This is a genomic window from Pseudomonas sp. Z003-0.4C(8344-21), from assembly GCF_900104975.1.
Lineage (GTDB): Bacteria > Pseudomonadota > Gammaproteobacteria > Pseudomonadales > Pseudomonadaceae > Aquipseudomonas > Aquipseudomonas granadensis.
In genome coordinates this window covers 5,550,001-5,607,548 of the sequence record NZ_LT629756.1, presented here as the reverse complement: position 1 = coordinate 5,607,548, position 57,548 = coordinate 5,550,001, and the positions used below count along the sequence as shown (strand labels likewise).

General features: G+C 61.4%; 48 protein-coding genes and 3 pseudogenes (2 of these 51 only partly in view). 16 read left to right on the top strand and 35 right to left on the bottom strand.

Translation table 11 applies throughout. From position 1 onward, the window contains the following. On the bottom strand, positions 1-1,744 hold the 5' portion of the coding sequence (locus BLU24_RS25335; RefSeq protein ID WP_093105096.1) for a PAS domain-containing sensor histidine kinase. 1,010 nt of this gene lie to the left of the window's left edge; only the first 1,744 of its 2,754 coding nucleotides appear in the window; it begins with the start codon at positions 1,742-1,744; its stop codon lies off the left edge, out of view. Beyond that, positions 1,741-2,184: a TadE/TadG family type IV pilus assembly protein gene (locus tag BLU24_RS25330; protein WP_093105093.1), complete on the bottom strand. Its 444-nt coding sequence runs from the start codon at positions 2,182-2,184 to the stop codon at positions 1,741-1,743. The genes BLU24_RS25335 and BLU24_RS25330 overlap by 4 nt, the downstream gene beginning before the upstream one ends. A 75-nt stretch (positions 2,185-2,259) precedes the next feature. Here BLU24_RS25330 and BLU24_RS25325 point away from each other — a divergent pair, with 75 nt between their 5' ends. The 3 genes from BLU24_RS25325 to BLU24_RS25315 all read left to right on the top strand — a co-directional run bounded on the left by BLU24_RS25325 (position 2,260) and on the right by BLU24_RS25315 (position 5,427). Next, entirely contained in the window at positions 2,260-2,730 is a 471-nt protein-coding gene (locus BLU24_RS25325; protein WP_093105090.1) for a prepilin peptidase, read from the top strand. A gap of 128 nt (positions 2,731-2,858) precedes the next feature. Then, positions 2,859-3,644, top strand: a complete 786-nt coding sequence (locus BLU24_RS25320; protein WP_093106959.1) for a response regulator transcription factor — start codon at positions 2,859-2,861, stop codon at positions 3,642-3,644. A gap of 640 nt (positions 3,645-4,284) precedes the next feature. After that, positions 4,285-5,427 carry an IS481 family transposase gene (locus BLU24_RS25315; RefSeq protein ID WP_093103282.1) on the top strand — a complete coding sequence of 381 codons (1,143 nt, stop codon included), beginning with the start codon at positions 4,285-4,287 and terminating at the stop codon, positions 5,425-5,427. Positions 5,428-6,563: 1,136 nt separating this feature from the next. On the opposite strand, the gene BLU24_RS25310 is transcribed toward BLU24_RS25315, so the two are convergent. From BLU24_RS25310 to cpaB, 8 genes are read right to left on the bottom strand one after another with little or no spacing between them, the layout of a single operon-like run. Next, a complete protein-coding gene (locus BLU24_RS25310; RefSeq protein WP_093105087.1) occupies positions 6,564-6,836 on the bottom strand; it encodes a DUF3613 domain-containing protein in 273 nt (90 codons plus the stop codon). Between the two features lie 10 nt (positions 6,837-6,846). Then, a complete protein-coding gene (locus BLU24_RS25305; protein WP_093105084.1) occupies positions 6,847-7,569 on the bottom strand; it encodes a tetratricopeptide repeat protein in 723 nt (240 codons plus the stop codon). A 23-nt stretch (positions 7,570-7,592) separates the two neighbouring features. Further along, a complete protein-coding gene (locus BLU24_RS25300) occupies positions 7,593-8,477 on the bottom strand; it encodes a type II secretion system F family protein (protein ID WP_093105081.1) in 885 nt (294 codons plus the stop codon). Between the two features lies 1 nt (position 8,478). Further along, positions 8,479-9,363 (bottom strand): type II secretion system F family protein, encoded by an 885-nt coding sequence (locus BLU24_RS25295; RefSeq protein ID WP_093105078.1) that lies wholly within the window; start codon positions 9,361-9,363, stop codon positions 8,479-8,481. A gap of 18 nt (positions 9,364-9,381) precedes the next feature. Continuing rightward, positions 9,382-10,650 carry a CpaF family protein gene (locus BLU24_RS25290; RefSeq protein WP_093105075.1) on the bottom strand — a complete coding sequence of 423 codons (1,269 nt, stop codon included), beginning with the start codon at positions 10,648-10,650 and terminating at the stop codon, positions 9,382-9,384. Then, positions 10,647-11,837 (bottom strand): AAA family ATPase, encoded by a 1,191-nt coding sequence (locus BLU24_RS25285; protein WP_093105071.1) that lies wholly within the window; start codon positions 11,835-11,837, stop codon positions 10,647-10,649. The genes BLU24_RS25290 and BLU24_RS25285 overlap by 4 nt, the downstream gene beginning before the upstream one ends. After that, positions 11,834-13,051 carry a type II and III secretion system protein family protein gene (locus tag BLU24_RS25280; RefSeq protein WP_093105067.1) on the bottom strand — a complete coding sequence of 406 codons (1,218 nt, stop codon included), beginning with the start codon at positions 13,049-13,051 and terminating at the stop codon, positions 11,834-11,836. The genes BLU24_RS25285 and BLU24_RS25280 overlap by 4 nt, the downstream gene beginning before the upstream one ends. A 20-nt stretch (positions 13,052-13,071) precedes the next feature. Continuing rightward, positions 13,072-14,013, bottom strand: coding sequence for a Flp pilus assembly protein CpaB (gene cpaB / locus BLU24_RS25275; protein WP_093105062.1), 942 nt, complete (start codon positions 14,011-14,013; stop codon positions 13,072-13,074). A 338-nt stretch (positions 14,014-14,351) separates the two neighbouring features. Here cpaB and BLU24_RS25270 point away from each other — a divergent pair, with 338 nt between their 5' ends. Beyond that, positions 14,352-14,558, top strand: a complete 207-nt coding sequence (locus BLU24_RS25270) for a Flp family type IVb pilin (protein ID WP_093106955.1) — start codon at positions 14,352-14,354, stop codon at positions 14,556-14,558. 71 nt (positions 14,559-14,629) lie between these two features. Next, on the top strand, positions 14,630-15,031 hold the full coding sequence (locus BLU24_RS25265; RefSeq protein WP_093105058.1) for a response regulator: 402 nt from the start codon (positions 14,630-14,632) through the stop codon (positions 15,029-15,031). Positions 15,032-15,910: 879 nt separating this feature from the next. Here BLU24_RS25265 and BLU24_RS25260 read toward each other — a convergent pair. The 5 genes and pseudogenes from BLU24_RS25260 to BLU24_RS25240 all read right to left on the bottom strand — a co-directional run. Then, positions 15,911-16,192, bottom strand: a pseudogene (locus BLU24_RS25260) (ShlB/FhaC/HecB family hemolysin secretion/activation protein); the annotation flags it as partial. Positions 16,193-16,780: 588 nt separating this feature from the next. Further along, entirely contained in the window at positions 16,781-18,451 is a 1,671-nt protein-coding gene (locus BLU24_RS25255; protein WP_093105050.1) for a ShlB/FhaC/HecB family hemolysin secretion/activation protein, read from the bottom strand. 134 nt (positions 18,452-18,585) lie between these two features. Next, positions 18,586-20,151 (bottom strand): collagen-like triple helix repeat-containing protein, encoded by a 1,566-nt coding sequence (locus tag BLU24_RS25250; protein WP_093105047.1) that lies wholly within the window; start codon positions 20,149-20,151, stop codon positions 18,586-18,588. Positions 20,152-20,453: 302 nt separating this feature from the next. Beyond that, positions 20,454-21,308, bottom strand: coding sequence for a MaoC family dehydratase (locus tag BLU24_RS25245; protein WP_093105044.1), 855 nt, complete (start codon positions 21,306-21,308; stop codon positions 20,454-20,456). Positions 21,309-21,310: 2 nt separating this feature from the next. Then, positions 21,311-22,663 (bottom strand): 3-oxoacyl-ACP reductase, encoded by a 1,353-nt coding sequence (locus tag BLU24_RS25240; RefSeq protein WP_093105040.1) that lies wholly within the window; start codon positions 22,661-22,663, stop codon positions 21,311-21,313. Positions 22,664-22,894: 231 nt separating this feature from the next. On the opposite strand from BLU24_RS25240, the gene BLU24_RS25235 reads away from it, so the two are divergent. After that, positions 22,895-24,172, top strand: a complete 1,278-nt coding sequence (locus BLU24_RS25235; protein ID WP_093105035.1) for an acetyl-CoA C-acetyltransferase — start codon at positions 22,895-22,897, stop codon at positions 24,170-24,172. Positions 24,173-24,405: 233 nt separating this feature from the next. Here the strand turns inward: BLU24_RS25235 and BLU24_RS28305 are convergent. Both BLU24_RS28305 and BLU24_RS28300 read right to left on the bottom strand, forming a co-directional pair. Then, positions 24,406-25,005 (bottom strand): annotated as a pseudogene (locus BLU24_RS28305) (methyl-accepting chemotaxis protein); the annotation flags it as partial. A gap of 306 nt (positions 25,006-25,311) precedes the next feature. Next, positions 25,312-26,196: pseudogene (locus tag BLU24_RS28300) on the bottom strand (cache domain-containing protein); the annotation flags it as partial. Between the two features lie 603 nt (positions 26,197-26,799). Between BLU24_RS28300 and BLU24_RS25225 the strand changes: the two are divergent. Together BLU24_RS25225 and BLU24_RS25220 are read left to right on the top strand one after the other, a co-directional pair. After that, positions 26,800-27,696 carry a PA4780 family RIO1-like protein kinase gene (locus BLU24_RS25225; protein ID WP_093105029.1) on the top strand — a complete coding sequence of 299 codons (897 nt, stop codon included), beginning with the start codon at positions 26,800-26,802 and terminating at the stop codon, positions 27,694-27,696. A gap of 229 nt (positions 27,697-27,925) precedes the next feature. Next, positions 27,926-29,134: an MFS transporter gene (locus BLU24_RS25220; RefSeq protein WP_093105025.1), complete on the top strand. Its 1,209-nt coding sequence runs from the start codon at positions 27,926-27,928 to the stop codon at positions 29,132-29,134. Here the strand turns inward: BLU24_RS25220 and cueR are convergent. The 3 genes from cueR to BLU24_RS25205 all read right to left on the bottom strand — a co-directional run bounded on the left by cueR (position 29,088) and on the right by BLU24_RS25205 (position 32,473). Further along, on the bottom strand, positions 29,088-29,501 hold the full coding sequence (gene cueR, locus BLU24_RS25215; RefSeq protein WP_090281149.1) for a Cu(I)-responsive transcriptional regulator: 414 nt from the start codon (positions 29,499-29,501) through the stop codon (positions 29,088-29,090). The two genes, BLU24_RS25220 and cueR, sit on opposite strands and share 47 nt — an antisense overlap. Further along, positions 29,498-31,891, bottom strand: coding sequence for a heavy metal translocating P-type ATPase (locus BLU24_RS25210; protein WP_093105021.1), 2,394 nt, complete (start codon positions 31,889-31,891; stop codon positions 29,498-29,500). Before BLU24_RS25210 ends, cueR begins: the two co-directional genes overlap by 4 nt. Positions 31,892-32,089: 198 nt before the next feature. Further along, positions 32,090-32,473 carry a hypothetical protein gene (locus BLU24_RS25205; RefSeq protein ID WP_090281155.1) on the bottom strand — a complete coding sequence of 128 codons (384 nt, stop codon included), beginning with the start codon at positions 32,471-32,473 and terminating at the stop codon, positions 32,090-32,092. A 147-nt stretch (positions 32,474-32,620) separates the two neighbouring features. Here BLU24_RS25205 and BLU24_RS25200 point away from each other — a divergent pair, with 147 nt between their 5' ends. Further along, positions 32,621-32,818 (top strand): heavy-metal-associated domain-containing protein, encoded by a 198-nt coding sequence (locus BLU24_RS25200; RefSeq protein WP_093105016.1) that lies wholly within the window; start codon positions 32,621-32,623, stop codon positions 32,816-32,818. A gap of 88 nt (positions 32,819-32,906) precedes the next feature. Next, positions 32,907-34,109 (top strand): multidrug effflux MFS transporter, encoded by a 1,203-nt coding sequence (locus BLU24_RS25195; protein ID WP_093105012.1) that lies wholly within the window; start codon positions 32,907-32,909, stop codon positions 34,107-34,109. A 6-nt stretch (positions 34,110-34,115) separates the two neighbouring features. Here the strand turns inward: BLU24_RS25195 and BLU24_RS27865 are convergent, their stop codons facing one another. From BLU24_RS27865 to BLU24_RS25185, 3 genes are all read right to left on the bottom strand, one after another. Then, entirely contained in the window at positions 34,116-34,289 is a 174-nt protein-coding gene (locus tag BLU24_RS27865; RefSeq protein WP_172833298.1) for a hypothetical protein, read from the bottom strand. Between the two features lie 161 nt (positions 34,290-34,450). Beyond that, positions 34,451-35,464 carry a zinc-binding alcohol dehydrogenase family protein gene (locus tag BLU24_RS25190; RefSeq protein ID WP_093105008.1) on the bottom strand — a complete coding sequence of 338 codons (1,014 nt, stop codon included), beginning with the start codon at positions 35,462-35,464 and terminating at the stop codon, positions 34,451-34,453. A gap of 31 nt (positions 35,465-35,495) precedes the next feature. Next, a complete protein-coding gene (locus BLU24_RS25185; protein WP_093105004.1) occupies positions 35,496-35,789 on the bottom strand; it encodes a putative quinol monooxygenase in 294 nt (97 codons plus the stop codon). 120 nt (positions 35,790-35,909) lie between these two features. Between BLU24_RS25185 and BLU24_RS25180 the strand changes: the two genes are divergently transcribed. From BLU24_RS25180 to BLU24_RS25170, 3 genes are all read left to right on the top strand, one after another. Continuing rightward, positions 35,910-36,839, top strand: coding sequence for a LysR family transcriptional regulator (locus BLU24_RS25180; RefSeq protein WP_093105000.1), 930 nt, complete (start codon positions 35,910-35,912; stop codon positions 36,837-36,839). 317 nt (positions 36,840-37,156) lie between these two features. Continuing rightward, a complete protein-coding gene (locus BLU24_RS25175) occupies positions 37,157-37,888 on the top strand; it encodes an ArsR/SmtB family transcription factor (RefSeq protein ID WP_090281171.1) in 732 nt (243 codons plus the stop codon). A gap of 141 nt (positions 37,889-38,029) precedes the next feature. Then, positions 38,030-39,412, top strand: a complete 1,383-nt coding sequence (locus tag BLU24_RS25170; RefSeq protein WP_090281174.1) for an MFS transporter — start codon at positions 38,030-38,032, stop codon at positions 39,410-39,412. Positions 39,413-39,532: 120 nt separating this feature from the next. Here BLU24_RS25170 and BLU24_RS25165 read toward each other — a convergent pair whose 3' ends face one another. From BLU24_RS25165 to BLU24_RS25155, 3 genes are all read right to left on the bottom strand, one after another. Next, a complete protein-coding gene (locus BLU24_RS25165) occupies positions 39,533-40,486 on the bottom strand; it encodes an adenosine deaminase (RefSeq protein ID WP_093104996.1) in 954 nt (317 codons plus the stop codon). Between the two features lie 80 nt (positions 40,487-40,566). Beyond that, complete coding sequence (locus tag BLU24_RS25160; RefSeq protein ID WP_093104992.1) at positions 40,567-41,532, bottom strand: 2-oxoglutarate and iron-dependent oxygenase domain-containing protein; 966 nt, start codon at positions 41,530-41,532, stop codon at positions 40,567-40,569. A 142-nt stretch (positions 41,533-41,674) separates the two neighbouring features. Beyond that, complete coding sequence (locus BLU24_RS25155) at positions 41,675-42,748, bottom strand: BMP family ABC transporter substrate-binding protein (RefSeq protein WP_093104988.1); 1,074 nt, start codon at positions 42,746-42,748, stop codon at positions 41,675-41,677. Positions 42,749-43,035: 287 nt separating this feature from the next. Here BLU24_RS25155 and BLU24_RS25150 point away from each other — a divergent pair, with 287 nt between their 5' ends. Beyond that, entirely contained in the window at positions 43,036-44,127 is a 1,092-nt protein-coding gene (locus tag BLU24_RS25150; RefSeq protein WP_093104983.1) for a calcium:proton antiporter, read from the top strand. 122 nt (positions 44,128-44,249) lie between these two features. Here the strand turns inward: BLU24_RS25150 and BLU24_RS25145 are convergent, their stop codons facing one another. From BLU24_RS25145 to BLU24_RS25105, 9 genes are all read right to left on the bottom strand, one after another. Beyond that, a complete protein-coding gene (locus tag BLU24_RS25145; RefSeq protein WP_093104978.1) occupies positions 44,250-45,608 on the bottom strand; it encodes an 8-oxoguanine deaminase in 1,359 nt (452 codons plus the stop codon). 253 nt (positions 45,609-45,861) lie between these two features. Further along, the gene (locus tag BLU24_RS25140) at positions 45,862-46,548 is read right to left on the bottom strand and encodes an SDR family oxidoreductase (RefSeq protein WP_093104974.1); all 687 of its coding nucleotides are present in this window, start codon (positions 46,546-46,548) and stop codon (positions 45,862-45,864) included. A gap of 279 nt (positions 46,549-46,827) precedes the next feature. Then, positions 46,828-47,754: an ABC transporter permease gene (locus BLU24_RS25135; RefSeq protein WP_093104971.1), complete on the bottom strand. Its 927-nt coding sequence runs from the start codon at positions 47,752-47,754 to the stop codon at positions 46,828-46,830. Continuing rightward, positions 47,754-48,860 carry an ABC transporter permease gene (locus tag BLU24_RS25130; protein ID WP_093104968.1) on the bottom strand — a complete coding sequence of 369 codons (1,107 nt, stop codon included), beginning with the start codon at positions 48,858-48,860 and terminating at the stop codon, positions 47,754-47,756. The genes BLU24_RS25135 and BLU24_RS25130 overlap by 1 nt, the downstream gene beginning before the upstream one ends. Positions 48,861-48,875: 15 nt before the next feature. Further along, positions 48,876-50,423 carry an ABC transporter ATP-binding protein gene (locus tag BLU24_RS25125; protein WP_093104964.1) on the bottom strand — a complete coding sequence of 516 codons (1,548 nt, stop codon included), beginning with the start codon at positions 50,421-50,423 and terminating at the stop codon, positions 48,876-48,878. A 536-nt stretch (positions 50,424-50,959) separates the two neighbouring features. Then, positions 50,960-51,541, bottom strand: a complete 582-nt coding sequence (locus BLU24_RS25120; RefSeq protein ID WP_093104960.1) for an IMPACT family protein — start codon at positions 51,539-51,541, stop codon at positions 50,960-50,962. A gap of 8 nt (positions 51,542-51,549) precedes the next feature. Continuing rightward, entirely contained in the window at positions 51,550-52,200 is a 651-nt protein-coding gene (locus BLU24_RS25115) for a TetR/AcrR family transcriptional regulator (protein ID WP_090281215.1), read from the bottom strand. A gap of 88 nt (positions 52,201-52,288) precedes the next feature. Then, on the bottom strand, positions 52,289-53,677 hold the full coding sequence (locus tag BLU24_RS25110) for a uracil-xanthine permease family protein (protein ID WP_093104956.1): 1,389 nt from the start codon (positions 53,675-53,677) through the stop codon (positions 52,289-52,291). A gap of 121 nt (positions 53,678-53,798) precedes the next feature. Beyond that, positions 53,799-54,719, bottom strand: coding sequence for a LysR family transcriptional regulator (locus BLU24_RS25105; RefSeq protein WP_093104952.1), 921 nt, complete (start codon positions 54,717-54,719; stop codon positions 53,799-53,801). A 137-nt stretch (positions 54,720-54,856) separates the two neighbouring features. Between BLU24_RS25105 and BLU24_RS25100 the strand changes: the two genes are divergently transcribed. Both BLU24_RS25100 and BLU24_RS25095 read left to right on the top strand, forming a co-directional pair. Continuing rightward, on the top strand, positions 54,857-56,206 hold the full coding sequence (locus BLU24_RS25100) for an aspartate aminotransferase family protein (RefSeq protein WP_090281226.1): 1,350 nt from the start codon (positions 54,857-54,859) through the stop codon (positions 56,204-56,206). Between the two features lie 76 nt (positions 56,207-56,282). Continuing rightward, positions 56,283-57,548, top strand: the 5' portion of a protein-coding gene (locus tag BLU24_RS25095; RefSeq protein WP_093104948.1) for a CoA-acylating methylmalonate-semialdehyde dehydrogenase. The gene runs 228 nt beyond the window's last position; only the first 1,266 of its 1,494 coding nucleotides appear in the window; the start codon lies at positions 56,283-56,285; its stop codon lies beyond the right edge, outside the window.

The window sequence follows — 57,548 nt, the reverse complement described above, 5'->3', positions numbered from 1 at the left end:
TCAGAATCAGGTCAGGGCGATAGCGACAGATCATCGCCGGCGAATCCTCGACCAGAATCCGGTAGCGCTCTTCACTGCTTTTTACCTGCTCGGCGGCCAGCGTCGCCTCGGTGACGTCCAGCCACAACCCCACCGCTTCGACCGGCAGGCCAAGGTCATCGCGCAGCAGTCTCGCTTCGTCGAGCAGCCAGTGATAACTGCCGAGACGGTCACGCAGTCGATAACGCCCACGCACCGACCCTTCGCGCAGCAGCTGACGCGTGCGCTGAAAATACAGGTCGCGATCGTCAGGATGGATCATCTCGATCAGCGCGCCATCGCTGCAATCGGCCAGGCTCCAGCCGAGCAACGGTTGCAGGCTGGCGCTGAAAAACGTCGGGATCAGTGCGCCTTCGCTGTACTGCTGAACGTAAATCACCGCGGGCGAACTGGCGATCAGGTTGTCCAGCCGCGCGTGTGCGGCGGCGGCGCGTTGCTGCTGGTTCTGGATGTCGCTGATGTCGAGCATGAACCCGACCACCCGCCGATGGGTGCCGTTACCGATGGCCTGGCCTTGCACGCGATACCACGTCGCGGGCTGCGCAGGCTCGCGGCCGGCCAGGCGCACCGACAGCGTCAGGGTCTCGCCGTGCTGCTGCAAGGCGTGCAGGCGGCTGCGCAACTCGTCGCGGTCGGCGGGATGGATCTGCGCCAGCCAGTCTTCAAGGGCTGGTTCGCCAGTGTCCAGCTGCAGCGCGGCGGCCAGCGTGGGGGCCAGTTGCACGCGCTGGCGCTCGGCGTAAATTTCCCACCAGCCGCTGCCCAGCAGGCTTTGCAAGGCTTCGACGCGCTCCAGTTGCAGCTGATGCTGGTGTTCGCGCAGACGCCCCAGCAACGGGCCGGCGAGGGCGCCGAGCAGCGCCGTCCAGTCGCGTTCGTTCAGGTACGGCGCGGCTGTCTCGACAGGGTAAAAAGCGCAAAGCAGCCAGGCGACCACGCCACGTTCATCGCTGTACGGCACGGCGAAACCTTCGGCATTGCCGAACAGCGCCTGCACCCGCGAGTGCTCATCGAAACCCGGCTGCCCGCCGATCCGCTGCGGCGTCGCGCCGCTCAGGCTGTCTAGCGGCGTGCCGAGATGCTGGCCGTCGTCCCAGAGGTTCGGCGCATCGTGAGCGCGATACTGTCGATAAACCTGCCAGCCCTCTTCATCGTCATCGAGCAAGGCCAGCGCTACACAAGGGATGTGCCAACGCTGCGCGATCACTTGCAGTTGTTCGACGACGACCTCCGGCAAACGCGTCTGGCTGCAGGCACGCACCTGCTCGCTGATTCGCGCGGCAATCGATTGGCACGCGTCGCGCTGACGCGCTTGCTGGCGTTCAAGCAACAAGTCGCCGATATCGATCAATTGCAGCAGCCAGCCTTCGCCCAGCGGCTGCACCCAGCCGCGCAGGTGCAAGGTCTGCTCGCCGAGGCCGGAGAAGTCGAGATCGAGCAACACGCCTTGCCACTCCCTGGGGCGGCCTTCGATAGCCAGCGTGCTTTGCGCTTGCACGTAAGTGCTCAGCGGCAAGGGCTTGTCGTGGGGTTTGTGCTGCGCCAGCAGATGCCGCAGCGGCCCGGCCATTTGCACCACGCCACCGTCGTCGTTCAGGTAAAGATGCAAACCACTGGCGGGCGAGCCGAGCCGGTCGGGCAATTCGTGGGCGGCGAATGTGGTGCGTTTAAGCAAGCGCCCGAAGAGCTTGTCGCCCGAGGTCAAAATTGCAGGCTCGAGGTAGCGGTCAGATGACTGGGCAGACTGGGGACCGGGCCGATGCCCGGCACCAGCAGAAACGGCATGACCTGATTGAGCTTGCTGACCGGGTAACTTACTTGCACTGTCAACAGACCGGTCCCGCTGTATTGGGCGCTGGTATCAACGCCAACCACCAGATTGAAGACCGGCGGAATCCAGGACAATTGCTGGGTCAGCGTCGCGTTCGCGGTATTGATCACCACGGTTGAATAGTTGGGCGTGTTCGGATCGACCGCAACACTGCGGCGTACCGCTTCGGCCGTGGCCTGATTGAACGACTGCATCATCACCAGCGGCAGGCTGTAGCTGACCAGACCGTAAAACACCGCAAAAAAGATGATGAACACCAGAGCGAACTCAATCGCCACCGCACCTGTTTGCGACTTCCGGAAGGCGTATTTCATGAGTGCGTCTACCCTGACTGTCACTGCGTAGTATCAGCATAGAATCATTCAGCAAAAACGGACGGCTTTTCGCGGATGCACAGTTTTATCCTGTTGCTTTGGCTGGTGTTGTGCGCTGCGCAAGATGCGCGTCAGCGGCGCATTGCCAACGTGCTCACTTTGGGGGCTGCTGCGCTGGCGCTGGTTTATCTGCTGGTGACCGGCAACACTTGGCTGGGCGCGGAAGCCGGGCAGGGTGGCTGGGCGGTTCTGATAGCGCTGGGGCTGACTTTGCCAGGCTTTTTCATGGGGCGCATGGGCGCTGGCGATGTGAAATTAATGACAGCTCTCGGCCTTGCGACGAACGGTCTGTTTATTCTTTGGGTGTTTATCGGCGCTGGGATCGCCAGTGTGATGTGGATGCTGCTGGCGCCAAGACTCTGGCTTCATATGAGTCAAGGGCTTAGAGAGCGTTTGCGCTATCTGGCGCCAGACAAGTCAAAAAAGCTGCCATTTGCACCGTTTGTGCTGGCCGGGGCGATGTCTGTGCTGCTCTGGATTCATTGATCGCCAAGCGCCACTAGTCCTATGTACATAGTCGGAAAGTAGGTCTACTTTCAACTGGAACGGGTTATACCGCTAAACGCTGGCAGTACAGGAATGGTCAGCTTTGGCCCAGGGCAATGGAGTGGCACGTGAACAAGCTTACGTCTGCGGTGAAAATCCTTGTGGTCGACGATCAGCCGTTGGTGGTCGAGGAACTGTGCGAATTTCTGGAAAGCAGCGGTTACCGCTGTGTGCCGTGCCAATCCAGTCTGCAAGCGATCGAGCGCTTCAGCGACGACGCCGAGATAGGCCTGGTGCTGAGCGATCTGCACATGCCGGACATGGATGGCATTCAGCTGATTCAAGAGTTGCAGCGGCTGGCCGGCAAGCATCGGGTGTTCGAGGCGATCATGCTCACCGGGCGCGCGGACAAGCAGGATGTGATCAAGGCGTTGCGTGCCGGGATTGCCGATTACTATCAAAAGCCGATCAATCTGGATGAGTTGCTTGAGGGCGTGCAGCGTCAGGAAGCGGCGCTGCAGGAGCGTCAGAAGAATCTGCATCTGGGGCATCTGAATCAGAAATTGCAGTTCTTGTCGGAGTCGATCGACGATCTTTATCAGGATCTGGACAAGGTGCGGCGCAGTCCGGCTACGGTTCGCGATGTGTTGGGCGGTGAGCCTGACGGCGGTGAGGCGCAGGAGACGCCGGCGCTGTTCAGTCAGTTGTCGCCACGCCAGCTCGATGTGGCGCGGTTGGTGGGCAAGGGGCAGACCAATTATCAGATTGCCTGTGAGTTGGGGATTACCGAGAACACGGTGAAACTGTATGTGTCGCAGGTGTTGCGGTTGACGCATATGCATAATCGTACGCAGTTGGCGTTGGCCTTGGCGCCCAGTGGTTCTGCGTTGCGGCAGCGGGTTACGGCGCATTGACCTTGGCGGCCTCAGGGCCGACCAGGCTTTGGTTGTTTTTGGGTGAATATCCGTTTTTTGGGGTGTGGCTGCTGGCGGTTTCGCCCTTACGGCGACTTACTTTTTTACAAGCGCCTAAAAAAGTAAGCAAAAAACGCTTGCTCCTGCGTTCGGCCCTCGCAGGCTCGGGTCCCTTCGCTCCGGGATCGATCCGGGCGCAGCGGCTACGGTTTGCTTCGCTGCACCTACTTCCGCTGTGTCTGGCTGCGCCAGACGGTCGCTGCGCTCCCACGCCCGGATCGATCCCTCCACTCAGCCTTCCGATGTCGCTGGTTAGGCAAGATCAAGATCAAAAGCACTCGAGCTGGCGCTCATTGTTGAGTGGTTAGAAGCGGGTGGTGGGCTTTGGATTTGTGGTGTGGCTGCCCCTCATCGGAGCGCCGCCCGCCCAGCCCTCTCCCCCTGGAGAGGGAGCCGATTTTGGTTGGATTCGAAATTCGCATTCGACTCCGTATCACAGGGCGACGTAACTCTTGAATCCATCACGGTCAGTCCCCTCTCCCTCGGGGAGTGTATGTACCGGACACATGGTAGACACATGTTCGGAGACATGGTGGACACTTTTAAATAGACACATTGCTCATCGCGAAGGAGATGGCCTGTGTCTTGGGAAGAGGTGTCCACCGTGCAGCTTCGTACAGAATTTGTACTTTTGGCTCGGAAAGAAGGAGCCAATGTTCGGCAGCTTTGCCGCCGATTCAATATCAGCCCAAACACTGCCTACAAATGGCTCAAGAGGTTTGAAACCTCAGGTGCAGAGGGATTGATCAATCAGTCTCGACGACCCAAAACATCACCCAAACGCTGCGCTGATGAGGTTGAGCAGCAGATTCTGACCGCGAGTCAGGAGTACGCGGCTTGGGGCGCTCGCAAGCTCAAGCGCGTGCTGGAAAACAGCGGCGCAGTGATGCCTTCTGTCAGTACTGTGCATGCGGTTTTGCAGCGTCATTCGCGCATTGATCCAAAGGCCGCTGAGATCAAACCGTTTATCCGGTTCGAGCATGAAGCGCCCAATGATCTTTGGCAGATGGACTTCAAGGGGCATATCAGCCTGGCTCGGGGGCGTTGCCATCCGTTGACGATATTGGACGATCATTCACGGTTTTCGCTGTGCATCGCGGCATGCATCAATGAGCAGCGTGAAACCGTCCAGGAGCATCTAATCCGGGTCTTTCAGCGTCATGGCCTGCCTTTGCGCATGACGATGGACAACGGTTCGCCCTGGGGTGACCAGACGGGCGTTTATACCGCGCTGGAGGTCTGGCTGATGAGCCAAGGCATCAAGGTCGGCCACTCTCGTCCTTATCATCCGCAAACCCAAGGAAAGCTGGAACGCTTCCACCGCAGCCTGAAAAATGAAGTCCTGCGAGACCGGCACTTTATCGATCTCAACGACGCGCAACGGGCGTTTGATATCTGGCGTGATATATACAACCAGAAGCGCCCGCATCAAGCGCTGGACATGCAGGTTCCCGCTACTCGTTACAGCAGCAGCTCACGGGAATATCAGGAGCAACCTGCGGCCCCGGAGTACGACGAGGGTGATGTGGTCAGGAAGGTTCAGGCGAAGGGCGAGATTTACTGGGGGAATCGTGAATACGCGGTCGGAAAGGCGTTTCACGGGAGATCAGTTGCTATCCGGGAAACGATGGAAGACGGCATCCACGATGTCTACTGGAGTAGACATCGTATCGCCCGAATCGACTTGAACTTGCAGATCGTGACGGCAGGTAAGAAGATCTAAACCGTCCACCATGTCTCCGAACATGTGTCTACCATGTCTCCGGTACATACAGGGAGAGGGCTAGGGTGAGGGGCTTTTGATTTTCAAAACTCGAGTACGATTCGGTATCACACGTCTGCGTAACACTTGAATCCCCCGCGGTCAGTCCCCTCTCCCTCGGGGAGAGGGCTAGGGTGAGGGGCTTTTGATTTTCAAAACTCGAGTACGACTCGGTCACACGTCTGCGTAACACTTGAATCCTCCGCGGTCAGTCCCCTCTCCCACCGGGAGAGGGCTAGGGTGAGGGGCTTTTGATTTTCAAAACTCGAGTACGACTCGGTATCACACGTCTGCGTAACACTTGAATCCCCCGCGGTCAGTCCCCTCTCCCTCCGGGAGAGGGCTAGGGTGAGGGGCTTTGATTTTCAAAACTCGAGTACGACTCGGTATCACACGTCTGCGTAACACTTGAATCCTCCGCGGTCAGTTCCCTCTCCCACCGGGAGAGGGCCAGGGTGAGGGGCTTTTGATTTTCAAAACTCGAGTACGACTCGGTATCACACGTCTGCGTAACCCTGCGGTCAGTTCCCTCTCCCATCGGGAGAGGGCTAGGGTGAGGGGCTTTTGATTTTCAAAACTCGAGTACGACTCGGTATCACACGCCTGCGTAACACTTGAATCCCCCGCGGTCAGTTCCCTCTCCCATCGGGAGAGGGCTAGGGTGAGGGGCTTTTGATTTTCAAACTCGAGTACGACTCGGTATCACACGTCTGCGTAACACTTGAATCCCCCGCGGTCAGTCCCCTCTCCCACCGGGAGAGGGCCAGGGTGAGGGGCTTTTGATTTTCAAAACTCGAGTACGACTCGGTATCACACGTCTGCGTAACACTTGAATCCCCCGCGGTCAGTTCCCTCTCCCACCGGGAGAGGGCCAGGGTGAGGGGCTTTTGATTTTCAAAACTCGAGTACGACTCGGTATCACACGTCTGCGTAACACTTGAATCCTCCGCGGTCAGTCCCCTCTCCCTCTGGGAGAGGGCTAGGGTGAGGGTTGGCTTTTGGCTTTGCCATCAGGCGCCCCATTCCTGACTGAACATACCCAATCCAAATGTGGGAGCGAGCCTGCTCGCGATAGCGTCCGCAAGCTCACCACCGCACTAATTCTTGGTCTCAACCTTCCCACCCGCATCCGGATCATAAAAATCCGGTATCTCGTATTTGTACTTTTTCAACCAGCGCTGCATCGCCAGGTCGCGTTCGGTCGCGGTGGCCGTTTGCGGTTTTGGTGAGGCGGCTTTGTTGCGGCTTTGCAGGAGCAGCCAGCCTTCGGTTTCCTGTTGTTGCGCCGAGGCGGGGCCGGCGTCGATGGCGGGGGCGCTGAGGGGCAGGGTGAGCAGGGTCAGGTAGCACAGGCCTTTGAGGGGATGCATGGCTGTCTCCTTATTTGAGCGACGGCGGCAGTGGGTCGGCCACGGCGGCGACCTGATTGCCAGTCGGCGGTTTGGCTTTGCCCGGCGCTTTGAGTTGTTCAGCGCGTTGTTGGGCCTGGGTGAATTGTTCCGGGGTCAATTTGGTGCGGCTGACGATCTCGGCGGCTTGCGGCCAGTCGTTCTGGTACAGCAGCAGGGTGACCATGTTCAGCGTCGCCAATTCGTTGTTCTGCTTGAGTTCGATGGCGGTGAGGAATTCGAAACGCGCGTCGTTGAGACGCAACTGGTTGAGGTAGACCACGCCAAGGTCGTTGCGGATTTTCTCGTCGGTGGGCGCCAGGCGGGCGGCGCGTTGCAGGTGGGCCTGAGCCTGGCCGTAGTCGCCTCGCGCGGCGTGGAGCTGGCCCAGGCCATGTTCGGCCTGGGCGGTCAGGCAGCCGCCGAGCAGGCTGCGATATAACGGTTCCGCCTCGCTGCGGCCGAGCAGGCGGTAGACCTTGGCTTTGCGCAGGCGCACTTCGCTGAGGTTGTCCGGCAGGCTTTGCAGGTTGGCCAGGCTGGCGTGCAGTTTGCCGTCGTTGGCCAGATCGTCGGCGAGGTTCAGCGCCAGTTCCTGCTCCTGGGTCATCTTGCTGCAACTGCTCGGTGACAGCAGCGCCGTCCACGGCGCCTGGCCGTCGGTGGCGCAACCGCCGAGCAGCAGCAGACTTGCCATGACTATCAGTACTTTCATCAAACGCTCTCCATGAGCCAACGTCAGTTTGCGAACGCCCGGGCAATCGCGGTGAAGCCCGGGCCGGCGAGGACGATCAGCAAGGCCGGAAACAGAAACAGCATCATCACCACCGACATCTTTGCCGACATTTTCGAGATGTATTCCTGCAAGCGGGTCAGGCGTCGGTCATCCAGCAGTTGCTTGAGCGCCAGCAGCGATTTCATCGCGCCGCCGCCCTGGTGAATCAATTGTTCAAGAATCACGCAGGTGTCGCTGAACTCGTCGACAGCGAGCATCACCGCCGCTTTGTGCAGCTCCTGGCCGAGTTCCAGGCCGCTGTCGACGCGCGCTAGAATCAAGCGCAGTTCGCCGGTCAGCTCCGGCAGCAGTTTTTGCGCTTCGTTGCTCAGTACGCGCAATGCCTGTTCCACCGCCATGCCGGATTCGAAGAGGATGCGCAGCAGCGGAATGAAGGTGGATATCTCCACCGCGAGGGTGCGCTGGCGTCGCGCCGAGGCGTAGGCGAGCACGCGTTTGGGCAGCAGATAGCCGCCACCGGTGGCGAGCATCGGCACGATCCAGCGGTTGTCGGCCTGGGGCAAGAACACCTGCTGCAGAAAGATCGCCAGGCCCAGGGTCAGCAGCGGCGTGCCGATCTGGCAGGCGGCGTACAACGAGCGCTCGCTGGCACGGCGCCAGCCGATGCGGTTGAGCAGGGTCTGGGTTTCGCTGTCGATGCTCACCGAGCGCTGGCCGAAGCGGCTGTTGCCCACCGCGCGCAACCAGCTGCCGAAGCGGTTTTCGCGCAAGGTTTGACCTTGCAGGCGCTGGTTGATTTGCCGTACCCGGCGCCGCTCGACCAGCAGGTGATTGATCACCAGCAACAGCGCGCCGAGCAGCAGCATGAGGGCAGCGAGCCAGATCATCTCAGACGCTCCGCAACATGCGCCACAGCGCCAGACTGCCGACCACTTGCAACGCGGCGGCGCTGATCAGCATCTGCCGTCCGCCCGCGTCGTTCCACATGCCCAGCATGTAGCCGGGATTGGTCAGCATGAAGTAACTCACCAACAGCAACGGCAATGTGCCGAGCACCCAGGCGGTCATGCGTGTTTCGCCGGTCAGGGCGCGCAGTTGCCGCGCGCCCTGATCACGTTCGCGGATCAGTTTGATCAGGTTCTCCAGCAGCTCGCTGGCATTGCCGCCGTAGCGGTGATTGACCTTGAGGCCAAGCGCGAACATGCGCAGCTCGTCCTGTTCATACAGCTCGGCAAAATCGCTGACGGCGTCGGGCAGATTCACGCCCAATTGCACGTTGCGCTGCACCCGGCCCATGGCGGCTTTCAGCGGGTCCTCGCTGGCGTCGATGCTGCCCATCACCGCATCGCTGAGGGTGCGCCCGGATTTCAGGCTGCGGACGGTGTGATCAAGCAACTGCGGCAGTTGCTCGATCATGCGCTTGATCCGCCGCTGGTACAGAAAGGCGATGTACAGCCGCAACGCCAGTGGCGGCACGACGATCATCAGCAGCAGGCCGAACCAGTCGGCGAGTACGAAACCCAGCCCCATCGCCACTGCCCACAGACTCAGCCACAGGCCGAAACGTTCGGTCGGGCGGCCCAGCCCGGCGCGCAGGAACATCCGCTCCAGCCCGACCCAGACGGGTTTCTCCGCAGCCAGTTGCGGTTGCCCGGCGGCCAGTCGGTTGAGGACTTTTTCCGTGGCGGTCTTGCGCAGGCCTTGCAGGAACAGGCGAATCGACAGCCCCAGCAGGGCCAGGCAGACGAGGATCAGAATCAACGGTGCCCACATGTTCGCTGCTCCTCGCCGTCAGACCGAATGCGCATCAAAACGCAATTTGTCGCCGGCCGGATTCACTGCTTCGCGCAGAAAGCCAAAACCCGTGCGGCGGTCGAGGCGGAACAGGGTATTGGTGACGTAGACGTCTTCGCGAATGCCAACCACTTCCACCACTTCGCTGACGCAGCGGCGCCCATCGGGCATGCGCGTCAACTGGATGATCACGTCGAGAGCGGCGCAGATCATCTGGCGCAGGGTGCGTTCGGCGATGGAACGACCGGTCAGACCGACCAGGGTTTCCAGCCGCAGCAACGCATCCTGAGCATTGTTGGCATGCACGGTACTCATCGAACCGTCATGGCCGGTGTTCATGGCGGTGAGGACGTCGACCACCTCAACGCCGCGAATCTCGCCGAGGATGATCCGGTCCGGACGCATGCGCAGAGCGTTGCGAATCAGGTCGCTGGCTTTTACTTCACCGTGCCCTTCGGCATTTGGCGGGCGGGTTTCCAGGCGCACCACATGCGGGTGGCCGAGCTGCAATTCGGCGACGTCCTCAATGGTCACCAGACGTTCGTGGGGGTTGATCAACTGGCTGAGAATGTTCAGCAGCGTGGTTTTGCCGGTGCCGGTGCCGCCGCTGATGAGGATGTTGCAGCGCTGGCCGACCGCGTTTTGAAAAAACTCGAAGATCGACAGGTCGATGGTCTGCATCGCCATCAGATCGCTGCTCTTGAGCATGTCCTTGCGAAATTTGCGAATCGACAGGCACGGGCCGTCGAGGGCGATCGGCGGAATGATCGCATTGACCCGGCTGCCATCCGGCAGGCGCGCATCGACCATCGGCGAAGACTCGTCGAGGCGCCGCCCGAGCGGCGCAAGAATCCGCTGCATGACCCGCTCGACATGATGCGCATCGATAAAACGCAAATCGCTTTGATGCAGCACGCCGTCGCGTTCGATGAACACCCGGTGCGGGCCATTGACCAGAATTTCGGTCACCGAAGGGTCGCGCAGCAGCACTTCCAGCGGGCCGAAACCGGTGAGTTCGTCGACAATTTCTTCCGCCAGCCGCTCCATCTCATAGCGGGAAATCGCCAGGTGCAGACGGGCGATGTACTCGGCAACCTTGTCGGTGACGAAATGCGCGAGCTGCTGCCGCGAGCCTTCCAGCAGGTTTGTTCCCGACTCCTCGAGGGCATCGATGATGTAGCGATGCAGGACCAGTTTCAGGCCTTCGTGATCGCTGTTGCCGTTACCGGCGCGCTGTGCGCTGCCGAACAGTTTCTCCGTGCTCATGAGCTGCCTCGCAAGCGGTCGAACCACGTGACTTTGGGTTTCGCCAGCCCCTCGGAGCGTTTCGCCAGACGTTCGCCAAGAGCGCGCAGGCTCTGCGTGAGTTTCTCCCGAGGGGCCAATTCGAACAGGCTGACGCCCTGGTTTTTTGCGTTCAGGCGCACTTCCGGGGTCAGGGCCAGGGTGGCGATCACTTCGAGGTTGAAAGTCTTGCCGAGGGTTTCCGCGTTCGGCGCGACGCTGCTCAAATAGCGGTCAACCAGCAGGCGGGCATGGTCGAGCTTCATGCCTTTTTCGCGCCACAGATTGAGCACCGCGAGATTGCGTCGGCAGTTGAGCACGTTCTGGTCGGTGTACCAGAGCAGCTTGTCGCAGTGGCTGACGAAGGTGCGCAAGGCTTCGCTGTCGCTCTGCCCGGTAAGGTTCACGACGATGTGCTGAAAGTGCTGACGCAGGGCGCTGAGCAGCATGTACAACTCGGCGGCGCTGGTGTTTTCCAGCGGCTCGTCATTGCTTGCATAGGCGAGGATGCGCAGGCCGGCTTCGGTGCTGGTGAAGGCGCTGTCGATCAGTGTCGCGTCGAGCCGGCGCAAGTGGCGCAAGGCGTCGCCAAAATGAAACGAACTCTCCAGCCCGAGCAGCGCCAGGCTGTCGCCGCGCGGCAGACCGAGGTCGAGCAGCAAAGTCTGCTGGCCGCTCTTTTGCACCACCAGCGCCATGTGGTTGGTCAGCAGCGCGCCGTCGGAACTGCTCTGCACGCCGTACATCACCGTGAGCCCGCCCAGTTGCGTGTTCGGCGCCACCGGCGGCAGACGTTTGCTCAAGCGCCGTACCAGCCCGGCGACCTCACTGGAGCGCGAACCATAGGCGACAAAATCCCGCGCACCGGCGCGCATGGCATTGAGCACAAGCTGATTGTCCATGCCGTCGCCGAGGGCAACGATCGCCAGCATCGGTTTGGCCTCCAGCGCGCCTTCGATAAGTGCACTCTGCGCGACCACATGTTCACGATCGAGACCGACAAACACCAGGCTGGCGAACGTGACGTCGACCAATGCCAGCAACTCGTCGAGGCTGCCGCCCCCGGCGCTGACCACTTGGCCGAGCGGCGCGAGCGCACCTTGCAGCCACTCCAGATCAGTGCTGTTGCGGGTGATGGCGAGGAAGGTCTGGCTGAGGTTCTGGCTCATTGCGATAACCCGCTGCGCTTGTCGAAATTGCCGTTTTCAAGGAAAAACATGCGGTAGAAATTCGGGTCATAGTTGCGCAGCTTTTCACCGGGCAGCGACGGCAATTGCGCGTCCGCCGCCAGTGGCTGCACCAGATGCGGTGTGACGATCATCAGCAGTTCACGTTCTTCGCGCTTGATCTGCGAGCCTTTGAAAAATGCGCCGAGCACCGGGATGTCGCCCAGGCCGGGAAACTTGTTCACCTGTGAGCTGTTGGTAGTGCTGATCAAACCGCTGATCACGAAGCTTTCGCCATCGCCCAGCGACACGCTGGTGTCGGTGCGGCGAATGGTCAGCGCGGGCACCGTGGTGCCGGCAATGTTCACCGCGTTGGCGAAATCCAGTTCGCTGACTTCCGGGGCGACCTTCAGGGCGATGCGATCACGGCCGATGATGGTCGGCGTCAGGGTCAGGCGGATGCCGAATTCCTTGTACTCGATCGACACGCTGTCGCTGCCGGAGCTGGGCACCGGAATCGGGATTTCACCGCCCGCCAGAAAGCTCGCGCTCTGCCCGTTCAGCGCCACCAGGCTCGGGCGAGCGAGCGTGTAGGCAAAACCACTGGTTTCCAGCGCATTGATGATCGCCATGGTCTTGCCGCCAACCCAGGAGAAATTGAACAGCGAGTTATCCACCGGCAGGCGTGGCTGCGGCACCCCGTCAATCGGCGGCAGGGTGCCGGGCGAGCCGAAAAGAAAATTGCCGCGCGTGCCGATCAGCGAGGCGGTGGCTTCCTTGAGTTTGGTCCTGCTGACTTCGACAAAACGAATATCGGTCTGCACCTGCGAGGGCAGGCTCGGATCGTCCGAAGGCAGGCTGCCGGTCATCGCCGCAGTGGCGGCGCCTTGCACAAAGACCATGCTCTGGCGCGGCTCGCTTGAGCAGGCCGTCCAGACCATCAGGCTGGTCGCGCCGGGCGCCACGCCAGTGAGCAAAAACGATGAATTGCCGTTAGCGTGCACGTCGGCGATTTTCGGATCGCCGATCGCCAGACGGGTGATCGCCACGGGTGACTGCACATCCTGCTGAAAGCCTTCGCCGATCTCGATGACTGGCGGCAATCGGCCGAGGGTCGAGCAACTGCCAACGGCCGCGGATGCCGCCCCCGTCGACAGTCCCATCACCATCAAGACGCGGAGCATGTGTTTCCCTGTCGACCTGCAACGACTCTGCATGCACCTGGATCCTTGCGCTGTCATGGGGTTTGTTGGCTGAGCTGATTGCCGCGGATGATTTCCACCGCGGGGCGCGCGATTGTGTTTGAGCTGCTGCTGGACGGTGTTTTCGGTCCGCTGCCCATGGCCAGTTGGGTGAATTGGAAGAGCTGACTGTTGGCGTTATCGAGGTGCGCGGAGGACTGTTGTTCGCCAGCCCAATATCTGGCCAGACGTTGTTCTTCGCTGCTGCGTACGGCCAGGCGCAAGGTGCCGGCCTGGGTCGCAAGCATCAGGCGGCTCAGCAATTGCTGCGGCACCGCGAGCACCACGGTGCGTGCCGCGAGGCGGCGTTGATCCTGTTTGAGTTTGTCTTCGGTGCTGAGCGTCGGCGTGGCCGGTTGGCCATCGTTGGTCAGGCCGTACTGCTCGCCGACGCCGAGCACACGCATCGCCGGCAGGACAATTTGCGCCGACTGCTGCGGGTTGCTGGCGTCCTGACGCAGGTAGAGCAACACATCGACGTAATCGCCGGGCAGCAATTGCCCGGCCGCGCCGATCACTTCATCAACCGCCACGGTCAGCGCGCGTTCATCGCTGCGGATCATCCGCGCCAGCGTGCCGCCGGCGCTGAAACTTTCATCGGTGAGCCAGGTGCCCGCGCTCAAGGAACGCCAGGGTGTGCGACCGATGGCCTGATCGACATTGCTCAAGCTACCGGCCGGTGCGCTGCGCAATTTTTCTACTGTCACATCTGCCGCCGTCAGTGCGGTGAAGGGCGGCACATCGTGCAGCAGCACCACCACCGGTTGGCGAGTCTGGTCTTCGGCAATCGCGACAGTGTTTTCAACGCTGACCGCCGGGGCGATCGGTGCTTGCGCGACGGGGGCCGGATGGCGACTGAGGATCAATCCCCAATAACCGACAAAAATCGCGCCCAGCAAGAGGATGGCGGCGAGGGCCATGGTGACGCGACTGTTCATGACGGCTCTCCCTTTCCTGCTGCACTACCCGTCGAACTTGTTAACGAGAGAAATTCCCGATTCTGCAGCTATGAACATGCAACTATTTCGCTATTTGCACGCTAGCTGATCTGTACAAAAGCGCCATTAATGACAGGCAAATAACCCACGAAAGTATGGGTCCTGGCCAATTAACAGCTGGAAATGGCGTACATAGGCATGGATTAATGCTTTGTGATTAATCCGTTCTTACAGTTGTTGGGTGGGGGTTTGTTGACAATGCTCAGCTAGCACGGTGGAACCATGCCGCGGTGGTGGTGTCGGCGCCAGAGGCGCGAAGGAGCAGGCGTATGTTTGATATGAATCTGGAATTTCTGATGGCCAAGGCCCGTTTGTTGTTCAAGAGCGAGGAGGGCGCTTCGGCGATTGAATATGCGATTGTCGTGGCGATGGTCGCGGTGGTGGTTGTGGCGTTTGTTACCCCGTTGGGCGACCGGGTGCTGGCGATCTTCAACAACATTCTGACCAGTCTGGATGGGACTGCTGTAACCAGGCCGACGCCTTGATCGCGGTGTGGATCGCCGTTGGCTGATCTCGGGCTACACTCTGGTTTACTTTCAGTTTTCAGGGATTGCCCATGAATTCTCTCCCTATGCCCCGCCAACAGTTGCTTCTGGTTGACGATGAAGAGGACGCGTTGCTGGAGTTGGCGGAGTTGCTGGAGGGGGAGGACTTTGTCTGTCATACCGCGACTTCGGTGAAGCAGGCGTTGCATCACCTGACCCGGCATCCGGATATTGCGCTGGTGATTACTGATCTGCGCATGCCGGAGGAATCGGGGATGTCGCTGATCCGGCGCTTGCGTGAGCATACGGCGCGGGAGCATTTGCCGGTGATTGTGATGTCGGGGCATGCGGATATGGAGGATGTCAGCGATATGTTGCGGTTGCAGGTGCTGGATCTGTTTCGCAAGCCGATTTATCACGTTCGGCTTTTTGAGACGCTGGATAATTTGTTTCCCAAGGTTCGGGGTGGGTGACGCGGCGGCCTTTGGGCCGACCGGGTTCTTGGGGTTTGGGGGTTTATCCGTTGCTTCGGGTGTGGCGGCTGGCGGTTTCGCCCTTACGGCGACTTACTTTTTTACAAGCGCCTAAAAAAGTAAGCAAAAAACGCTAGCTCCTACGTACGGCCCTCGCAGGCTCGGGTCCCTTCGCTCCGGGATCGATCCGGGCGCAGCGGCTACGGTTTGCTTCGCTGCACCTCCTTCCGCTGTGTACGACTTCGTCGTACGGTCGCTGCGCTCCCACGCCCGGATCAATCCCTCCACTCAGCCTTCCGATGTCGCCGGTGACGCAAGATCAAAAGCAGGCGAGCTGACACTCGGCCTATTGAGTGGTGAGAAGCGACGCATGGCTTGGGATTTTCGGTGGATTCGCCCCTCACCCCAGCCCTCTCCCCCTGGAGAGGGAGCCGATTTGTGGGCCGTTCAGAACCTGCGTACGACTCGGTATCCCAAGTCGGCGTAGCTCTCGCATCCAGCTCGGTCAGTCCCCTCTCCCTCCGGGAGAGGGCTAGGGTGAGGGTTGGCTTTTGGCTTGCCAGGCTGATCGGCAGCACCACCGCATTATCGTTCATCGCCAGCAGGCTGGCTCCCACACGTCATGCGCCGATCTTGAAATCAGCGCAAAACCTGTGGGAGCTGGCTTGCCAGCGATGGCGCCCTCACAGCCAACGAATATTATGCAGAACTCACCCCATTCAAACTGTGGGAGCCAGCCTGCTGGCGATTGGCGGCCTCACTGCCACCTAATCTCTAAGTGCAAACACACAGTCCAATTGTAGGAGTGAGCCTGCTCGCGAATGCGGTTGTTCAGCCTGAACAAGCTTATTGTCGAACCGCCATCGAACACCCTCACCCCTACAACTGATAACTGAAACTGACGCTATACCGCGGTTTGCGATTCAACGTGTCCAGCGCTTCATCGGACATGGCCTTTGCCACTTCGAGCGATATGTTGTAGTACCTGGCGTCGCCAAACCTCAGCCCGATGGCTGTCGAGGAGAGGTTGTTGGCCTGTACCGGCAGTTGGTTGAACCAGCTGCGTGAGCGGTCGAGGACGACGTACGGTTGCAGGATGCGCAGCCAGTTGCCGTCGCGGTTGAAGCTGTAGTTGACTTCGTATGCCACGCCCCGGCCCTTTTAGAAGCGGGTGGTTGGCTTGGGATTGGTGGTGGATTCGCCCCTCACCCCAGCCGTCTCCCCCTGGAGAGCCGATTTGTGGGCCGTTCAGAACCTGAGTACGACTCGGTATCCCAAGTCGGCGTCTCTCTCACATCCACCTCGGTCAGTCCCCTCTCCCTCCGGGAGAGGGCTAGGGTGAGGGTTGGCTTTTGGCTTGCCAGGCTGATCGGCAGCACCACCGCGTTATCGTTCATCGCCAGCAGGCTGGCTCCCACAAGTCATGCGCCGATCTTGAAATCAGCGCAAAACATGTGGGAGCTGGCTTGCCAGCGATGGCGCCCTCACAGCCAACGAATATTATGCAGAACTCACCCCATTCAAACTGTGGGAGCCAGCCCGCTGGCGATTGGCGGCCTCACTGCCACCTAATCTCTAAGTGCAAACACACAGTCCAATTGTAGGAGTGAGCCTGCTCGCGATAGCGGCCTCACAGCCCCCCATGTTTTCCAGAACGCACCCATTCCAATGGTGGGAGCCTGCTCGCGAATGCGTCAGGTCAGCCAAAATAATCTGTGTCTCAGACCATCATCGCGAACATCCTCCCTCCTACAACTGATAACTGAAACTGACGCTATACCGCGGTTTGCGATTCAACGTGTCCAGCGCTTCATCGGACATGGCCTTGGCCACTTCCAGCGATATGTTGTAGTACCTGGCGTCGCCAAACCGCAGCCCGATGGCTGTCGAGGAGAGGTTGTTGGCCTGTACCGGCAGTTGGTTGAACCAGCTGCGTGAGCGGTCGAGGACGACGTACGGTTGCAGAATACGCAGCCAGTTGCCGTCGCGGTTGAAGCTGTAGTTGACTTCGTATGCCACGCCCCAGCCCTTGTCGCCGGAGGCTTGGTCGTCGGGGTAGCCGCGTCCGAAGTTTTGTCCGCCGAACACCGCGCGTTCGCTGTCGGGCAGGGTGTCGTCGCTCCAGTACAGCGCGGCCGAGAGGACGCCTTGCCAGTTGTCGAGGAATTTATCGCTCTGCACCCCGGACAGGCGTACGCGGAAGAAGTCCAGGTCGATGTCGTCGTAATTGGTGTGTGCGCCGAGGCTGTCGAAGCCTTGATAGACACCGGCGCTGAGGATGCGCAGTTGGCGAGCGTCGGCCTTGCGCCAGTCGCCTTCGAAGGCGAGGGCGCGGACATCGGTGCGCAACTCGGTGCTGAACGGGAAGTTGATGCCGTCGTAGCGGGTCTTGTCGTCGACCGCGTAGAGGCGTGAGCCGGCGGTCAGCAGTTCGTTGGCGGAGGTGATCAAGGGTGTGCTGAAGCCGATCGAGTAGCGGTCGTTTTCGCGGTGGGTGCTGAGCCGTCCGCCGCCGTTGACCAGCACTTCGGTATCGGGATCGGCGCGGTAGCGTGAGGCCGAGACGTTCAGTTGGGTGCCTTCGCTGTCGAGGAACTGGCTGTAATCGAGTCGGTAGTAGTGCTCTTGGTCATCGCCCGGTGGAAACAGGCCGCTGAGGCTCAGTTGCTCGCCCAGTGACGTCTGCGAATTGCTGCTGACGCCGAGCAGGGCCTGGGGGCCGTTGCGGTTGTCTTCGGTGGTGCTCAGGGTGCTGGTGAATGGTTTGCGGCTGGCCTGGGCGATCAGCGTGGTGGCGCCATCGGTGGTGCCCGGCGGCGGCACCTGGGCCTGGATCGTTACGCCGGGTATACGCGTCATCAGCGTGGTGTAGCGCTCGAAGGTCTTGCGGGTCAGCGGCCGTTCGGCCTGGATCTTTGCCGCCAGTTTATCGAGCAGACCTTTGACCCGGCCGACATCGCCCTGCATCTGGATATCGCGCACGTAGCCCTCCACCAGCACTACCCGGGCGACGCCGTCGTCGAAGTTCTGTTGCGGCAAAAACGCGTAGGACAGCAGATAGCCGTCCTGTTGATAGCGGCGGGTGATGTTGCGCGTGGCTTCGATCAGATCGGCGAGGCTGGTCTGTCGGCCGATCAGCGGTTTGTAGACTTCGGCCAGTTCGTTGAGCGGATAGATCGTGCCGCCTTCGATCTGCACGGTCTTCAGATCAACTTTGGTTTCCATCAGTAGCGGCTGCGCGGCAGTCGCGCCCGGATCCGGCACTTGCAGCGGCGTGGCACTCGGGCGATAGGCGTCGGCCGGCAGGTTCGGCTGGGGCAGGTTGCGGAGGGTTTCGTTGCTGTTGAGAAAGCTGGGCAGGGTGTCGGCGAAGGCGGTGGAAGTGAGACTGAGCAGCAGCAGGGATGCCATTACGCGCATAGGACACTCCATGGTCAGATCGCAGCACTGGGCGGATTTTTCCTGAGAAAAAAGGCGGAAGACTCGTGGGAGTCTTCCGCCCTCAACCAAGCGTAGGCGCTGTAGGTAAGGCCGTCGAATCGGCCAGGTGCAATTTAGCGTTGAGTGCCGCTCAAAGCGCCGGTCAGGCCACCGAGTACCCCGCCCAGACCGCCAGTGGTGCCACCGGTGGCAGTGCCGCTGTTGACCAGACCACCCACTGCCGCCACGGTGCCGCCGACATTGGTGACCAGACCACCGACCGCTGTAGTGACCGGGTTGTTGGTCGCGGCAATGGTGTTGCCGAGGCTGCTGACCGCGCCGCCGACCTGACCGGTGAGGCCGGCAACGGGTGAGCCAAGGCCAGTGGCGGCGCCGACTTGCTGGGTGACGCTGGTGACGGCGCTGGTGACCGGATTCAGGCCTGCGCCGACAGCAGCGCCAACCGTGGCCAGGGGTGATGTAGTGGCGGTGATCGGAGTACCAGAGCCACCGAGCACCGTGTTGAGCGAAGCGATGGTGTTGCCTAGCCCGCCAGCGGTCACACCACCGGCACTGACCACGCCATTGGTGTTGCCCGCGTTGAGGCCTGCGCCGACGTTGACCACCGCGCCACCGACAGTTTGCAGCAGGCCGGTGCCGCCGAGGCCGCCACCCAAACCACCGCCAGTGCCGGAACCGGTGCCGTTGGACACCAGACCACCGGCTTTGCCGACCGCCGTGCCAGTGTTGCTCAGCGCACCGCCAAGGGTATTGGTCAGCGCATTGCCGTTACCGGCGCCGGTGACTTTACCGCCAAGACTGTTTACCGCGCCGCCCACTTGCGCTACGGCGCCTTTGAGCGGATCGCCGAGGCCGGTGGCATCGCCGAGTTTGTCAGTAGTGCTCTCGACCATGGCGATCACCGGGACCAGGCTGCTGCCGACTTTATTGGTCAGATGGCTGGTCGGGCCATTGCTCAGGGTGGTGTTGAGGGTGTCGCCGAGCATGGTGACTTTCACCCCGACTCCGTCGAGAACCGGCGCCACTTTGGTGACCACGCCGCCGACTACCGGCACGCTGCTGGTGGCGCTCGCCAGTTTGCCGCTCAGGTCCGAGACACCGTCGCCGACATCCGACACCACGCCGCCGACCGAGGCCACGGTGGTGGTCAGGCCTTTCGGGTCGGTGGCCAGTTTGCCGATGCCGTTACTGACGCCATCACCGAGGGTGCTGACCACATTGCCCGTCGTGTTGGCCACACTTTGCACGATGCCGCCAGCCACTGGAACGCTGCTCAGGGAGTCGCCGATCTTGCCGACGCCATCGCCGACACCGCTGACGGTTTTGCCGACATCCTGCACCAGCGTCGTGGTCACGAGCGCTGGTGTGGTCGGGTTAGTCGGATTGGTGGGATCCGTCGGGGTCGTAGGGTTTGTCGGATCGGTGCCGCCGCCGGTTCCGCCAGTGCCGCCACCCGTCCCACCAGTGCCGCCGCCAGTGCCGCCAGTGCCTGCGGTATCACCCCCGCCTGCGGTGCCGCCAGCGCCGCCGGACCCATCGGTGCCCGCCGTGCCGTCTGCGGTCGAACTGCCCGAACTGCTGCGATGGCCGCCACCACCGCTGCTGCAGCCGGCGATGCCGAGGGAGAGGATCAATGCCAGAGCGATTGCCGATTTGGACCACATCACTTGAGTTTTCATGATCGAGATTCCTGCACCTGTCACAACGTTACGTTGCCTTCGATGGCCCGCCGATCTGTTGTCGGCGATGCCTCGTCCATGGCTCTAATCTCAGTCGATCAGTCATTTCGCACCATTCTCAAGTTGGTATTAACGCCTTGATACGAAGGACGCGGCGCTCTGCCTAAGGACTAATACTCAGGTCATAACAACGCAAAAAAAAGCCTTGAAAATCAAGGCTCGATATTTTTCGGAAGCGGGCAGTGGTATGTAAAAAACTTAAGTTATATACATACAATTGACGGTTTTTTGCGCTCGATTCTTCAGGCAATCGGCTGCCACTGGCCGACCATGTGCTCCAGATCTCCGGCGCCGACCAGTCGCAACTCGCCGCTGGAACCCGGCGCACTCGCCAGCAACGTCACTTCGCTGGGCAGGCGCACCGGTTTGCGAAAATGCACGGCGATCTCCAGATTGGCTTTGGGCAGGTGCTCGGAGAGTGCCGCCAGCGTGCGCGCCTTGTTCCATAAACCGTGGGCGATGGCGGTGGGGAAACCGAACAGTTTTGCGCTGGCGGCGCTCAGGTGGATCGGGTTGTAGTCGCCGGACACTTTCGCGTATTGCCGGCCGATATCCACCGGCGCGTGCCAGTGCGCCACCTCCAACAGCGCTTGCGCGGGTTGCCAGATTGGTTCAGCGGGCTCGCCGTCGAGTTTCACCCCGCGACAGAGCATCTGGCTCTGCGCCTCCCACAACGGCCCGAGCTGATCATCCAGTGTGGTCAACAGATCGAACGTCGCGCCTTTGGCATGCGCTTGCAGGTTGTGCACACGCACGCTGAGCTGCGCCCGGCTGATTGCGCCCAACGGTCGCAGCACGCGAATGCGATTGCTCAGATGAACCAGTCCCAGCAGCGGGAACGGGAATTCTCTGTCAGTGAGCAACTGCATCTGCAAGGCGAAGGCAAGAATGTGCGGATACGTCGGTGGCAGCAGGCCGTCGTCGCTGAAGCCGCAGACCTTGCGATACGCCGCCAGACGTTTGCCATCGATGTCGACCCAGCAGCGCAAACCTCGGTCGGGCAATTGCGTGCCAGTGATCTTGCGCCGCGTTGCCGCCCTGGCGTACAGCGCGGGCAGGTTCGGTTCGCGGTCCAGCGTGTGCCATTCGATGCTCATGCCTAGGCCCCCAGAACGCTTTGACCGCAGACCCGCAGCGCCTGCCCGGTGAACGCGCCACTACCGGGTTGTGCCAGCCACGCCACTGCTTCGGCGACATCCTGCGGCAAGCCGCCCTGGCCCAGCGAACTCATGCGGCGCCCGGCCTCGCGCAGGCCGAAGGGAATGTGTGCAGTCATTTGCGTTTCTATGAAACCCGGCGCGACGGCGTTGATACTGATGCCGCGTGGCAGCAGAGTCGGCGCCCAGGCTTGCGCCAGGCCGATCAACCCGGCCTTGCTCGCGGCGTAGTTGGTTTGCCCGCGGTTGCCGGCGATGCCGCTGATCGAGGCGAGCAGAACCACCCGCGCGTTGTCACGAAGGGTGCCGCTGTCGAGCAGGGCCTTGGTCAGCACCTGCGGGGCATTGAGATTGACCGCGAGCACCGCGTCCCAGAATTCCGGGGTCATGTTGGCCAGGGTCTTGTCGCGGGTAATCCCGGCGTTGTGCACCAGAATGTCGAGGCCGTCCGGGAGCTGTTCGATCAGTTGCGCGGCGGCGTCTTCCGCGCAGATATCCAGGGTGATGCTGCGCCCGCCGAGGCGGGCGGCGAGGGCTTCCAGATCGGCTTTGGCCGGCGGCACGTCGAGCAGAATCACTTCGGCACCATCGCGAGCGAGGGTTTCGGCAATCGATGCGCCGATGCCGCGCGCCGCGCCGGTGACCAGCGCTTTACGTCCGGCCAGTGGTCGCGTCCAGTCGCCGACCGGCGTGGCGCAGGGGCTGAGACGAATCACCTGACCCGAGATGAACGCGCTCTTGGGCGAGAGAAAAAACCGCAGCGGGCCTTCCAGCTGATCTTCGGCGCCTTCGCCGACATAGATCAGTTGCAGCGTGCCGCCGCTGCGCAGCTCCTTGGCCAGCGAACGGGAAAAACCTTCCAGCGCACGCTGTGCACTCGCCGCGAACGGATCGCTGAGGGTTTCCGGCGGGCGACCAAGAATGATCAGATGTGCGCTGTGTTCGAGGTTCTTCAGTAACGGCTGGAAAAACTCGCGCAATTGCTTGAGCTGGTCGGTGTGCTGCAATGCGCTGGCATCGAACACCACCGCCTTGAGTTTCGGCCCATGCCCCGGAATCCATTCGCTGGCGCTCGCCGGTTGCTCGCCGTAGCGGTAGATGCCATCGGTCAAGCGATTGGCAAAGGCACTGATGCGTTCGGTCAGTGGCCCGCCACCGATCAGCAGCGCCCCCTCGACCGGACGCAGGCGTCCGGCCTGCCAGCGTTCCAGCCGCACCGGCGACGGCAGGCCCAACGCCCCGACCAGACGATGGCCGAGGGACGAGTTGGCGAAGTCGATATAGCGGTCAGACATGGAACGCTCTCCAGAAGTTGGGGTTCAAAGTGTGGACTGCCGAGGGCAATCAATCGTTCGATCAGCGCAATAAGGCCTACGCTGCAAAGCAGAGTAGACCACCGACCCTGTGGGAGCTGGCTTGCCAGCGATGGCGTAGTGTCAGCCACCGAAGATATTGGATATGCCGGCCCCATCGCTGGCAAGCCAGCTCCCACAGGGCTCCATGTGTATTGTGAAAAGGAGTTGTTCATGACCCAGCTGCGCCGCGTCGCGATCATCGGCGGTAACCGTATCCCCTTCGCCCGGTCCAACGGACCGTACGCCACGGCCAGCAATCAGGCGATGCTCACCGCCGCCCTCGAAGGCCTGATCGAACGCTATAACCTGCATGGCCAGCGCCTCGGCGAGGTGGTCACGGGCGCGGTGCTGAAATTGTCACGGGATATGAATCTGACCCGCGAATGCGTGCTCGGCTCGCGCCTGTCACCGGCCACCCCGGCCTACGACATCCAGCAAGCCTGCGGCACCGGTCTGGAAGCGGCGATCCTGGTGGCAAACAAGATCGCTCTCGGCCAGATCGACTGCGGCATCGCTGGCGGCGTGGATACCACGTCGGATGCGCCGATCGGCGTCAGCGAAGGCTTGCGCAGAATTCTCCTGCAAGCCAACCGCGCCAAGAGCACTGGCGACAAGCTGAAGTCCTTTCTGCAGTTGCGGCCTCAGCATCTGATTCCGGATTTTCCGCGCAACGGCGAGCCACGCACTGGTCTGTCGATGGGGCAGCACTGTGAGCTGATGGCGCAGACGTGGCAGATCCCCCGCGAAGAACAGGATCAACTGGCCCTCGAAAGCCATCACAAACTCGCCGCGTCCTACAGCGAAGGCTGGCACAACGACCTGATGACACCGTTCCTCGGCCTGACCCGCGACAACAACCTGCGCCCGGACCTGACCCCGGAAAAGCTCGCCAGCCTGAAACCGGCCTTCGAGAAAAGCGCGAAAGGCACGCTGACCGCCGGCAACTCCACACCGCTGACCGATGGCGCCTCGGTGGTGCTGCTCGGCACTGAAGAATGGGCCAGAGAACGTGGTCTGCCGATCCTCGCGTACCTGCGCGACGGCGAAGCGGCGGCGGTGGATTTCGTCAACGGCGCCGAAGGTTTGCTGATGGCCCCGGTGTACGCGGTGCCGCGTTTGCTGGCGCGCAATGGCCTGACCTTGCAGGATTTCGATTACTACGAAATTCATGAAGCGTTCGCGGCGCAAGTGCTGTGCACGCTCAAGGCCTGGGAAGACCCCGACTACTGCAAAACCCGCCTTGGCCTCGACGCGCCGCTGGGCTCGATCGACCGCAGCCGGCTGAATGTGAAAGGCAGCTCACTGGCGGCGGGGCATCCGTTTGCAGCAACGGGTGGGCGGATTGTGGCGAACCTGGCGAAGTTGCTGGATGCGGCGGGGAAGGGGCGCGGGTTGATCTCGATTTGTGCGGCGGGTGGGCAGGGCGTGACTGCCATTGTTGAACGCTGAGAGAGCTTTCCCTCACCCTAACCCTCTCCCGGGGGGAGAGGGGACTGATTGGGGGATATTGGGGAGATTCGCCGATCTGAGAGACTCGTGTTGAATCCAGAATCGAACCGATTTGGAGAATTCCATATTCGACTCGGTATTTCAGGTCGATGGACAACGCCAGACCCCGCGGTCGGCCCCCTCTCCCTTTGGGAGAGGGCTGGGGTGAGGGGGCTTTTAGGACCGCCACAAACTTAGGTCCGAAACCGTCTGACCAACCCATCCAACTCATTCGACAACCCCGCCAGACTCTGCGAATCCAGCCGTGCCGAATTAGCCAATTCCGCCACCAACTGCGCATCCCCATGAATCTGGCTGATGTGCCGATTAATGTCCTCAGCCACCTGGTGCTGCTCTTCCGCCGCCGTGGCGATCTGCGTGTTCATGTCGCGGATCACGTCGACCGATTCGCGGATCTGCCCGAAGCTTTCCCGCGCCTCGCCAATGCGCGTCACCGATTGCTGCGAGACCTGCAGGCTGGCGTGCATTTGTTGGGTGACCTGACTGGTGCGCTTGGCCAGGTTGCCGAGCAAACCATCAATTTCCGCCGTCGAATCCGCGGTGCGTTTGGCCAGCGCGCGAACCTCGTCGGCGACCACGGCAAAACCGCGGCCCTGTTCACCGGCACGCGCGGCCTCGATGGCGGCGTTGAGTGCCAGCAGGTTGGTCTGCTCGGCGATCGAGCGGATGGTGCCGAGGATCGACTGGATATCGGTGCTGTCGCGCTCCAGTTGCTGCATCGACTGCGCTGACTGCTCGAGTTCTTGGCTCAACTGATCGACGCTGTGCACCGCTGCATCGATCTGTTGCTGGCCTTGCCGCGCCTGGCGCTGGCCGCTGTCGGCAGAATCCGCCGCCTGACTGCACGAGCGTGCGACTTCGTTGGCGGTGGCGACCATTTCATGGAAGGCCGTCGACACCATATCGACCGCCTCGCGCTGACGCCCGGCCGCTTCGGCCATGTCACTGGACACCTGAGTCGAGCTCTGCGAGGTGGCGAGAATTTTTCCCGCCGCGCCGCCGATGTGCTGGATCAGGCTGCGGATCGCCGTCAGGAACTGGTTGAACCAGTTGGCCAGTTGCGCGGTTTCATCGCTGCCACGGATATCGAGGTTTTTGGTCAGGTCGCCTTCGCCCTGGGCGATGCCTTCCAGGCCACTGGCGACGCTGCGGATCGGCCGCACGATGAGGCTGGCGAAACTGGCGCCGACCACGGCGAACAGCACGGCGAGCACGGCGGCAATGATTGCGATCAGCCAGGTCAGTTGCGTGGCGGAACTCATCACATCGCTCTGCTTGATCAGGCCGACAAAGGTCCAGCCCAGTTGCTCCGATGGCCAGACGTTGGCCATGTAGCGTTCGCCGTTGAGCTCGACTTCGACCAGCCCTTTGCCAGCCTTGGCCAGTTGCGCATAACCCTCGCCGAGGCTGTCGAGCGGCTTGAAGTTGTGTTCTGGCTGTTTCGGGTCGACCAGTACCGTGCCACTGTTTTCCAGCAGCATCAGGTAACCGCTGTCGCCCAGTTTGATCTGCTTGACGATCTCGGTGAGCTGCTTGAGCGTCACGTCGATGCTGACCACGCCGCCGTTGCTGCCGAGTTTGTTGTCGATGGTGCGCACGGTGCTGACGTAGGTGGCATCGTCCTGCGCCCAGTAATAAGCCGCGGTGCGAAACGGTTTGCCCGGTTTGGCCTGGGCGGCCTTGTACCACGGGCGCTGGCGCGGGTCGTAGTTGTTCAGCTTGGGATCGTCCGGCCACGACACGTAACCGCCGGCAGCGGTGCCGACAATTGCATAGGCGTAGGCGGGGTGGGCGTTGCCCAGGTCCTGCAGAAACGCAAAGACCTTTTTGTCCATCTCGCCCTGCGGGATGGTTTCGGCGTTGGCGCTCATGTAGGTCTTGAGGCTGTCGTCGGTGTTCTTGATCAGCGGTTGCGACGCCAGGTAATCGACGTTCTGGCTGATGCCGTCAAAAAACAACTGCATGGCGTTGCTGACCTGACGGATCTCGCGGCCGCTGCTGTCGACAAAACTGTCCCGGGCATCGCTGCGCAGGTTCATCACCACGAGGGTAGCGACCAGCACCACCGGCAAGCAGGCGATGATTGCAAACGCCCACGTCAACTTCTGTTTGATGTTCATCCGCGCTCCAGATTTTCTTGTAGGCCCACGCAGTGCAGATGACTTGTGGTTTATTGGCAGCCGAAAACGTTGTGGATCACCCGTTTCCCTGGGCGCGGCATCGCAGGTTGTTGTGGAACGATTGTCGAACAGATCCCTCTGTCATTCAGGGCTTCGGCTGCGCAAACGGGAAATTGAGGCGGCGCGGAAAAAATCCGCCGAAGGGTCGCCGGGCGCTCATGTCAGATTCTGTCGCAAATGCCCTTGCAGACGGAGGCCAACATATTCGCCGGGCTCGGCTATGATTCGCATCGGTCGATGCGCGAGCGCAGAGTTGGCCCTGTAATCCGGCACAGTGTGTGCATTCTCGACGTTCACAGGTTGGCACCCCCTCCCCGTGATGCGAGGATTGCCGTATAACGAGTGACATTCGCGTGTTTGGTAATAAAGGACCCACAATAAAAGCTGATGAAGACTCCAAAACGCATTGAACCCCTGATCGAGGACGGTCTGGTCGACGAAGTGCTGCGCCCACTGATGAGTGGCAAAGAGGCAGCTGTTTATGTGGTGCGCTGCGGCAATCAGTTACGTTGCGCCAAGGTCTACAAGGAGGCGAACAAACGCAGTTTCCGCCAGGCGGCCGAGTATCAGGAAGGTCGCAAGGTGCGCAACAGCCGACAGGCTCGCGCGATGGCCAAGGGCTCCAAGTTCGGCCGCAAAGAGACCGAAGACGCCTGGCAGAACGCCGAAGTGGCGGCGCTGTTCCGTCTGGCCGGTGCCGGCGTACGCGTGCCCAAACCCTATGACTTCCTCGACGGCGTGCTGTTGATGGAGCTGGTGGCCGACGAGTTCGGCGACGCTGCGCCGCGTCTGAACGACGTGGTGCTGGAGCCGGATCAGGCGCGCGAATATCACGCGTTCCTGATTTCGCAGATCGTGCTGATGTTGTGTACCGGTCTGGTGCACGGTGACCTCTCGGAGTTCAACGTGCTGCTGACCCCGACCGGCCCGGTGATCATCGACCTGCCGCAAGCGGTCGACGCCGCCGGCAACAACCACGCATTCAGCATGCTCGAGCGCGATGTCGGCAACATGGCTTCGTACTTCGGTCGCTTTGCCCCGGAGCTGAAGAAGACCAAGTACGCCAAGGAAATGTGGGCGTTGTATGAAGCCGGCACCTTGCACCCCAACAGCGTGCTGACCGGTGAGTTCGACGATCCGGAAGACCTGGCCGATGTGGGCGGCGTGTTGCGCGAGATCGAAGCGGCGCGCCTCGACGAGGAACGCAAGCAGGCCATTCGCGCGGCCGACGACGAGCCTAAAGGCAAGTCCGAGGAACCGCCTCCACCGCCGTGGATGCATTGAACGCGTGAACACAAACCCGGCTTCGGCCGGGTTTTTTGTGCTTGCTCCGTTGCCAATGCACCACGATTCCCCTGTAGGAGTGAGCCTGCTCGCGATAGCGTCAGCACAGTCAGCATCTCCATCGGCTGAACCGCCGCAATCGCGAGCAGGCTCACTCCTACAGGGGTTGTGGTGTTGTTGGAAGTTGTATGGGACTCTCACCGGCTCCAACCACACTCAAGGACTGAATGTGCCCACCCCCCGCAATCTCCAGCTGATCGTCAGCGCGCGGCTGATCTCCGATTTCGGCGCTTTCCTCAACATGGTCGCGTTGGCCACTTACGTCTACCTGCTGAGCAACAGCGCCATGAGCGTCGGCATCTTCCTCGCCAGCCGCGTCGGCGGCGGGATTTTTGCCAGCCTGATCGGCACCGCGTTCTACCGCCGCTGCAGCGGCCGCGTGCCGTTGATCGCTTTTGATTTACTGCGCGCTGGCGCATTGGCGTTGCTGCTGATTGTGCCGGTCGGCCAACAAGCGCTGCTGCTGCCGCTGATCGCCTTCGTGCTCGGTTTGGGCAACTCGATGTTCGCGATTGGCGTGAACAGCCAGCTCCCGCGCTTGATCGAGCCGGCGCAATTGCTCAAGGCCAATGCCTGGATCACTTCAGCCTCGTCGGCAGCAATGGTCGGCGGCAGTCTGGTGTCGGGATTGCTGGTGGCGGGGTTTGGTTTTGCAACGGTGTTCGCCCTGAATGCGCTGACCTATGTACTGGCCGCGCTGTTGATTGTGCCGCTGCGTTTTGCCGCCACGACCGTCAACGATGTACCCGAACGCGGCGAATGGACCGCCCTCAAAAAAGGTCTGCGCGGTGCCCCGGTGGTCGCGGCGATGCTCGCCGTGACCATGGCCGATACCCTCGGCAGCGCCGCACACAACGTCGGCTTCCCGATCATTTCGAAACTGCTCACGCCCGAGTCGGCAAGCACGACGCTGGGCCTGGCACTGGCGGTATGGGCCTGCGGCAAGCTGCTCGGTGCGCGTATCGCCAGTCGCTTCAAGGCTACGGGCAACAGCGATTTGCAGCGTCGATATTTCCTCGGCGTGGCCGTGATGTCCTGTGGGTTCATCCTGATGTTCCAGCAGCACAGCCTGTATGGCTTGCTGTTGTTTGCCCTGCCGGCCGGCCTCGGTGACGGGATTTCCGAAGTCAGCCTGATGTCGCGCCTGCAACGCGAGCCCGAGTCACTGCGCCTGCCGATCTTCAGCGTCCTCACTCTGCTGCAAATGACCGGTTTCGGCATCGGCATGCTCGTCGCCGCACCGTTCTATCAATGGTGGACGCCGGGAGCCGTGGTTTCGCTGTTCCACGGCATTCCCCTCGGCACGCTGCTTGTGCTGAAAGTGCTGGCGCTCAGGCGCGCGCGGGTTGCGCGCAGCAGCCCGACGCCAGTTCCTTGAGAATCGGGCAGTCGGGGCGCTGGTCGCCGCTGCAGTGTTCGACCAGATCCTGCAGGGTGTCGCGCAACTCGCCCAGCTCGCGGATCTTCTGATTCAGCTCGTCGATGTGTTGGCGCGCCAGGGCCTTCACATCGGCGCTGGCGCGCTGGCGGTCCTGCCACAGGGTCAGCAGCTTGCCGACTTCTTCGAGCGAAAAACCCAGGTCCCGCGAGCGCTTGATGAACGCCAGGGTGTGCAAGTCATCGCTACCGTAGACGCGGTAACCGGCGTCGGTACGATGGGCCGCTTTGAGCAAACCGATCGACTCGTAATAGCGGATCATTTTTGCGCTGAGGCCACTCTGCCGGGCCGCTTGGCCGATGTTCATCGCTGTTCCTCCAACTCATCGGGTTTCCAGGTTTTCAACAGTAGCGCATTGCTCACCACGCTGACGCTCGACAAGGCCATGGCCGCGCCGGCCAGCACCGGATTGAGGAAGCCGAACGCCGCCAGCGGAATGCCGATCAGGTTGTAGACAAAGGCCCAGAACAGGTTCTGGCGGATCTTCGCGTAGGTCTTGCGGCTGATCTCCAGCGCCGCCGGCACCAGTCGCGGGTCGCCGCGCATCAGGGTGATGCCGGCGGCGTGCATGGCGACATCGGTGCCGCCGCCCATGGCGATACCGATGTCGGCGGCGGCCAGGGCCGGCGCATCGTTGATGCCGTCGCCGACCATCGCCACCACGCCGGCCTTCTTCAGTTCGGTGACGGTAGCTGCCTTGTCTGCCGGCAACACTTCGGCGTGGACATGGGCGATGCCCAGCGCCTCAGCGACCACCCGCGCACTACCGCGGTTGTCGCCGGTCAGCAGATGGCTGTGAATATGGCGCGCGGCAAGTTGCTGTACGGCTTGCAGCGCGCCGGGTTTCAGCGTGTCACCGAAAGCGAACAGTCCGAGCACGCGCGGCTGCGGGCTCTGCTCGATCAGCCACGACAGGGTCCGGCCCTCGGTTTCCCAGGCCGTGGCACTGTCGTTCAGTGGCGCGGCGTTCAATCCGCTTTCTTCGAGTAACCGTCGATTGCCCAAGGCCAGGCGGCGACCGTCCAGTGTGCCGGCGATGCCGCGCCCGGTCAGGGACTGGCTGTCGCTGACATTCGGCACATCCAGGTCGCGTTCAGCGGCGGCATCCAGCACCGCTTTGGCCAGTGGATGTTCGCTGCCGCGTTGCAGCGCCCCGGCCAGTTTCAGCAGGGTGTCTTCGTCGCCATCGATTGCACTCATATGGGCAATACGCGGCGTGCCTGACGTCAGCGTGCCGGTCTTGTCGAACACCACGGTGGTGACGGCATGGGCGCGCTCCAGTGCTTCGGCGTCCTTGATCAGAATGCCGTAGCGCGCCGCCACGCCGGTGCCGGCCATGATCGCGGTCGGCGTGGCGAGGCCGAGGGCGCAAGGGCAGGCGATGACCAACACCGCGACGGCATTGATCAGCGCGGTTTCCATCGGCGCGCCGTAGAGCCACCAGCCGATCAGCGTCGCCAGAGCAATCAGCAGCACCGTCGGCACGAAAATCTGGCTGACTTTATCCACCAGCTTCTGGATCGGCGCTTTCGCCGCTTGCGCGTTTTCGACCAGACGGATGATCCGTGCCAGTACGCTTTCCGCACCCAGCGCTTGAGTGCGCACCAGCAAGCGCCCCTCACCGTTGATCGCGCCACCGGTCACCGGGTCGCCGGGTTGTTTCGGCACCGGCAGGCTTTCGCCGCTGATCAGCGCTTCGTCGGCGTGGCTCTGGCCGTCGATGACTTCGCCGTCGACCGGAAAGCGTTCGCCGGGTTTGACCAGTACCACGTCGTTGAGACGCAGGGCGCTGATGGCGACGTCCTGCTCGCGGCCGTCGATCACCTGAATCGCGCGTTCCGGGCGCAACGCTTCAAGGGCACGGATGGCGCTGGCAGTCTGGCGTTTGGCGCGGCTTTCCAGGTATTTGCCGAGCAGCACCAGGGCGATGACCACCGCCGAGGCTTCGAAATACAGATGCGGCATGCGTCCGGCGGCGGTAGCCCATTCATAGAGGCTCAAGCCATAACCGGCGCTGGTGCCCAGGGCCACCAGCAAGTCCATGTTGCCGGCGCCGGCGCGCACGGCTTTCCACGCGGCGACATAGAAACGTGCGCCGAAAATGAATTGCACCGGCGTGGCGAGGGCGAATTGCGCCCACGCCGGGAGCATCCAGTGCAGGCCGAACGGTTGCAGCACCATCGGCGCCACCAGCGGCAGAGCCAGAGCAATCGCGCAAATCAGCGTCCAGCGCTCGTGCTTGAGGCGCTGTTGCTGGTTATCGGTTTTCGCCGCTTCGGCTTGCCAGACGCTGGCGGAGTAACCGGCCTTGCTCACCGCGTCGAGCAGCGTTTGCTGATCGATTTGGCCGAGCATTTCCAGGTGCGCACGTTCGCTGGCGAGGTTGACGCTGACGCTTTTCACCCCGGCGACTTTGTTCAACGCGCGCCCGACGCGGCCGACGCAGGACGCGCAGGTCATGCCGTCGATACTCAATTCGAGGGTTTGCTGGGGGACGCTGTAACCGGCGCGCTCAACGGCTTCGAGCAACGCCGGCAAGCTGTCGCCCGGCGCCTGCACGCGGGCCTGTTCAGTGGCGAGGTTGACGCTGACGTCGCGGGCGCCGCTGACTTTGCTCAAGGCGCGTTCGACACGTCCGGCGCAACTGGCGCAGGTCATGCCGGCAATCGGCAGATCAAACGTGGTGGAATCGGACATTGGTCGTACTCCCTGCAGTAGAGGCCTGCAAGGATCAACCTTGCCATGCGGGCAAGGTCAAGCACCAATGTTCGAATCGCCGCAGAGCAGAAAAAAGCGGGAGCCAGCCTGCTGGCGATTGCGGTGTGTCATTCAGCAATGAAGTCCGCAGACACACCCTCATCGCCAGCAGGCTGGCTCCCACAGTTTCAGGTCGGCTCAGTAACCGAGATCGGCGCGCTTGAGGTACATGCCTTCCTGATTCATCGCTATCCGGTATTTCTGTATATCGCCCGCTTGCAGTTTTATTTCCTGCGAGCCGGGTGCGAGCAAGCCCGGATTGCAACCGGGTACTTGTCCCGGCAACAGCTTCAAGCGCAACGAAACCTTGCCCGGCGGCAGGTTGAACGAAGTGCTCTGCTCCTGAAACAGCCGCGCCGACAGCTGATCCTGGATGTACACGCCAATTTCGCACGAGGTCGCCACTTCCAGGCGCTCGCGGGAAATGATCAGTACCGCGTAATCTTCCCCGACAGCCTGCACAGGCGCGGCGGCGGCGAAAAGACCGAGAAAGCCAAACAGGCTGAAAGCTGACCAGCGCATGGCTGCATCTCCTGCAATTTAAGTCATTGATGTACGCAGCTTGGCCGAGCGCGGCGCCGATTGCCAGCCCGGCAGTTTTTGCCAGAACTTGACCTTGCCATCGTGGCAAGCTCGAAACTGCCGGCAACCTCACTCAAAGGACATCGCATGCAAGTGTTCAACGTTCAAAACATGTCTTGCGGCCATTGCGTCAAAGCCATCACCAACGCCGTGCAGGCCAGGGATCCGGCGGCCAGCGTGCGCGTCGACCTGGCCGCTAAAGAAGTCGGCGTCGAAAGCCAGCTGGATGCCGCGCAGATCATCGAAGCGATCAGCGAAGAAGGTTATCCGGTGAAGCTCGTCTGAATTTTTTTCGTTAGCGAGCTATCGGAATGTTCAAGGCGTCCGGGCGCAGCTAGACTGTCGGGCTGCGACCCGCCCACCTGGATGCCCGATGAACTTTCGTACCATTTTGATACTTGGCGCCTTGAGCGCTTTCGGTCCATTGGCGATCGACTTTTATTTACCCGCATTTCCGGCCATGGCGCTGGCGTTCGGCACCGATGAGCAGCATGTACAGCTGACGCTGGCGGCGTACTTCCTCGGCCTGTCGCTGGGCCAACTGGCGTACGGGCCGATTTCCGATCGGTTCGGCCGGCGGATTCCATTGCTCAGCGGCGTCGGCCTGTTCACCTTGGCGTCATTGGGCTGTGCCTATGCGCCGAGTCTGGAATGGCTGATCGGCGCGCGTTTCGTCCAGGCGCTCGGCGGATGCGCGGGCATGGTGATTTCCCGTGCGGTGGTCGCCGACAAGTGCGATGCGGTGGGCTCGGCGAAGGTTTTCTCGCAACTGATGCTGGTGATGGGCCTGGCACCGATTCTGGCGCCGATGCTCGGCGGGCTGCTGGTCAATACCAGCGGTTGGCAGTCGATCTTTCTGGTGCTGACCGGTTTCAGCGCCCTCGCGGCTCTGGCCGTGGCGCTTGGCCTGCCGGAAAGCATGCCGGCACACGTACCGCGCCAGCCACTGTCGGGCGCGCTGCGCCAATACACGCGACTGGTCAAGGACAGGGTTTATCTGGGCCACGCACTCACCGGCGGTATCGCCATCGCCGGCATGTTCGCCTACATCGCCGGTTCACCGTTTGTGTTCATCAAGTTGTACGGCGTGCCTGCCGAGCATTTCGGCTGGCTGTTCGGCACCAACGCGGCGGGTTTCATTCTGGTGGCGCAGGTCAATGCGCGGCTGTTGGCCAAGCGCGGCCCGGCGTTTCTGCTGGTGCGTGCGGTGTGGGTGTACTTTCTCGCAGGGCTTACCTTGCTGGCGGTCGGCGCGATGCGGCCGGAAGCCTTGTGGCCGTTGCTGATTCCGTTGTTCATCTGCATCGCCAGCCTCGGTTGCATCATCCCCAACGCATCTGCCTGTGCGATGAACGGCCAAGGGGCGCGGGCCGGCAGCGCGTCGGCAATGCTCGGTTGTCTGCAATTCAGCATCGCCGCCGGTGCGGCCGCGCTGGTGGGTGTACTGCACGATGGCAGCGCCGTGCCGATGGCCATGGTCATCAGCCTGTGCGGGTTGCTGGTAGTCAGCGTCGCTTTGCTCACCCGCCGCCTGCAGAATGCCCGGGCATTGGCGCAAGCCCAGGCCGAGGCGTAAACAGTCTCAGCCGGCAGCGCGCTGCTGGCTGTATTCGGGAATGCGATGGGGCGCGCACAGTCGCGCTTCGAGGGTGCGAGTGAAAGCCAGTGCTTCGGCTTCACTGCGAAAGGTCACGACATGCTGGTCAAGGCGAACCTGCCATTGAGACTTTGCCACTTCTTTTATCAGGATCTTCATTGCTGACCTCCCTTGCGTAAAAGATGTATCGCAGAGGCTTCGATTGTAGACCTGAATACGATCGCAATTGTGACAACGCCTGGGCATCGGACTGACGGCAAAAAACCTCGCAGCCCTGCCAGCCGCTCTAGCGCTGGCACAGGCTGCGAGCTCCGGTTTTCTCAGAAACCTTCTAAAACAATTTTTCCCTTGGCCTTGCCGCTTTCCAGCAGTTCATGGGCGCGACGCAGGTTGGCTGCATTGATGGTGCCGAAGTGTTCGCCGACAGTGGTTTTCAAAGTGCCGGCATCGATCAGTTGCGCGACGCGGTTGAGCAGATTGTGCTGCTCGAACATGTCCGGCGTCTCGAACAGCGAGCGGGTGTACATGAACTCCCAGTGCAGAGACAGGCTCTTGCGCTTGAGTTTGCTCACGTCCAGCGACTTCGGATCGTCGATCAGCGCCAGTTTGCCCTGCGGCGCCAACGCCTCGACCAGTTGCTCCAGATGCTGGTCGGTCTGGGTCAGGCTGGCGACGTGGGTCACGCTGTCGAGGCCGGCGCGCTTGAGTTCTTCGCTCAACGGCTGACTGTGATCGATCACTACATCGGCGCCCAGCGCCTTGACCCAGTCGCGGGTCTGTTCGCGGGACGCGGTGCCGATGACCTTCAGGCCGGTCAGTTGCTTCGCCAACTGCGTGAGGATCGAACCGACCCCGCCGGCCGCGCCGACGATCAGCAGGCTCTGGCCTTCGTCGGTGTTGCCTTCGCTGATTTGCAGACGCTCGAAGAGCAATTCCCAGGCAGTGATCGCGGTCAGCGGCAGCGCGGCGGCTTCGGCAAAACCGAGGGTTTCCGGCATGTGACCGACGATGCGCTCATCAACGACATGCAACTCGCTGTTGCCGCCGGCACGGGCGATGGAGCCGGCGTAGAAGACTTTGTCGCCGGCCTTGAACAGCGTCACGTCGCTGCCCACTGCCTTGACCACACCGGCGACGTCCCAGCCCAGCACTTTCGCAGCGCCGTTTTCCGGCGCTACGTTCTGCCGCACTTTGGTGTCGACCGGGTTGACCGAAATGGCTTTGACTTCCACCAGCAGGTCGCGCGGGCCGGCGACCGGTTCCGGCAGTTCGGTGTCCTGCAGGGCGTTGGTGTCGCTGATCGGCAGGGATGCGTAATAGGCGATGGCTTTCATGAAAGGCTCCGTACGTTAATGGAAGAAGAAATCAGGCAATCGCGCCGAGGCGCTTGAGCTGGAAGTGTTCGATGGTGTCGCCGGCATTGCGCTGAAACTGCTGGAAGTGCGCACTGGCGTTGTGCGCCTGTAGCACCTCTTCACTGGCCCACTGCTCGATCACGTAAAAAACCTGAGGGTCGGCGAGGTCGCGGTGCAGGTCGTACTGGCCGCAACCGGCCTCGGCGCGGCTCGGTGCAACCAGCGTGCGCAGGGCTTGTTCGAGGGCGTCCTGCTGGCCGGGTTTGGCGGTCAGGGTGGCGATGGCCGTGAAGGGCTGGGACATGTTGGGCTCCATTTGCGCGGCGAGAAAATCGATGGAGAGATGATTCGCTATTTCTGTTGGCGATAAAACCGGCTAAAACAGCAGTCTCTTTCAATTTTATTTTGATAATCGAGGCTGAGGATGCTGCGTTTCGATGACCTGCAGTTGTTTGTTCGCGCGGCGGATCTGGGCAGCCTGTCCGCAGCGGCGCGGGTGATGGACATGTCTGCCGCGGTGGCAAGTGCGGCGTTGAAGCGCATCGAGCAGCAATTGGGTGCTCGTTTGCTCGCGCGCTCGACCCGCAGTCTGCGCCTGACCGCCGAGGGCGAGGGATTTCTTGAATACGCACGCGCGGCGCTGAGCAATCTCGATGAAGGTCGGCGCCTGCTTGCCAGTGGCCAGGATCAGGTCAGCGGGATTTTGCAGCTGTCCGCGCCGTCGGATTTCGGCCGCAACCTGCTGCTGCCTTGGCTCGACGAGTTCCAGCGCGAGCACCCGCGGTTGACCGTGCGCTTGCTGCTCGGCGACCGCATCGCCGATCTGTTCCGCCAGCCCGTGGATATCGCCTTGCGGTACGGCGAACCGGAGGATTCCAGCCTGGTCGCGCTGCCCATTGCTGCGCACAACCGGCGTGTGCTTTGTGCATCCCCGGCATACCTCGCCCGGCATGGCGAGCCGCGCCAGCTCGAACAACTGGCTCAGCACAACTGCCTGCTGTACATGCTCGGCAGCCGCGTTCATGACCATTGGAGTTTTCATGACGGCAAGCGCGAAGTCGGCCTGACGGTCAACGGCGACCGTTTCAGTGACGACGCCGACGTCGTACGCTTATGGGCACTGGCGGGTGCCGGGATCGCCTATAAATCCTGGCTCGACGTTGGCACCGATGTACTCGCCGGGCGCCTCAAGGTGCTGCTGCCGGAACTGCTCTGTGAGCGCGCACCGCTGAATCTGTTGTGCGCTCATCGCGCACAATTGAGTAAGCCGGTGAACCTTCTGCGCGACATGCTCGCCAGCCGTTGCGCTGAATTGAGTAGTCAATTTCGCGTTTTTTCAAAAGTTGATCATTAGTCGCAGGTAAATAGAGAAATTTCTCTCAGCAACAATCACCAACTGTGCAGGCCCGAGCGCAGGACGCGGCGCCTAACCCGCTTATACTAGCGCCCGCCTCATGCCAGCACCGCCACCCCGGCCCGGAGACCTTCGCACCCCGTCGCCCGTACTGGCGTGACGGTCGCGCATCTGCTGCGGGTGCTGTGCCGAGACAGGCTGCGTCAGTGGCTTGCCTCGCCCCGGTTCATGGCGATTTTCGCGTCTTGGCCGACGACTGATTACCGGCCAAGATGTCTCCGAGCAGTAGACGATACGATTCAACAGGGAGTGAACACATGGAACATGCACCTTGCATCAGCCAGATCGCCACGTTGCTGGCCGACCCCAAGCGCAGCGCGATGATGTGGGCGTTGATGGATGGCGCGGCGCGGCAGACCGAGGAGCTTGCGCTACAGGCGGGGCTATCGCCGTCCTCGGCCAGTGCGCACCTGACGCGCCTGGCCACCGGTGGTCTGTTGAGGGTCGAAGTCCGTGGTCGCAAGCGGTTTTTCCGCCTCGCGGCGCCCGAGGTCGGCGCGGCGATAGAAGCTCTCGCCAGCGCCACCATCGCCAGTGCGCCGCGCGAGGTTCCCGAGGTGTTCAAGCGCAGCACGCCGCTGGCCAAACCGCAGACCGCACCGTCGTCGCTGTTGCGCGCACGGTTTTGTGACGATCACCTGGGCGGTACGCTGGCCGCCGATCTGTACCAGCGCCTGCTCGATGCCGGCTGGGTCGAGCAGTTGGAGCATCGCGTCGCGGTGACCCAAAAGGGCGCCAGGTTGCTGGCCGACCGTGGCGTGTTCATTCAGGCGTTGGCCCATCGCAACGTGCAAGTGGCTTGTGCCTGCCCGGACTGGAGTGAGCGGCGTCCGCACATGGGCGGTTCACTCGGCGCGGCATTGCTGCAGTTGTTCATGCAGTCCGGCTGGCTGACGTTGCCCAACGACTCCCGAGCCTTGCAACTGACGGCCACCGGGCAACGCGAATTGCACCGTTTCGCCAAAGACACCGAGCTGGAACTGGCGTAGCAGAGCGGTGTACGCAGGCTGCCCGAATTGCACCTGCGTATCTCGCGTCGTTGATGGCTGCGAACAGGTCGCATCCAGCAGCAACGCCGAATCGCTATCGCGCACACTCGTTCCGGGGATATTTCGGAGGGGGGAAGCAGCATGCAAACACAGCGCTACAGCGCGGCAGAACGTCTGGAACGCCTGCCGATCAGCGGTTATCACCGGATCATTTTCATCATCATCGCCCTGGCGTTTTTCTTCGACTCCATGGACCTGGCGATGATGACGTTCCTGCTCGGCTCGATCAAAGCCGAGTTCGGCCTGAGCAGCGCACAGGCCGGACTGCTCGCCAGTTCGAGTTTTTTCGGCATGGTGCTGGGCGCCTCGCTGTCGGGGATGCTCGCCGATCGCTTCGGACGCAAGCCGGTATTTCAGTGGAGCATCGTGCTCTGGGGCGTGGCCAGTTATCTGTGTTCGACGGCGCAAACGGTCGAGACACTGACCCTGTTCCGTATCCTGTTGGGGATCGGCATGGGCATGGAATTCCCGATTGCCCAGTCGATGCTGTCGGAGCTGATTCCGGCGCAACGTCGCGGGCGCTATATCGCCTTGATGGATGGTTTCTGGCCGCTCGGTTTCGTCGCGGCCGGCGTGTTGTCTTACTTTCTGCTGCCGGTGATTGGCTGGCGCGACATCTTTCTGGTGCTGGCGGTGCCAGCGGTGTTTGTTTTGGCGATCCGCTTTTTCATTCCCGAGTCGCCACGCTGGCTGGAACAGGCCGGGCGCGACGCCGACGCGGACAAGGTGTTGAACGGTATTGAAGCGCGGGTGCGTGCTTCGCTTGGCGGTGCGGCACTACCTGAACCGCTGCGCTTGCCGCGCACCGTGACGCCACCGGGCAATTTCTTCGCTGCGCTGAAGCAGATCTGGTCGCCGCAGTATCGCCAGCGCACGACGATGATCTGGAGCCTGTGGTTTTTCGCCTTGCTCGGCTTTTACGGGCTGACCTCGTGGCTCAGCGCGTTGCTGCAACAGTCGGGGTTTGCCGTGACGCAGTCGGTGTATTACACGGTGCTGATTTCGCTGGGCGGGATTCCGGGCTTTCTCATGGCCGCCTGGCTGGTGGAGCGCTGGGGGCGCAAACCGGTGTGCATCGTAACGCTGCTTGGCGGGGGCGTGATGGCGTTTCTGTACGGGCAGAGTGCGGTGTTCGGCGGCAACGTCGCGCTGCTGATCAGTACCGGGTTGCTGATGCAGTTCTTTCTGTTCGGCATGTGGGCGGTGCTCTACACCTACACGCCCGAGTTGTACCCGACGTCGGCACGCGCCACCGGTTCAGGCTTTGCCTCGGCGATTGGCCGGGTCGGCTCGCTGCTCGGACCTCTGGTCACCGGGCTGGTATTCCCGATTACCGGGCAGGGCGGGGTGTTTGCGCTGGGCGCGGCATGCTTTGCAATCGCGGCGGGGGTGGTGTGGCTGTTCGGAATGGAGACGCGGGGCAAAACCCTTGAGGAGCTGACTGAAACCCAAATCCCAGGCTAAACACAGATCCAATTGTAGGAGTGAGCCTGCTCGCGATAGCGGAGTGTCAGATAAAAATAATCCAACTGACACACCGCCATCGCGAGCAGGCTCGCTCCTACAAGGGATTTGCGGTGAGGCTTAGGGTTTTACCAGGCGCGCATCCAGGCTGTTCTGCGCCAGGCGCTTGGCCTGATCCTGGGTCATGCCGAGGTGTTCATGCAACGCATGGAAGTTCTCGGTCACATAACCACCGAAGTACGCCGGGTCATCGGAATTCACCGTGACCTTTACGCCGCGCTCGAGCATGTCGAGAATGTTGTGCTGCGACATGTGATCGAACACGCAGAGCTTGGTGTTCGACAGCGGGCAGACGGTCAGCGGAATCTGCTCGTCGATGATCCGCTGCATCAGGCGCTCGTCTTCGATGGCGCGCACGCCGTGGTCGATGCGCTGGATTTTCAGCAGGTCGATGGCTTCCCAGATGTACTCCGGTGGGCCTTCTTCACCCGCATGGGCGACGGTCAGGAAGCCTTCATGGCGGGCGCGATCAAACACGCGCTGGAACTTGCTCGGCGGGTGGCCCATCTCGGAACTGTCCAGGCCGACCGCAACGAACGCATCGCGGAACGGCAGCGCCTGATCGAGGGTTTTCTCGGCTTCTGCTTCGCTCAGATGGCGCAGGAAGCTCAGGATCAAACCGCTGGTAATGCCCAGTTGCGTCTCGCCATCCTTCAGCGCCGCCGCGATGCCGTTGAGCACCACTTCGAAGGGAATGCCACGGTCGGTATGGGTCTGCGGGTCGAAGAACGGTTCGGTGTGAATCACGTTCTGTTCTTTGCAGCGCAGCAAGTAGGCCCAGGTCAGATCGTAGAAGTCCTGCGAGGTGCGCAGCACGTCGGCGCCCTGGTAATACAGGTCGAGAAATTCCTGCAGGTTGTTGAAGGCATAGGCCTTGCGCAGGGTTTCCACGTCGTTCCACGGCAGGGCGATCTTGTTGCGCTCGGCCAGGGCGAACAGCAGCTCGGGCTCCAGCGAGCCTTCCAGATGCAGGTGCAGTTCAGCCTTCGGCAAGGCGTTGAGCCAGTCGTACATAGTCTTTTCTCATCAGGTGCAATGACGGCATTCTACAGATGCTCGCCGAAACAATTGGCAAAACCTGACCAAGCGATCCATCACACCGCCTCTTGCTCACGCCGGTAAGCGTAAGTATCGGCAAAGCGCGACAGCAGGAATTCGGCGCAGGTGGTGGTCGGATATTTCGCCGGGTGCTGTGCGTCCTGGCAACCGGGCAGGCATTCGATGCGGGTGTCCGGATGTGGCTCGGCAAAGAACGGCATCGAATAGCGGTCGACCCCGAGCGGACTGATCACCCGGTGCGGTGTCGAGCGATAGCGGTCGTTGCTCCAGCGCGCCATCATGTCGCCGAGGTTGACCACGAAGGTACCGTCAATCGGCGGCGCGTCGATCCATTCGCCCCTTACATTCTTGACCTGCAAGCCGCCGGCGCTGTCCTGATAAAGCAGGGTGATGCAGCCGTAATCGGTGTGCGCGCCGGCACCTTGCTGCTCGGCAGAACTGGCGGTGTGGCGCGGCGGATAGTGGATCATGCGCAGCACGCTGACCGGGTCAACGAAACGGTTGTCGAAAAAGTCGCGCTCGATCCCCAGCGCCACGGTCATCGCCCGCAACAGCGTCTGCGCCAGCGCCTGCATGTCTGAGTAATGCTGCTCCATCAATTCAACCCAGCCTGCCTGCGCCGGATGGCGGTTAGGCCCGCGCAACGGTTTTTCGGCGAGTACCTCGGGATGATCAGCGGGCAGGTGCAGGCCCATGTCGAAGGTTTCTTTCAGATCGCTGGGTTTGTCCGGGTCGAGCTGTTCGGTGGCGATGGCGCCGTAGCCGCGGTGATGGCGAGTCTGGGTAATGTCGATCTGGAGTTTTTCCGCCGCGGGCCGGGCGAAAAAGCGTTGCGCATGATCGAGCAGGGCCCTGATGCGCTGCGCGGAAATCGGGTGACCCTTGATGTAGAAGAAGCCCCACTCGCGGCAGGCCTGATCGATTTGCGCGGCGACGGCGGGCCAGGCGTTTTCGTTGTCGGCGTAGAGCGGGCTGATGTCGATGATCGGAAGCTGATTCATACGCAATCCTTGAACACGCTGAAGATCAGATGTAGGAGTGAGCCTGCTCGCGATAGCGGTGTGTCATGAGCGGATACCTAGACTGACACACCGCTATCGCGAGCAGGCTCACTCCTACAGGGGAATGGTGGTGGGGCTGAGATTACTTCGGCATTTCGGCCTTCATGCCTTCCACGTAGTAGTCCATCGATGCCAGTTCGGCATTCGTTGCACTCACACCCGCCGGGATTTTCTCCACGCCGGCCTGATCCTTGATCGGCCCGGTGAACGGCTGCAGCGCACCGCTTTTGATGTCAGCGATGATCTGCTCGGCTTCGGCTTTCATCGGTGCCGGCACCAGGTCGCTGATCGGCAACTCAACCGTGCCTTCTTTCAGCCCGCCCCAGTAATCCTGGGGTTTCCAGGTGTGATCGATCACGCTTTGCGTCGCCTGGATGTAGTGCGGCGCCCAGTCGTTGACGATCGAGGTCAGCACCGCTTTCGGCCCGAAGTGCGCCATGTCCGAGGCGTAGCCCACTGCATACACGCCACGGCGTTCCGCGGCCTGAATCGGCGCTGGGCTGTCGGTGTGCTGGAACACCACGTCGACGCCCTGATCAATCAGCGCGTTGGCTGCATCGGCTTCCTTGCCCGGATCGAACCACGAGTTGACCCAGACCACTTTGATCTCGGTGCCAGGGTTGTATTTGTTCAGGGCCAGTTGAATGGCGTTGATGTCGCGGATCACTTCCGGAATCGGGAACGAGGCGACGTAGCCGATCTTTTTGCTTTTGGTCATCTTTGCCGCAAGGAAGCCGCCGACGTAACGCCCCTCATAAGTGCGCGCCAGATAGGTGCCAAGGTTCTTGTCCTGCTTGTAGCCGGTGGCGTGTTCGAAGGTCACCTTGGGAAACTGCTTGGCGACTTTCACGGTGGGGTTCATGTAGCCGAAGGAGGTGGTGAATATCAGGTCGTACTTGTCCTTGGCCATGTTGCGGATCACCCGTTCGGCATCGGCGCCTTCGGCGACGTTCTCCACATAGTTGGTGGTGATCTGGCTGCCGAACTTTTCCGCCAGCGCCTTGCGCCCCTGTTCATGCTGATACGTCCAGCCGTGGTCACCGATCGGGCCGATGTAAACGAAACCGACTTTCAGCGGATCGGCAGCGCTGGCGCTCAGGCTGATGCCCAGACCGATGGCGGCGCACAGCAGTTTGTGCAGCGGACGTATTTGCATGAAGTGGAGCTCCGTTTTGTTGTGTGTGCCCAGGGCCAATGCAAATTGCTGACCAACAGGACAACAAACAATCCGGAACTGTGTGATGGCTATCGCGAGCAGGCGAAGGCCTACAGGGGAATGCATTTCAAATGTAGGCCTTCGCCTGCTCGCGATAGGGCCATCAGGGCCGATAAAGGTGCACCCGCCGAAGCACCGCCATGGCTTGGTGCGCGAAGATGTAACGAAACGTTAGCGCCGCCCGGCAGTCAGTAGCTTCATCAGCTCCTTTCGGCAAAAGGCCCGCCATGTTCTCGATCCTCAAACAAGAAAGCTTTCTGCTGCTGGCAATCATTGCCGCGTGCATTGCTTATCCGCTGGAACACTGGTTGCTGCACAGCGGCCAGATCGTCGCGCTGGTCGGCGGGCTGGTGCTGATCGGCTTCATCGTCGCCGCGTCGATGCGCGTCGCCCATCACGCCGAACTGCTCGCGGAAAAAGTCGGCGATCCTTACGGCACGATGATCCTGACCCTCGCCGCCGTGCTGGTGGAAGTGGTGATTCTGGCGATCATGATGAGCAACGAAGCCTCGCCCACGCTGGTGCGTGACACGATCTATTCAGCGGTAATGCTCGACATCAACGGCATCCTCGGCCTCGCTGCGCTGATGGGTGGGATCAAGCATGGCGAACAGTCCTACAACGACGACTCGGCGCGCAGCTACAGCGTGATGATTCTCACCGCGATGGGCGTGTCGATGGTGGTGCCGGAGTTTATTCCCGAAGCAAACTGGAAGCTCTATTCGGCGTTCACCATTGGCGCGATGGTGGTGCTTTACGCCTTGTTCCTGCGCATGCAGGTCGGGCCGCACAGCTATTTTTTCAGCTACAGCTACCCGGACAAGCGACGCAAGAAAGAACCGATCGAGCAAGAACCGAAACCGCTGAGCCTGGGCCTGTCGATCGGCATTCTGGTCGGCGGTGTGGTGGTGATCGGTGCGCTCGCCGAGATCATGTCCAAGACCCTTGATCTCGGCCTGGAAGGCACCGGGGCGCCGCCGGTGATCACGGCGATTCTGGTGGCGGCCATTTCGGCGGCGCCGGAAATCCTCACGGCATTGCGCGCGGCACTGGCAAACCGCATGCAGTCAGTGGTCAATATTGCGATGGGGGCGTCACTGTCGACGGTGATCCTGACTGTGCCGGTGATGGAAGCCATGGCGCTGTACACCGGCCAGCCGTTTCAGATGGCGATGACCCCGGTGCAGACGGTGATGATCTTCATCACCCTGATCGTTAGCGCAATCAACCTCAACGACGGCGAGACCAATGCCATCGAAGGCATGACCCACTTTGTGCTGTTTGCGACGTTTATCATGCTGTCCCTGCTCGGCCTCTGAAACACCACAAACAAATGTGGGAGCCAGCCTGCTGGCGATAGCGGTGCATCAGTCAACATTTCTGTTGCTGACCCACCGCTATCGCCAGCAGGCTGGCTCCCACAGGTTTGATCAGTGTTGAATCAGGTCCCGGCGATCAGCTGCCGCGCCGCCTGGCTGTGATCGGCGATCAGGCCTTTGAGATCCAGCCCTTCAACCTGACCATCCACCACACGCCACTTGCCACCAATCATCACCCGATCGGCACGGTCCGCGCCGCACAGCAGCAGCGCCGAAATCGGGTCGTGGCTGCCGGAGAAGCGCAACTCGTCGAGCTTGAACAACGCCAGATCGGCCTGCTTGCCGACCGCCAGTTCACCGATATCGCTGCGGCCCAACAGGCTGGCCGAGCCCTTGGTCGCCCAGCCCAGCACGCGCTCCGGGGTGATCTTTTCGGCGCCATAACGCAGGCGCTGGATGTACAGCGCCTGACGCGCTTCGAGGATCATGTTCGAGGCGTCGTTGGACGCCGAACCGTCAACGCCCAGACCGAACAGTGCGCCGGCGTCGGTCAGGTCGATACTCGGGCAGATGCCCGACGCCAGGCGCATGTTCGAACTCGGGCAGTGGCAGATGCCAGTGCCGGCCTGGCCGAGACGGGAGATTTCGTCCGGGTTGAAATGGATGCCGTGGGCCAGCCAGGTGCGCGGGCCGAGCCAGCCGACGCTGTCCAGATAATCGACGGTGCGCAGGCCGAAACGCTGCAGGCAGAAATCTTCTTCGTCGAGGGTTTCGGCCAGGTGCGTGTGCAGGCGCACGTCGAGTGTGTTCGCCAGTTCGGCGCTGGCCGACATGATTTCCGGCGTTACCGAGAATGGCGAACACGGTGCGAGGGCGATCTGGATCTGCGCGCCGTCGCCGCGTTCGTGGTACTCGTGAATCAGGCGCTGACTGTCATCGAGAATCACCTGGCCTTCCTGCACGGTCTGCTGCGGAGGCAGGCCGCCGTCCTTTTCGCCAAGGCTCATCGAACCGCGGGTGAGCATGGCGCGCATGCCCAGTTCGCGCACGGTTTCGACTTGCACGTCGATGGCGTTTTCCAGGCCGTCCGGGAACAGATAATGATGGTCAGCGGCGGTGGTGCAGCCCGACAGCAGCAGCTCGGCCAATGCCACTTTGGTCGCGAGGGCGAGTTTTTCCGGAGTCAGTCGTGCCCATACCGGGTACAGGGTTTTCAACCACGGGAACAACGGCTGATTGACCACCGGCGCCCAGGCGCGGGTCAGGGTTTGATAGAAGTGGTGGTGGGTGTTGATCAGCCCCGGCAGGATCACGTGCTCGCGGGCATCGAACACTTCGCTGCACGGCGCCGAGGGTTGCTGGCCGGCGGCAAGCACTTCGACGATGACACCGTCTTGCAGGACCAGACCGCCACGGGCGTCGAGCGCGTTGGCCGTGAAAATGGCGAGGGGGTTTTTTAACCAGATACGGGTCGCAGGCATGGTCGCCGGCTCCTCTGAAAGTTGGGTTCAGGGTTGCCAGCTCAGTGTTGCCCTGTCTGCTGATCCAGGTTCGCCGCGACGGCGAGGCGCGCAGTTTCAAACAAATCGCCGCGCCGGGCAAGCCCGACCCGACCAGACAACCCGATCCCTTGTAGGAGTGAGCCTGCTCGCGATTGCGATGTGTCAGACATCAATGCTCCAACTGACATTGCGCAATCGCGAGCAGGCTCACTCCTACAGGGATTATCAGGGCTTACCAGGGAATCGTCTCACCCTTGTAATTGACGAAGTGATGCCCGCCCTTGCCGCTGAACGCGTTGACCTGATCGATCAGCCCGCGGGTACTGGTCTCTACATCAAGGTCAGCGCCGTCGCCGCCCATGTCGGTTTTCACCCAGCCCGGATGCAGCGACAGCACGGTCAGTTTCTGCTCGCCCAGTTGCGTGACGAAGGTGTTGGTCATCGAGTTCAGCGCAGCTTTGCTCGCCTTGTACAACGCCAGCTCCGGTGCATCGGGCACCGTCACGCTGCCGAGTCCGGAACTCATGAACGCCAGCACGCCGCTGCCGTCACGGATCTGCCCGGCAAAGCGCTGGGCCAGATTGATTGGCGCCACTGCGTTGGTGAAAAACAGCTTGCCGACTTCGGCCAGTGTCGCGCCGCCCGGGGTCTGTACATCCGGGCCCTTGACCCCGGCATTGACGAACAGCAGGTCGAACGTTTCGCCCTTCAATTGCTGACTGAGAGCGATCACTGCCTGCTGATCATCCATGTCGAGCTTCTCGATCCGCACGCCGCCCAGCGCTTGCAGCGCCTCGGCGTTCTGCGGATTGCGCACAGTGGCGGTGACTTGCCAGCCATCGGCCAGCAGGGTTTTCACCAGCCCGAGGCCCAAACCCCGAGAGGCACCGATGATCAGTGCGTTTTTTGCCTGAGACATGATGGGTTCCTTGATTGTCAGCGTTCAGGATTTAATGGACAGGCCTGCCCGAGCCGAAGTTGCAGCGCCCGGCGCAAAAGAGGCAGCGACCGGAGCATACCCCAGCCTTTGCCGTGCTTGCTTCCTGAAGTTCTCAAGATTGTTGGGTATGGAGCAGGCGTGATTCAGGTGTTGCCTGTGCGGACGCTATCGCGAGCAGGCTCACTCCTGCATTGGATCGGGTTCGCAGGCCCCCTGTGGGAGTGAGCCTGCTCGCGATGGGGCCATTGAATTCACCTCTTAATGCCCTGTTTGCCACGGCTGCCCCAACGACACCGGCGCATACAACCGCGTACGCAACGCATCCCGCGACAACAGCACCAACACGATAATCGTCGCCACATACGGCAGCATCGCCAGCAGGCTTGAAGGAATCGCCAGCCCCAAGCCCTGCGCCACCAGATGCAGGATGCTGGCGAGGCCGAACAGATACGCGCCGAGCAACAACCGCCACACCCGCCAACTGGCAAACACCACCAGCGCCAGGGCAATCCAGCCGCGCCCGGCGGTCATGTTTTCCGCCCACATCGGCGTGTACGCCAGCGACAGATAGGCCCCGGCCAGTCCTGCCATCGCCCCGCCAAACAGCACCGCCAGCGCGCGCACGGTCAGCACCGGTAATCCCATCGCACTGGCCGCATCGGGATTTTCGCCGATCGCTTGAATGATCAGCCCGACACGACTCTTGATGATCACCCACGCCACCAGCGCAAACAGCGCGAACGACAGGTACACCAGCAGATCCTGGGCGAACAGCATGCGCCCGAGCAGCGGAATGTCACTCAGGTACGGAATCGCCAACGGCTCAAACCCGGCCAGCGGTTTGCCCACCCAGGCCGCGCCGACAAACGTCGATAGCCCGACACCAAAAATCGTCAGCGCCAACCCGGTCGCGACCTGATTGGCGTTGAACACCAAGGCGACCAGGGCAAACAGCGACGAGAGCAGCATCCCCGCGAGCATCGCCAGCAGCACGCCCAGCCACAGGTTGCCGCTGCTGAGCGCGACGATGAAACCGATCACCGCACCAAACAGCATCATCCCTTCCTGACCCAGGTTGAGCACGCCGCTCTTTTCGCAGATCAGTTCACCCAGCGCCACCAGCAACAGCGGCGTGCCGCAGCGCACCATGGCGTAAAAAATATTGCTCAACAGATCGATGTCCATCACAGCGCTCCGGCAGTTACGGCGGTGGTCGACGTGCGTCGGGTCCAGCGCCGATTCAGGCGCGGCCGATAGAGGATCAACACGTCACAGGCGAGCAGGAAAAACAGCATCATTCCCTGAAACAACTGGGTGATCGCCTGCGGCAAATTTAGGCTCATCTGCGCGCTCTCGCCGCCGAGGTACAGCAGCGCCATCAGCAGACTGGAAAACACGATGCCGATTGGATTGAGCCGGCCGAGAAACGCCACGGTGATCGCCGCATAGCCATACCCCGGCGAGACCTGCGGGACCAATTGGCCAATCGGCCCGGTGACTTCGCTGACTCCGGCAAGCCCCGCCAGGCCGCCGCTGATCAGCAGCGCCAGCCAGATCAAACGTTTCTCGCGAAAACCCACGAATCCTGCCGCACGCTTGTCCAGACCGAGCACTTTGATCTGGAAACCGATAAAGCTTTTCTGCAACAGCACCCACACCGCCACCAACGCGAGCATGGCGAAATACACCCCGGCATGCACGCGGCCATCTTCGAGCAACAGTGGCAACCGGCTGGCGTCGCCGAACATCGCCGACTCGGGAAAGTTGAACCCGGCCGGGTCCTTCAGCGGCCCGTGCACGCAGAACAGCAGCAGGTTCAGTGCGATGTAGTTGAGCATGATGCTGGTGAGAATTTCATTGGCGTTGAAGCGCGTGCGCAACCACGCCGTCAGCCCGGCCCAAGCGGCGCCGGCGAGCATGCCGACGATCAGAATCAGCACCAGCGCCCAACGGCTTTGCCAGTCGATGATGTGCACCGCCACGGCGCTGCCGGTGAGGGCGCCGAGGAGCAATTGACCTTCGGCGCCGATGTTCCAGATTCGCGCCTGATAGGCCACCGCCAGACCGAGTGCGCAGAGCAGAATCGGCAGCGCCTTGACCAGCAATTCAGAGACGCCGTACAGATCGCTGACCGGCACGATCAGCAGCGTGTGCAAGGTTTGCAGCGGGTCGTGGCCGAGGGCGATGAACAGCAGCGAGCCGCACGCCAGGGTCAGCACGGCGGCCAGTAACGGCGAGCACCAAAGCATCAGGCGCGATTGCTGGCCACGCGGTTCGAGGGAAAGCAGCATGTCAGGAAAGCTCCGTTAAACCGTGGCTGATGAAGGTGAGTGCGCGAACTGCCCGGCCATCCAGCCGCCGACGTCGCTGAGCTGCGTTTCGCCGGTGTCGTGCAGCGGCGACAGACGCCCGCCGCACAATGCGCCGAGGCGGTCGCTGATCTGGAACAGCTCGTCGAGGTCTTCGGAGATCACCAGGATCGCCGCGCCGGCATCGCGCAGCGCGATCAACGCGCGGTGGATGGTCGCGGCAGCGCCAACGTCGACGCCCCAGGTCGGATGTGCGGCGATCAACAGTTTCGGTTGCTGGAGAATTTCCCGGCCGAGAATGAATTTCTGCAGATTGCCGCCAGACAGGCTGCGCGCGGCTGTCTGCGTATCTGGGGTTTTCACGCCGAAGCGCTGGATGATTTGCTCAGCAAAGGTTTCAAGTTTGCTGCGCTTGATCATGCCGAGGCTGAGCAATCCCTGCTGAAAAGCGGTCAATAAAGCGTTATCGGCCAGGCTCAATTCCGGCACTGCGCCGTGGCCAAGACGTTCGGCCGGGACAAACGCCAGACCGAGTTTGCGCCGCGCATCCGGGCGCAGATCGGCGACGTTTTGCGCGCCGAATCGAATGGTGGCGGCGTCTGTTCGAGGCAAGCGCTGTTCGCCACTGAGCAGCGCCAGCAATTCATCCTGACCATTGCCGGCCACCCCGGCGATGCCGACGATTTCTCCGCTGCGTACCTGCAAGTCGATATCGCGCAACGAGCAGCCGAATGGGTCCGGGTTGTGCCAGCTCAAGCCGTTCACCTGCAAGAACGCCGCGCCGCCGCTGGCCTTGGGGTATTCACCGATCGACGCCGCCGCTTCGCCAACCATCAATTGCGCCAGTTGCTGATCCGAGCATTCGGCCGGTCGGCAATGCCCGGCGACACGTCCGCCGCGCAATACCGTAGCGCTGTGGCACAGGGCGCGAACCTCACCGAGCTTGTGGCTGATAAACAGAATGCTGCAGCCCTCGGCGGCGAGGCGGCGCAGGGTGACGAACAGTTCGTCGGCCTCCTGCGGCGTCAGCACCGAGGTGGGTTCATCGAGGATCAGCAGACGAATGTCCTGCATCAGGCAACGCACGATCTCGACGCGCTGACGCTCGCCGATCGACAGGCTGTGGACAAGTCGTTCCGGCTCCAGCGCCATGCCATAACGGCGCGACACTTCGGCAATCTTCGGTGCCAGTTGTTGCGGAGTGCCAGCCGCCGCGCCCATTGCCAGTGCAATGTTCTGCGCCACGCTAAGCGTTTCGAACAGCGAGAAATGCTGGAACACCATGCCGATTCCCAACTGCCGCGCCTGCGCCGGGTTGCGGATTTTCACCGACTGACCTTGCCAGAGCATGTCGCCCGCATCGGCTTGGGTGACGCCGTAGATGATCTTCATCAAGGTGCTTTTGCCGGCGCCGTTTTCGCCGAGCAAGGCATGGATTTCCCCGGGCGCAATGCTCAGGTCGATGGCGTCATTGGCCAGACAACCGGGGTAGCGTTTGCTGATATGGCGTAGTTGCAGGCGCGGGACGGGCGGAGCGATTGGCATGACAGGCTCGACTGCTTGGAGTTGTGCCTGTGGATAAAGCAATTTCCTGGCCATTGAGTCAGGAACGCTCGCGGGCCGCGTTCGGCGGCGCCTGATGTAGAGCTTCGGATTAATAAAAGTACGCAAACACAGCACCAATTCGGCGCAAAGGTATTGATCGGGCTCCAGTTTTGCTCATGAGTAACTGATCAAAAAACGAGCAAACCGTTGCGAAGCAGGCAGAACCTGCGACAGCGCCGGTCATGAACGGGTTATCCACAGGTTGTTCCACAGTTATTGTGCGCAAGCCAGAAAGCTCGGCATAAGCACTGCGGTGCTTTGTTCTAATGGTGCTAAACATCGCTAACTGATTGTTTGGACTTGGAATTTCCGTTTCGTCGGAGAAATTGAACGAAAAGTGAACAAACTGCGCAAAGCCGCGTGACAGAAGGGTTACAGGCGAATGTACTCAGGTTATCCACAGTCGGGTGCACAGCGCATGTGGGCAACTTGGCGGAATAAGGGGAAACGGCTGCGCCCTAAAAGCTCGCAGCGTTCTAGCGCTGCAGCAAAATCCGCCCGCGACTCAGATCGGCCAATTGGCTTTGCAGCAAATCGATGTGGGCCGCCCCCAGTGCCAGCCGCAATTCGACGCCGTTGGCGGTGAAATTTTCTTCCAGCACCAGGCCGCCAATGTCCGCCACGCGCAGCTTGACCAGGGCCAGTTCGGAAAATCCACAGGCACAGCTCAGCGGCACACGACTGATCAGTTCGATCTTGTCCGCCGCTTGCAGGCATTTGTTCGCACCACCGCCGTATGCCCGCGCCAAACCTCCCGTGCCCAGTTGAATGCCACCGTACCAACGAATCACCAGCACCGCGACCTGATCGCAATCCTGTGCCTCGATCGCCGCCAGAATCGGCCGCCCGGCGGTGCCGCCGGGCTCGCCGTCATCGCTGCTGCGGTATTGCGCGCCGAATTTCCACGCCCAGCAATTGTGCGTGGCATTCAGATCGCTGTGCTGCTCGAAAAACGCCTGCGCATCGTTTGGGCTGTCGATCGGCGCGGCGAGGGTGATGAAGCGGCTTTTGCGAATCTCTTCGCGGTACTCGCAAAAACCGCTGAGGGTAAAAGGCATAAAACGTCTTATACAGAAGGAGTGAGGCCGCAGCCCTTGAGGATAATGCGGATCAGGTTGTTGCCGGCGTCTTCCATGTCCTGTTTGGTCAACTTGCTGCGCCCGCTGACCCGGCAAATCTGCGTGGCGAAGTCGGCGTAATGCTGGGTGCTACCCCACAGCAGGAAGATCAGGTGCACCGGATCGACCGGGTCCATTTTGCCCGCATCGATCCAGGCCTGGAACACGGCGGCGCGGCCCTGGAACCAGGCGCGATAGTCCTGATTGAAATACTCGGTCAGGCATTCGCCGCCGCTGATCACTTCCATCGCGAAGATTCGCGAGGCCTGTGGTTGGCGGCGTGAGAACTCCATTTTGGCGCGGATATAGCGGGTCAGCGCCTCAGCCGGATCGTCCTCGGCGGTCAGGGTGTTAAAGGTGCTGTCCCACAACTCGATGATGTTGCTCAGCACCGCCACGTACAAACCGAGTTTGTTGGTGAAGTAGTAATGCAGGTTGGCTTTCGGCAACCCGGCATTCTGCGCGATGGTGTTCATGCTGGTGCCTTTGAACCCGTGACGGGCGAACTCGTCTTCGGCGGCTTTGAGAATGGTCTCTTCGTTCTTCTGACGAATGCGGCTGGCGGGCTTGCCGCCGTGAGCGGGGACTTCAAAGGTCATAGGCACTTCCGGATTTGTCTGTGGGTGCAACCAGTTGCGTTGATAGCGCACCCACAGGCATCCGACAAGTCCTTGCGCGATAAAACCGTTACGCCTGTTCGATCTTGTTCAGCGTGGCCGGCACTTCAGTGGCCGCGGTTTGGCTTTCCGGCAGCAGCAGGCACAGGACGATGGCGGTCAAACCGCCGCTGGTAATCGCCGAGTCGAACAGGTTCTGCACCAGCTTCGGCAACAGGTGCAGCAGGTTCGGTTGCGCAGCGATGCCCAGGCCGACACCGAACGAAGTGGCAATGATCAACATGCTGCGCCGGTCCAGCGGCGACTGCGCAAGGATGCGCACCCCGGCCGCTGCAACGGCGCCGAACATCACCAGCGTCGCGCCACCCAGCACCGGTTTCGGGATCTGCTGCAGCACCGCGCCGATCATCGGGAACAGGCCGAGGCAGAACAAAATCGCGCCGATGTACAGGCCGACGTAACGGCTGGCGACTCCGGTCAACTGGATCACGCCGTTGTTCTGCGCGAAGGTGGTGTTGGGGAATGCGCTGAACGTCGCGGCGATCATGCAGCTCACGCCATCACCCAATACGCCGCCGCGCAAACGGCTTATATAGGAAGGACCGCTGATGGGCTGGCGAGCGAGCATGCAATTGGCGGTGAGGTCGCCGACGGTTTCGATGGTGCTGATCAGATAAATCAGCGCGACTGGCAGGAAAGCTGTCCAGTCAAAGCTGAAACCGAACTTGAACGGCGTGGGAAAACTCACCAGCGGCACGTCAGGCAAAGGCTGCGGCAGCAGTTTTCCGCTGAACCACGCGGCCAGACTGCCCAGCACCAGACCGATGATGATTGCCGACAGGCGCACCCACGGCGTGTTCGAGCGGTTGAGCAGAATGATCGTCAGCAACACGAATACGCCCAGCGCCAGATTACCCGGCGCACCGAAGTCCGGCGCATTGAAACCACCGCCCAGATCGGTGATGCCGACCTTGATCAGGCTGATGCCGATCAGGGTAATGACGATACCGGTCACCAGCGGCGTGACGACCCGTCGCAACTGGCCGATGAAGCGGCTGAGCACGATTTGCACCAGTGCACCGAAAAAACACACACCGAAAATCATCGCCAGAATGTCTTCCGGACTGCCGCCACGCTGCTTGACCAGAAACCCGGCATAGAGAACGGCGCCAAGAAAGGCGAAACTGGTGCCCTGCAGGCAAATCATCCCGGCACCAATGCCGAACGGCCGCCGCGCCTGGATAAAGGTGCCGACGCCGGAGACCATCAGCGCCATGCTGATCAGATACGGCAGGTGCGCGGTCAGGCCGAGCGCCGAGCCGATCACCAGCGGCGGGGTGATGATGCCGACGAAGCTGGCGAGCACGTGTTGCAGTGCGGCAAGGATCGCGGCGAGAGGTTTTGGACGGTCGTCGAGGCCGTAGATCAGTTCACTGGGCGAATCGGAATCTGGCTGCATGGCGCTGGGCTTCTTGTTCAGGGATCGGGTTGATCCTGCTCTGCAAAAAGCTGTCCACTTGCTCAGGTTATTATGATTTTTTGTCTGTGCGGCCCAGCGCTTCCGGGCCTGGCAGGTGTTTTCAGCGCGTCGCCGCCAGGCTCTCGAGAAAGCTTTCCAGCACCAAATGAGGGCGACGCCCCTTGCGCGTGACCGATGCGAGGCTCAGGTCATAGAACCGTGTAGTGGATTTCAGCGCACGCAGACGACCTTGCTGAACCCAGAGGCTGGCGTAGTGATCCGGCAGGTAACCGATGTAGCGCCCGGTCAGGATCAGGAAAGCCATGCCCTCACGGTCCGAAGCGCTGGCGGTGCAATTGAGCGCCTGATAATGCGCCTGGATGTCCGCCGGTAAACGGAACGTCGGCGCGATGGCGTCCTGGCTGTTCAGGCGCTGGTCATCGAGTTGTTTGTCATCGACATAAAACAACGGGTGCCCCACCGCGCAATAAAGCAGTGATCGCTCGCTATACAGCGGCTGATACTCCAGGCCCGACAGCGCGCTGGCCTGCGGCACTACGCCGACATGCAGACGGCCATCGAGCACGCCTTGCTCGACTTCATTGGGCGCGATCATGCGGATCTGAATCTGCACATCCGGCCCGCGCTCCTTCAACTGCGCCAGAGCGTGGGTGATGCGCATGTGGGGCAGGGTGACGAGGTTGTCGGTCAGGCCGATGATCAACTCGCCACGCAAGTGTTGATGCAGGCCGTTAACCTCGGTGCGGAAACTTTCCAGCGCACTCAGCAGTTGCAGCGCCGATTGATAGACCTCGCGGCCTTCTTCCGTCAGGGAAAAGCCGGCGCGACCGCGTTGGCACAAGCGCAAACCGAGGCGCTGCTCCAGATCGCTCATCTGCTGGCTGATCGCCGAGCGACCTATGCCCAGCACAGTTTCCGCCGCGGAAAAGCCACCGCATTCGACCACGCTGCGAAAAATCCGCAGCAAGCGAATATCAAAGTCACTGACCTGGGCCAGCGGATCGGGGCGGCGGCTGCTCATTTATTGGGCTCTTTGTTTAGCAGTGTTCTAACTGAAGGTTAGAAAAGTTGAATTTCACGGACTTTATCGCCGTGGCAACTTAGCTGCAATAACGCTTTTTATCTCCCTGCCGCTTATGCCCTGCGAGGTTTTGCCCGATGAACATGCCTGAAAACGCGCCGTCGCCACTGGCCAGCCAACTGAAGCTGGACGCGCACTGGATGCCGTACACCGCCAACCGTAACTTTCAACGCGACCCGCGGCTGATCGTCGGTGCCGAAGGCAGTTGGCTGTTCGATGACAAGGGCCGCAAAATCTACGATTCGCTGTCCGGTCTGTGGACCTGCGGCGCCGGGCACACCCGCAAGGAAATTCAGGAAGCGGTGGCCAAACAGTTGGGCACCCTCGATTACTCGCCGGGCTTTCAGTACGGCCATCCGCTGTCGTTTCAACTGGCGGAGAAAATCACCGAGCTGACCCCGGGCAATCTCAACCACGTGTTCTTCACCGACTCCGGTTCCGAGTGCGCCGACACCGCGGTGAAAATGGTCCGCGCCTACTGGCGCCTGAAGGGCCAGTCGACCAAAACCAAAATGATCGGTCGTGCCCGTGGCTATCACGGCGTGAACATCGCCGGCACCAGCCTCGGTGGCGTCAACGGCAACCGCAAGCTGTTCGGCCAGCCGATGATGGATGTCGATCACCTGCCGCACACTTTGCTGGCGAGCAATGCCTTCTCCCGTGGCATGCCGGAGCAGGGCGGTATTGCGTTGGCTGACGAGCTGCTGAAGCTGATCGAACTGCACGATGCGTCAAACATCGCCGCAGTCTTTGTCGAGCCGATGGCCGGTTCCGCCGGTGTACTGGTGCCGCCGCAGGGTTACCTCAAGCGCCTGCGCGAGATCTGCGATCAGCACAACATCCTGCTGGTGTTCGACGAAGTGATCACCGGCTTCGGTCGCACCGGTTCGATGTTCGGCGCCGACAGTTTCGGCGTGACCCCGGACTTGATGTGCATCGCCAAGCAAGTCACCAACGGCGCGATTCCGATGGGCGCAGTGATTGCCAGCTCCGAGATCTACCAGACGTTCATGAACCAGCCGACCCCGGAATACGCGGTCGAATTCCCCCACGGCTACACCTACTCGGCGCACCCGGTGGCCTGCGCGGCTGGTCTGGCCGCACTCGATCTGCTGCAAAAGGAAAACCTGGTGCAAAGCGTCGCGGAAGTCGCACCGCATTTCGAAAATGCGCTGCACGGTTTGAAAGGGGCGAAGAACGTCATCGACATTCGTAACTACGGTCTGGCCGGCGCGATCCAGATTGCCGGTCGTGACGGTGACGCCATCGTGCGTCCATTCGAAGCGGGCATGGCGCTGTGGAAGGCCGGGTTCTATGTGCGCTTCGGCGGCGACACCCTACAGTTCGGCCCAACCTTCAACAGCAAGCCGCAAGACCTTGACCGTCTGTTCGACGCGGTCGGCGAAGTGCTGAACAAGCTCGACTGATTTTTCCTTCTATATAGATGCACAAATGGCAGGCGCTCCTTGCGGGCGTCTGCGCACCAGAATTCAGGAGTGTTCGATGAGCGTTATTCCGCATTTGATCAATGGCGAACTGGTGACCGAGAACGGTCGCGCGGTGGATGTGTTCAACCCGTCGACCGGTCAGGCCATTCACAAACTGCCCTTGGCCAGCCAGGCCACCATCCAGAAAGCCATCGATGCTGCCAAGGCTGCGTTCCCGGCGTGGCGCAACACGCCACCGGCCAAACGTGCGCAGGTGATGTTCCGCTTCAAGCAACTGCTGGAGCAGAACGAAGCGCGCATCTCACAATTGATCAGCGAAGAACACGGCAAGACCCTGGAAGACGCGGCCGGTGAGCTGAAGCGCGGCATCGAGAACGTCGAGTTCGCCTGCGCCGCCCCGGAAATCCTCAAGGGTGAATACAGCCGCAACGTCGGCCCGAACATTGATGCCTGGTCGGACTTTCAACCCTTGGGCATCGTGGCCGGGATCACCCCGTTCAACTTCCCCGCCATGGTGCCGCTGTGGATGTATCCACTGGCGATCGTCTGCGGCAACTGCTTCATTCTGAAACCGTCCGAGCGCGATCCAAGTTCGACGCTGCTGATCGCTCAACTGCTTCTGGAAGCCGGTTTGCCCAAAGGCGTGATGAGCGTGGTTCACGGTGACAAGACAGCGGTGGACGCGTTGATCGAAGCGCCGGAAATCAAGGCGCTGAGTTTTGTCGGCTCGACGCCGATTGCCGAATACATCTACGCCGAAGGCACCAGGCGCGGCAAACGCGTCCAGGCACTCGGCGGCGCGAAGAACCACGCGGTGCTGATGCCGGATGCCGATCTGGATAATGCGGTCAGCGCATTGATGGGCGCGGCGTACGGTTCTTGTGGCGAGCGCTGCATGGCGATCTCCGTTGCCGTGTGTGTCGGTGATCAGGTGGCTGATGCGTTGGTGGCCAAACTGGTGCCGCAGATCAAGGCGCTGAAAATCGGTGCTGGCACTTCCTGTGGCCTGGATATGGGGCCGCTGGTGACTGGTCAGGCGCGAGACAAGGTCAGCGGTTATGTCGATGACGGCGTTGCGGCGGGCGCGACGTTAGTGGTTGATGGCCGTGGTCTGAGTGTGGCCGGTCACGAAGACGGCTTCTTCCTCGGTGGCTGCCTGTTCGACAACGTCACCCCAGAGATGCGCATCTATAAAGAAGAGATCTTCGGGCCGGTCCTTTGCGTGGTTCGGGTGAACAGCCTGGAAGAGGCCATGCAACTGATCAACGATCACGAATACGGCAACGGCACTTGCATCTTCACCCGTGATGGCGAAGCGGCG

Coding starts and splice junctions, on each gene's coding strand:
- BLU24_RS25330 (WP_093105093.1), bottom strand. CDS start 2,184: ATGAAATACGCCTTCCGGAAGTCGCAAACAGGTGCGGTGGCGATTGAG.
- BLU24_RS25325 (WP_093105090.1), top strand. CDS start 2,260: ATGCACAGTTTTATCCTGTTGCTTTGGCTGGTGTTGTGCGCTGCGCAA.
- BLU24_RS25310 (WP_093105087.1), bottom strand. CDS start 6,836: ATGCATCCCCTCAAAGGCCTGTGCTACCTGACCCTGCTCACCCTGCCC.
- BLU24_RS25305 (WP_093105084.1), bottom strand. CDS start 7,569: ATGAAAGTACTGATAGTCATGGCAAGTCTGCTGCTGCTCGGCGGTTGC.
- BLU24_RS25300 (WP_093105081.1), bottom strand. CDS start 8,477: ATGATCTGGCTCGCTGCCCTCATGCTGCTGCTCGGCGCGCTGTTGCTG.
- BLU24_RS25295 (WP_093105078.1), bottom strand. CDS start 9,363: ATGTGGGCACCGTTGATTCTGATCCTCGTCTGCCTGGCCCTGCTGGGG.
- BLU24_RS25290 (WP_093105075.1), bottom strand. CDS start 10,650: ATGAGCACGGAGAAACTGTTCGGCAGCGCACAGCGCGCCGGTAACGGC.
- BLU24_RS25285 (WP_093105071.1), bottom strand. CDS start 11,837: ATGAGCCAGAACCTCAGCCAGACCTTCCTCGCCATCACCCGCAACAGC.
- BLU24_RS25280 (WP_093105067.1), bottom strand. CDS start 13,051: ATGCAGAGTCGTTGCAGGTCGACAGGGAAACACATGCTCCGCGTCTTG.
- cpaB (WP_093105062.1), bottom strand. CDS start 14,013: ATGAACAGTCGCGTCACCATGGCCCTCGCCGCCATCCTCTTGCTGGGC.
- BLU24_RS25270 (WP_093106955.1), top strand. CDS start 14,352: ATGAATCTGGAATTTCTGATGGCCAAGGCCCGTTTGTTGTTCAAGAGC.
- BLU24_RS25265 (WP_093105058.1), top strand. CDS start 14,630: ATGAATTCTCTCCCTATGCCCCGCCAACAGTTGCTTCTGGTTGACGAT.
- BLU24_RS25255 (WP_093105050.1), bottom strand. CDS start 18,451: ATGCGCGTAATGGCATCCCTGCTGCTGCTCAGTCTCACTTCCACCGCC.
- BLU24_RS25250 (WP_093105047.1), bottom strand. CDS start 20,151: ATGAAAACTCAAGTGATGTGGTCCAAATCGGCAATCGCTCTGGCATTG.
- BLU24_RS25245 (WP_093105044.1), bottom strand. CDS start 21,308: ATGAGCATCGAATGGCACACGCTGGACCGCGAACCGAACCTGCCCGCG.
- BLU24_RS25240 (WP_093105040.1), bottom strand. CDS start 22,663: ATGTCTGACCGCTATATCGACTTCGCCAACTCGTCCCTCGGCCATCGT.
- BLU24_RS25235 (WP_093105035.1), top strand. CDS start 22,895: ATGACCCAGCTGCGCCGCGTCGCGATCATCGGCGGTAACCGTATCCCC.
- BLU24_RS25225 (WP_093105029.1), top strand. CDS start 26,800: ATGAAGACTCCAAAACGCATTGAACCCCTGATCGAGGACGGTCTGGTC.
- cueR (WP_090281149.1), bottom strand. CDS start 29,501: ATGAACATCGGCCAAGCGGCCCGGCAGAGTGGCCTCAGCGCAAAAATG.
- BLU24_RS25210 (WP_093105021.1), bottom strand. CDS start 31,891: ATGTCCGATTCCACCACGTTTGATCTGCCGATTGCCGGCATGACCTGC.
- BLU24_RS25205 (WP_090281155.1), bottom strand. CDS start 32,473: ATGCGCTGGTCAGCTTTCAGCCTGTTTGGCTTTCTCGGTCTTTTCGCC.
- BLU24_RS25200 (WP_093105016.1), top strand. CDS start 32,621: ATGCAAGTGTTCAACGTTCAAAACATGTCTTGCGGCCATTGCGTCAAA.
- BLU24_RS25195 (WP_093105012.1), top strand. CDS start 32,907: ATGAACTTTCGTACCATTTTGATACTTGGCGCCTTGAGCGCTTTCGGT.
- BLU24_RS27865 (WP_172833298.1), bottom strand. CDS start 34,289: ATGAAGATCCTGATAAAAGAAGTGGCAAAGTCTCAATGGCAGGTTCGC.
- BLU24_RS25190 (WP_093105008.1), bottom strand. CDS start 35,464: ATGAAAGCCATCGCCTATTACGCATCCCTGCCGATCAGCGACACCAAC.
- BLU24_RS25185 (WP_093105004.1), bottom strand. CDS start 35,789: ATGTCCCAGCCCTTCACGGCCATCGCCACCCTGACCGCCAAACCCGGC.
- BLU24_RS25180 (WP_093105000.1), top strand. CDS start 35,910: ATGCTGCGTTTCGATGACCTGCAGTTGTTTGTTCGCGCGGCGGATCTG.
- BLU24_RS25175 (WP_090281171.1), top strand. CDS start 37,157: ATGGAACATGCACCTTGCATCAGCCAGATCGCCACGTTGCTGGCCGAC.
- BLU24_RS25170 (WP_090281174.1), top strand. CDS start 38,030: ATGCAAACACAGCGCTACAGCGCGGCAGAACGTCTGGAACGCCTGCCG.
- BLU24_RS25165 (WP_093104996.1), bottom strand. CDS start 40,486: ATGTACGACTGGCTCAACGCCTTGCCGAAGGCTGAACTGCACCTGCAT.
- BLU24_RS25160 (WP_093104992.1), bottom strand. CDS start 41,532: ATGAATCAGCTTCCGATCATCGACATCAGCCCGCTCTACGCCGACAAC.
- BLU24_RS25155 (WP_093104988.1), bottom strand. CDS start 42,748: ATGCAAATACGTCCGCTGCACAAACTGCTGTGCGCCGCCATCGGTCTG.
- BLU24_RS25150 (WP_093104983.1), top strand. CDS start 43,036: ATGTTCTCGATCCTCAAACAAGAAAGCTTTCTGCTGCTGGCAATCATT.
- BLU24_RS25145 (WP_093104978.1), bottom strand. CDS start 45,608: ATGCCTGCGACCCGTATCTGGTTAAAAAACCCCCTCGCCATTTTCACG.
- BLU24_RS25140 (WP_093104974.1), bottom strand. CDS start 46,548: ATGTCTCAGGCAAAAAACGCACTGATCATCGGTGCCTCTCGGGGTTTG.
- BLU24_RS25135 (WP_093104971.1), bottom strand. CDS start 47,754: ATGGACATCGATCTGTTGAGCAATATTTTTTACGCCATGGTGCGCTGC.
- BLU24_RS25130 (WP_093104968.1), bottom strand. CDS start 48,860: ATGCTGCTTTCCCTCGAACCGCGTGGCCAGCAATCGCGCCTGATGCTT.
- BLU24_RS25125 (WP_093104964.1), bottom strand. CDS start 50,423: ATGCCAATCGCTCCGCCCGTCCCGCGCCTGCAACTACGCCATATCAGC.
- BLU24_RS25120 (WP_093104960.1), bottom strand. CDS start 51,541: ATGCCTTTTACCCTCAGCGGTTTTTGCGAGTACCGCGAAGAGATTCGC.
- BLU24_RS25115 (WP_090281215.1), bottom strand. CDS start 52,200: ATGACCTTTGAAGTCCCCGCTCACGGCGGCAAGCCCGCCAGCCGCATT.
- BLU24_RS25110 (WP_093104956.1), bottom strand. CDS start 53,677: ATGCAGCCAGATTCCGATTCGCCCAGTGAACTGATCTACGGCCTCGAC.
- BLU24_RS25105 (WP_093104952.1), bottom strand. CDS start 54,719: ATGAGCAGCCGCCGCCCCGATCCGCTGGCCCAGGTCAGTGACTTTGAT.
- BLU24_RS25100 (WP_090281226.1), top strand. CDS start 54,857: ATGAACATGCCTGAAAACGCGCCGTCGCCACTGGCCAGCCAACTGAAG.